Source organism: Pseudohongiella sp. (genome assembly GCF_011050365.1).
Lineage (GTDB): Bacteria > Pseudomonadota > Gammaproteobacteria > Pseudomonadales > Pseudohongiellaceae > Pseudohongiella.
On record NZ_DRFV01000016.1, the window covers coordinates 114,273 to 171,943 of the forward strand.

Consider the following 57,671-nt stretch of genomic DNA (forward strand, 5'->3'; position numbering starts at 1 on the left):
TGGCCTGGTTTTTGATCTCTTCTTCGTTAATCAGTTTGGCGGCTTCCTCTTCCCGCATCATGCGCAAGGCAACCTTGACCGGCATGCGGCGCGACTTTTTGCGGCCGGTATTCATCGAGGAGAACATGTTCTTAAGCTGGCTGGTCATTTCCTCCAGGCCGGGCGGTGCCATAATTTCTACGCCCGCCGGGTTGTCACTGACGCTGATTTCGACTTCCTTGTCATCCAGTTCGCCTTCGCGCAGTTTCTTGCGAAACATCTGTCGCGTCGGCGAGGGTTCTGTCAGCGCTGACGATTCGCTGTTGTCCGTGCTGCGCGCGGGTGGCAGTAGTGCATCGAGGACGCGCTCCTCTGCCGCGTCTTCGGCCTGATGCTGTACCTTGCGGATCTGGTCGTCGCGCAGCATTTTGACGGCGATATCGACCAGGTCGCGTATGATGGATTCAACGTCACGGCCCACGTAGCCGACCTCGGTGAACTTGGTCGCTTCTATCTTGATGAACGGGGCATTGGCCAGTTTGGCCAGGCGGCGGGCAATTTCGGTTTTACCGACGCCGGTAGGACCGATCATCAGAATATTCTTGGGCGTGATTTCCTGGCGAATGTCAGCGCCAAGCTGCATGCGACGCCAGCGGTTGCGCAGGGCGATCGCGACAGCGCGCTTGGCAGATTTCTGGCCGACGATATGTCTGTCCAGTTCGGAGGCAATTTCTCGTGGAGTCATGGTGGTCATTACGTCATCCCTTGGGGCGGGCTACTTGGTCCTGCCCAGATAAAATACCGGTGGGGCGGATCAAATCAATCCAGCTCAAGCTCTTCGATGATGTGCTGATGGTTGGTGTAAACACAAATGTCCGCAGCAATGCCCAGGCTTTTGCCGACGATATCGCGTGCTTCCATATCAGTGTTGAAATACAGTGCGCGCGCCGCCGACAGAGCAAATGAGCCGCCAGAACCAATAGCCATCAAACTGTCTTCCGGCTCAATGACGTCACCATTGCCGGTGATGATCAGCGAAGCATCCTTGTCGGCAACAACCAGCAGCGCCTCCAGGCGGCGCAATGAGCGCTCTGTGCGCCAGAGTTTTGCCAGCTCGACGGCGGAGCGCACCAGCTTGCCGTGGTGTTTGTCGAGCTGCTCTTCAAAGCGCTCGAACAGGGTAAAGGCGTCAGCCGTGCCACCGGCAAAACCGGCCAGCACCTGATCCTTGTGAAGTCGGCGTACTTTGCGCGCGTTGCCTTTGAGTACGGTATTGCCTTGTGATACCTGGCCGTCGCCGCCGATCACAACTTTGTTGCCGCGCCGTACTGAAAGTATGGTGGTGCCTCGGAACTGCTCCAAACCGTTTCTCCTGTGGTCGGTTTCCTATGCCGGCTGGCAGAGGATCTGATGTCTGTATTTAGAATGTGCTGCTAGCAGATATGGGGGCGGGCCGATTGCTTTCAAGGCTGGCTGAGGGTGATACGCATGCTTTCGATGCTGTTGTTGCGCAGCAGCCGCTCGGCCTGCATCATTTCATCACGGGTGTCATAGGGGCCGGCCTGGACCAGAAACAGGGTTCTTCCCGGCAGAGTCTCCTGCCGCACGCGGGCGTCCAGCCCCAGCGCAAGCAGACGGTTGGCCTGCGCGTTGGCGGCTGTTTGTTGTCGGAAGGCACCGGCCTGCAACATGAACATGGCTGTTGATGCGGGTGTGACTTCCGGCGCCGGGGTTGTTGCTGCCGCTGTTGCCGGCGCCTCATCGGTCCGATCTCCGGCGGACGGTGTTGTTGTCGTTGGGGTGGCGGCCGTTTGCGCCGGCTGTCGGGGCGCATTCACCGGGGTGGCATCGACCACCACTTCATAATTGGGAAGCTCCTGGTAGAACTCAAGTTGCAGGCGTGCCGCTTCACGTTCCTGCTCGACGGACAGGTCACTGTCATTGCCCGCACCATCGGTATCAGCACCGGTCTCAGCCTGCGCCGGCGTCACCGGACGGTCACCATTGTCGGCCAGCGTATTTTCCTGGCCCGGCGCCGGCGGCAGCACACCTGACAGATAGACCAGCAGACCGATAAACAGGCCCACCGCGATGCCGGTCAACAAGCCGGTCAGCAGAAGCCCCTGACCGGAGGCTGAAGGCTTGGGCTCTGGCTCGGCCAGCGGCGTGCGTTTACGTTGTTTGGCAAAATCCTGAACCATGTTTTGAGCTGTCCTTTGATGTGGTGACTTGCCCTGAGCGGCTTATATCATATCCTGCGGGTCAACATCGACTGACCAGCGCACATTGCGTTGTGACTTCATCTGTTCCAGTTGCTGGCACAACACTGTCAACAGGTTCTGCAGGTCGGCGCGTTGCGGGCTCCGCAACAACAATTGCTGGCGGTAGCGGTTGGCGCGTTTTTCCATCGGCGCGGGCAGAGGCCCGCTGACTTGCACCTGATGTCCATTGGGCATTTGTGCCAGCAGTTGCTCAATCAGGGAGCGGGCGGCGCCCAGAAACTGTGCCGGGACGGATGCGTTCAGTGCTTCCGCCCGGAGTATCGCCATGGCAGAAAACGGTGGCATGTCCGCGAGTCTGCGTTCACTCAGCAATTGCTCTGCCAGTGCATGATACCCCTGATTGATAAGTGTCTGCAGCGATTGATGTGTGCTGTGTCGGGTCTGGATAAGCACTTCGCCAGCTCTGTCGGCACTATCAGCGCGCCCGGCGCGGCCTGATACCTGCACCAGCAATTGCGCCATAAACTCCTGTCCGCGAAAATCGGCACTGAACAGGCCACTGTCTGCATCAAGTACCGCGACCAGGGTGACGGCCGGGAAATGGTGGCCTTTGGCCAGCATCTGGGTGCCGACCAGGATGCACGGTTCGCCCCGATTGATTTCACTGAGCAAGTCGTCCAACTCATTTTTGCGGCTGGTCGCGTCCCGGTCGACACGGATTACGCGGATGTCGGGAAAGTGACGTTGCAGCAGGGCCTCGCTGCGCTCGGTACCGATGCCCACTGCCAGCATGGCTTTGCCCTGGCATTCGGGGCAGTGCTGGTGCACTGGTTCGCGCCGCTCGCAGTGATGGCAGCGCAAGTGCGGGGGAGTTCGGTGCAGGGTCATGCGGGCATCGCAGTGACGGCACTCGGCGGTCCAGCCGCAATCTCTGCATTGCAGCACCGGAGCAAAACCGCGACGGTTGATGAATACCAGCGCCTGATTGCGCTTGTCGACATGTTGCCTGATGGACTGGAGCAGTGCCGGTGAAAAGCCATCCTCAAGGGTTTGCTGGCCGGTATCTATCAGGCGTGTGACGGGCAGCCGTGCGTTGCCCGGGCGCCGGGTCAGACGCAGGTGCTGGTAGCGTCCCGTCAGGGCATTGTGCAGGCTTTCCAGGCTGGGCGTTGCGGATCCCAGCACAATGGGAATGTTTTCACTTTGCGCGCGAATGACGCCGAGGTCGCGCGCGGAGTAGCGGAAACCGTCCTGCTGCTTGAACGATCCATCGTGTTCTTCATCAATCACAATCAGTCCGGGCCGGGCCAGCGGCGTGAAGATGGCCGACCGGGTGCCGATTACAATATCAGCGTCACCCCGGGCGGCCGCCAGCCAGGCATTCAGGCGTTGTCTTGGTGTCAGGCCGGAATGCATGATAGCGATGGTTTTTTGCGGAAAGCGCTGGCGGAAGCGTGTTACTGTTTGTGGTGTGAGGCTGATTTCGGGCACCAATACCAGTACCTGCCTGCCGCGCGACAATGTCTCACTGATAACCTGCAGGTAGATTTCGGTTTTACCGCTGCCGGTCACGCCGTCCAGCAGAAAACACTGAAACTGGTTGCCCGCGCTGCACACGGCGTCGCGCGCCTGCTGTTGCTCGTCAGTCAATTCACCGTCGCGATCGGGGTGGTCGTGCTCCGATGTGCCGGGCAGTACCTCATCGCTTTTACGTTTTTTGATGCCGGCCTGTGCCTTGCCGCGCAGCCCGGTTGGCATCAACGTGTGCAGGGCATCGCCGATCGGGTGCTGATAATAACGCGCGGCCCAGCACCAGAGCTTCAGCAGATGCGCGGGGATCAGTGAGGTCTGGTCGAGAATTTCGATGGCCGGTTTCAACTTGTCGGCACTGACGTTTGTGGTGTCGCTGACTTCCAGCAGAATGCCGGTCAGTTCCCGATTGCCAAACGGGACGCGCAGACGAATGCCAGGTTCCAGCACCTGCGGAACGGTTGCTCTGTCTGTTGGCAAAGTATAGTCAAAGCTGCGTCGCAGGGGAGAGGGCACTGCCACTCGCAAAATCGCGATCGGGTCTGTTGCGTTGGCGGGTCTGGCTGACATGAAAGCTGGATTCCGGGGCGTGTGAAGTGCTGGCCGACACGCAAATGATCGGGTTCAGGAGCGGATCCGGGAAAGGATCAGGGCAACAAAAACCCGGCGTAAACATTAAGTCCAAGTATAACTGGTTTTAGACTTGGCTGGCTTCCATTATACTGTAGCGCGGTCCGGCGCTTCCGTCTGACCCGGCGGCACCAGAGATCGACCACGGAGTAAGGATGAGCAACAATCAAGAGCAGGGTCATCAAGAGCCCGGCAATGAACTGCTGGCATTGAGAAAGCAGATAGATCGTCTTGATCAGAGTCTGGTGCTACTGCTGGCCAACCGTTTTGCGCTGACACGCAAGGTCGGCGAAATCAAGGCCCGCGCCCAGCTGGAGTCGTTCGATCCCAAGCGCGAGGCGCAGAAGCTGGTGGATATCCGCGATGCCTGCACCCGGCATGAGCTCAATCCTGACATGATGGCGGACATACTGGCGCAGATCATGCGGGAAACCGTAAGCAATCATGAGCGTATCAAGGCGGAAATTGCAAGGTCTATTGCGTCCGGCTGATTCTCTGCTACAATGGCGCCCCTTTTTCCAAAGTCCTGCGGAACAATCCCTTTCCGTAGTTGCTGACTCAGGTATGGTGCCCAACGTTGGCAACCCGGTTCTATCGGGTTGGGCGATGTGGTGGCGATGCCAGTTAAATATGAGGTAATACCATGAAAGCCGATATCCATCCAAAATACCAGGCCATCAAGGCCACTTGCAGCTGCGGTAACGTGATTGAAACCCGTTCCACCATTGGCAAGGACATTCTGGTTGACGTTTGTGCGCAGTGCCACCCGTTTTATACCGGCAAACAGAAGATCATGGACAGTGCAGGTCGTATCGATCGCTTCAACAAGCGTTTCGGCAATCGCACACTGAAGTAATCATTGCCAGCCGATATCGGATAGGCTGCTGCGGCCGACTGTATCAGTCACCCAGCGGCGTAAAAAAATGGCCTTGTCAGCGTAGTGCGACAAGGCCATTTTTTTTGTCTGTTGATAGCTGATTTGGCTTAAAAAATTGTCTCGGTGGACAGGTTTTCGTTGTTATTACGGTTGGAAGAATCTGCCGGGCGGCGGGCGTTATCAGCCGGTGCGGTTTCTGCCATGAATACTTCAAACATGGTATTCGCCTGGCCAGGACGTGCTATTTCACCGGTATCCCGGTCAATCAGGTGATCCACCAGGCCATTGGGTCGGGGCATGATGTTTTCCGGCGTGCCTGCCAGTGCCACTTTCATGAAGTCTATCCAGATGGGCACTGCCACAGTGGCGCCCTGCTCGGCCTCGCCCAGGGCTTCGGGTTGATCAAAGCCAACGAAAACGCTGGTCGCGATGTCGCGGTTGAAGCCGGTAAACCAGACTTCAGCCGGGCCATTGGTGGTGCCGGTTTTGCCCATCAGATCGCGACGTTCAAACTCGCGGTTTACACGACGACCACTGCCTTCTTCGACAACGCTGCGCAGCATCGTGTTCATGATGTAGGCCACCCGGGGATCAGTGACCTGCTCGGCGACCAATGGCGCCAGCTGCTGTTCGGGTAGCGCTTCCCGGTCCTGAATGGCGATATCGCCCTCTCCATTCAGCATCGACTCTGCCCTTACGGATGCGTCTGTGGCTGTTTCTGTGGCCTGTTCGGCACTGCAGTTGTCGCACACGGTGGGTTGACGCGACCGGAACACGACGCCCTCCAGTGTGGTAATAGATTTGATAAAGGTAGGCTCGATGCGGTGACCGCCGTTGGCAATCATGGCGTATCCGGTGGCCATTTGCAGCGGCTGAACATCCTGGCTGCCCAGCGCGACGGTCAGGTCATTGCGTGGAAAGGTATCGGTGTTGAAGCCAAAGCGCGCGGCAAAATCAAACAGTTTACTGGTACCCAGTTGATCATACAGGCGTACGGCCGGCACATTGCGTGAATCCTTGAAGGCGTTGCGCAAGGTGATGGGGCCGACAAAATTGCGCTCAAAATTCTGCGGTCGATATTCGCCACGGGCGAAAGGTGCATCGTTGATCAGTGTTGCCGGGTTATAGCCATCCTCAATCGCGGCGCCATACAGGAATGCTTTGAAACCCGAGCCGGGCGGACGCGATGCCAGTGCCCGGTTAACCTGGCTGTACTGGAAATCGTAGCCGCCAACCAGCGCCAGAATGTCGCCGTTATCAGGCGATACCGACACCAGTGCGCCCTGGATTTCCGGTACCTGACCCAGTTGCAGTTCCCCGCCGGCGCGACGAACCCGGATCAGGTCGCCGACTTCTGCGACATCGCTGGCCTGCTGGGGTGGCGGCCAGGCGTTGTCACGGCTGATAAAGGGACGAGCCCACTCCAGTCCCGACCATTCAATGGTGTGCTCACTGCCATCGCGAAACAGAATATTGAGGCTGCGTTCGTTGACCTCAGTGACGACAGCGGGCTGGTGATTGCCGTAGGTCGGAATCACATTCAGGTCTTGCAGCCAGCGTTCACGCGGATCGGGGCCAACAACCGGCAGTTTCGCTTCAGGGCCGCGGTAGCCATGGCGGCGATCGTAATAGTTTTCCAGGCCGCTGCGCAGGGCGTTGGTGGCGGCGATCTGCATATTGCTGTCAATGCTGGTGACGACCTCGATGCCCAGGCGATAAATATCGTCGCCATAAAGCTCAAAAAGGTCCTGTCTGACCATTTCGGCGACATAGGGGGCATTGACTTCAATGTTGCGCAAATGCCGTTTGGCCTCGATGGGCTCTGCCAGCGCAGCGGCATGCTGGTTCCGGTCAATCATGCCTTGTGCCAGCATTTTGTTGATGACAACGTCGCGGCGAACCTTGGAGCGTTCCGGGTCCGTCACCGGGTTGCAGACTGAGGGGCAGGGCAGCAGCGACACCATGGTGGCGAATTCGCCCAGTGTCATTTCGTCCACAGTTTTGTCGTAGTACACCGCAGCCGCCGCGCTGATGCCGTCTGCACCCTGGCCGAAATACACCAGATTGAGGTACAGCGTGAGTATTTCCTCTTTGCTCAGTTCCTGCTGTATGCGCAGTGCAAAAGGTATTTCCTTGAGTTTCCGGGCGTACACGTTGTCGCTGTCGAAGGAAATATTGTTGGCGAGCTGCATGGTGATGGTGCTGCCACCGCCGAGATTGACGCCACGCAGGAAACCATAAAAACCCCGAACCAGGCCGCGGAAATCGACGCCGGGGTGGGAGTAGAAACGGGAGTCTTCACTGGCGACAACCGCCTGCACCATCAGCGGTGGGATTTCATCGTAGCTGATGGGATCGCGACGAACGCCAATTTCCTCGATCAGTTTGTGATCAGCGGTGAGGATACGAAGCGGCGTTTCCAGTTGTACTTCACGGTAGCTTTCCGCCGACGGCAGTTGTGGCGACAGGTAGAGGTAGGCAGCCGACGCCACCATGAAAATGCCGCTGAGGCAGAATACACCAAACCAGAACAGTATTTTCAGGGTCTTCAGCATAAATGCAATCCCGCTTGGATATGTCAGGTGTCCGGGGCCGGTTCCAGGCCGGACCTGCGGATTATATACCCCATTGACCCGAATATCCTGTGATAAATCCCGGCAGCAGTGCCGGAAATCCGCTACAAAAGCATTATGTCAGCCAGGGAGGGCGGTCATGCTGGGAATTGATATTGGATGCGGTGCCATCAAGCTCGCCGCAATGCATCGGGGGCGCCGGGGCTGGCGCCTGCAGGCATACGCCGTGCAAAACCTGCCGGTTGGCGCAAACGCGGGCGCCGTAACGGATCCTGTGGCGTTGCGCGGCACCCTGATTGCGGCACTGGGAAAGCTTGGGGTCAGATTGCGCGACGCGGCTGTCGCGCTCAACAGTGCTGAAGCGGTTACCCGGACCATCAGACTGGAAGCCGGCCTTACGGATCAGGACATTGAAAACCGGATCGCAGTCGAGGCCGCAGAACACCTGCCGTTTGCGCTTGCTGATGCCAGTTTGGACTTCTGCCGCTTGCCGGCCAATGATGATGTCAACGCTGCGGGTCAGGATGTGCTGCTGGTGGCGTGCCGGCGAGACTGCGTGCAGCAGCGCGTACGTTTACTGACAGAGTTGGGCATTCGGCCGGCTATCGTTGATCTGGATGCGCTGGCCTTGCGCCGGATAGCGGGCGAAACCTCATTGACTGCGACCCAGGTAATGCTGGATCTGGGAGCCAGCGGGTTTCGGCTGCACGCATTCGCCGGCGGACGGTTGTTGTACAGTCGCGCCCATCACCGGGTGCTGTCTGCAGAATGCAGGCAGGCGTCGGTGCAGGACGCGGGGCAAGAGTCGGTGCAAGAGTCGGAGTCAGTGTCGGGACTGATTCAGGAGATCAAACGGGCTATTCAGCTTTTCCTGATCTCAACCGCCTGCAAGGAACCGGTCAACATCGTCGTCGCGGGTGGCCTGGCGCCATCGCCTGGGTTGGTATCGGGTATCTCGACGGTCTGTGGCAGGCCCGTTCGCCTGATCCGACCTCCGTCCGAAGTGATGCCGCATGGTCGCGTTGATCTGTCGCAATGGCGTGCAATGGCGCCACAATTATCGCTGGCATGCGCGTTGGCGATGAGGAGCGGGTGATGCCGGGCGACATTGTACCAGTCATAAATCTGCTGCCCTGGCGTGAAGCCAGACAATTGCGCCGACGCCGGCGGTTCTGCCTGGGGCTGTCTGGCGCCATCATGGTGACGCTGGCCGTCGTTGCCGGCGCCCTGATGTGGGTAACAGCAATGGTGTCCGGGCAAGCTCAGGACAACACCGATCTGCAATCAGTTTTAAGTTCGCTGCAGCAGCGCATTGACACACAGAACACCGTGTTTGCCGGATACCAGAAACAGCAGGCTGATTTCGCCCGCACCAGGCGCTTGCATGCAGCGCGCCTGCAGCAAACCAGAATGCTGACTGAGGTGTCTGCCATGATGAGCCGCGGCCTTACCCTGAGTGGGCTTCGGTATGACCTGTCGGCAGTCCAGTTGCGCGGCACTGCCGGGTCTGCGCAACTTGTCAGTGAGGCGGTGCAGCACCTGCGACACCGGAATGACATCGCCGGGGCCGAGCTGCAGGACCTGGCTCTGGCTGAACCGCCGGATACGATCAGACGCCAGGACTATTCTTATCACATACGCCTGCAGCTGCCCCCGTCCGGCCTTGATTTCATGATACCGGAGGGCGACGGGTGAGGCAGTGGCGAACAACGTTTGCGGACAAATTACCGGCCAGCCTGCGCAGCTTCGACTGGTCTGAGCTGCGTTATGTGTCAGCTTCAGGTTACTGGCCTCTTGCCGTCTACATTGTGGTCTGTGTCGGCAGTGTCGTCCTGGTTCTGCTCGTATCTTGTGTGTTGGTGCTACCGCCCCATATCAACGCCTGGCATGCCACCCGGGCGACGTCTGCAGTGCTTGCTGACGAGCACAGGGCCATGCTGGTGCAGATTGCCTCTAACGCCGCCAGGAACCTCAGCATTGCCAGCCGTTGTCCGCATTGCCCAATTCTGCACGAACGCCTGAGGCCTGCCGGTCCCATGCCTGTTGTTGTGGACCGTTTGCAAGAAGCTGCGGCGTTGCGCGGCATCACGGTGTCCGCAATGCGTCCGCAGCAATTGTGGCGACAGACATCTGTGCAGGCGTTTGGGATTGAACTTCAGGTTCACGCAGATAACGCTCAGCTGCTTGGCTTCCTTCGCGACATCAAAAATATGCATGTTGCTCTGGCACTGACACAGGCTGACTGGCAGCTGGCCTCGTCGCAGGCACAGATGACGTTGTTTCTGCTGGTCGACAGCAACAGTGCCAGTCCGATCGTTGATGACGTCATTGCTGCCGGCAACAGGGTCCGGTTCACAGGCAAAGTTGATGCGGGTGGGCAAGGGAGCAGTGGCAGTGACTGGCAGCGGGTTGCCTACATTCAGCGCGGCAACCGTTATCTGGAAGTGCAGCGTGACGCGCGGGGTGAGATGCGACGGCGTTCAGGTGAGTTGGTGCAAGATGGCGGGCATCAACAAATCAACGTGAGCTTAAGGCCGGGGGTGAGGCGATGATTCTGCGAAGCCGGGGCCGCAGGATTCTGCAGGTATCCGGGTTATCGTGTTGTGCGTGGTTTTTTATGCTGTCGGCGCTCGCGGCCGGGGTTACGCCGGTCAGCATCGAGTTCGACGATATGGACCTGCGCGCTGCGATACAGATTCTTGCTGATGAGATGGGGCATGAGCTGCTACTCGACGAATCGGTCAACGGCAGCATAACCCTGCACCTTGAAGAAACATATCCGTTGCCGGCGCTTGAACGGGTGCTGGCGTCTCACGAGTTGAGCATGCGTTGGCGCGGAGATCTGCTGCACGTTGCGCCACCGGCTGTGTTTCTGGCCCGGGACGCGGAAGCGCAGCGGGTGCAGGAAGCGATGGCGGCATTACAGACCGAGTACATGCAGATCAATTATGCGGATGTTGCAGTGATTCGGGCACTGGTCACTGGTGAGTCAGACGCAACCGGTGGCTTGCTGTCAGAGCGCGGCTCGGCAAACATGGACGTCCGGACCAATACGCTGATTGTGCGCGATATCGAGGCTCGCCTGGAGGATGTCAAGGTGCTGCTGGATGAGTTGGACGTACCTGTTCGACAGGTCCTGATTGAAACCCGCATCGTGAGTGCTGCCACCGAAGTCGGACGGGAATTGGGCGCACGCTGGGGAGCCTTCAGCGGCGTCCGCGAACCGACAGCTACCGACCCAGGCGATGATACTCAGAGTGTTGTTGCTGGCCGGACAGATAGTGGGTTCAGATTTCTGGCTGATCATCGCCGGCCCACCACCGTTGCTGCCAATCTGGTTCGTCGCCGCCTGTTGCTCGAACTGGAGTTGTCCGCGCTGGAGAATTCCGGGCAGGCGGAGCTGATCGCACGGCCGCGGGTCACAACCCAGGACAATGTGCCAGCCAGCATTCGCTCAGGGGTACGGATTCCCTATCAGGCCCAGGCCGGTGGCACGGCGGGGGGATCCATCACCGAGTTTGTCGATGCGGTGCTGTCACTGGATGTGACGCCGCTGATAACCCCGGATGGCCGTATTATCATGCAGTTGGGTATCCGCCAGGATTCGGTCGCGTCGGGCAGCGGTGATATCCCGGCCATCAACACCAATACGGTCAATACCCGGGTTCTGGTCAACAATGGTGACACGCTGGTATTGGGTGGTATATTTCGCGACGAGAAAACCCGTGAAGAGATCCGGACTCCGCTGCTGGCTGATGTGCCGTTGCTGGGGCGGCTGTTCCGGCGTTCGCAGCAGGCGGCCAGACGCACGGAGCTGCTGATATTCATCACCCCGCAAATAGTTTCGCCCTGAGTCCGGTCAGGTCCCAGATGGCACTGTCATGCCGCTTTTTACTTGAGTTTTCCCGCGCAGACGGGTTAGATTGCGCCCTTAAATTTGCAACCGCCCGCCAAGGATACCCGACCACCATGCAGCAGAGCGCCAATCTTTACCTGATCGGCCCCATGGGGGTTGGTAAAAGCACGATCGGGCGGATGCTGGCGGCCGCGCTGGACAGGCCGTTTTTTGACTCTGACCGGGAGATTGAAGCGGTCACGGGGGCAGATATTCCATGGATTTTTGACGTTGAAGGGGAAGCCGGGTTTCGTGTGCGTGAAGAGCGCATGATTGATATCCTGACCCAGCGCGAGGGCATTGTGCTGGCAACCGGCGGAGGTGCCATCCTGTCGCCACGCAGTCGCGTCAACCTCAACAGTCGCGGCACGGTGGTTTATCTGAAAGCGTCAATTGCGCAGCAATTTGACCGCACCAGCAAAGACCGCAACCGCCCGCTGCTACAGACGGCAGATCCTTTGTCACGGATACGCGAATTAATGAAAATACGCGACCCCCTCTATACCGAGACCGCTCATATCACGGTTGACACCAGTCGCCGTGGCCCACGTACTGTCGTTACCGAGATATTGCGTCGTGTGAGTGAATACGAAGCGCCGGGCCTGTCCGACGAATAGGGCCTGATGCCCGAATCGCCGCCGGCCTGAAAAGTCAGCGACCTGAACTCAATACGGAAATCGATTGAATGCTGAAACTTGATGTTGATCTGGGAGAGCGCAGCTACCCCATTTTTGTCGGACCGGGCCTGCTGGCGCAATCCGGCATTCTGAACCAGTACATTAAAGGTTCACGGGTGCTGGTGGTGACCAATGAGGTTGTGGCGCCGCTCTATCTGGACACGCTGATCGCGACGTTGCAATCCGTCGGCAATGTGCAGGTGGATGCACTGGTATTGCCCGACGGCGAGCACACAAAAACGCTGGCGACGCTGCAGCTCATCTACGACGAGCTGCTCGGCAAACGCCACGAGCGTAGCACTACCCTGATTGCCCTGGGCGGCGGCGTGACGGGTGATATCACCGGCTTTGCGGCGGCAACCTATCAGCGCGGTGTCAACTTTATCCAGGTGCCGACCACTTTGCTGTCTCAGGTGGACTCCTCTGTCGGTGGCAAGACCGGGGTGAATCACCCACTGGGCAAAAATATGATCGGCGCGTTTTATCAGCCGCAGTGTGTATTGGCTGATATCGACGTGTTGTCGTCATTACCGGTGCGTGAATTGCAGGCTGGCCTGGCTGAAGTGATCAAGTACGGCTTGCTGGGCAACGCCGAATTCCTGCTCTGGCTGGAGCAGCATATTGAAGCCTTGCTGGCAGGAGATGCGGATTTGCTGACGCAGGCGGTTAAAATCTGCTGCGAAGAAAAAGCCCGGATTGTAGCGGCCGATGAGCGCGAAGGCGGCATGCGGGCGCTGTTGAATCTGGGGCATACCTTTGGTCATGCGATTGAGGCGGCCATGGGTTATGGCAACTGGCTGCATGGTGAGGCAGTTGCTACGGGTATGGTGATGGCAGCCGACCTGTCCCGGCGCCTGGGCTGGATCAGTGCCGATGATGCCACGCGCACGCGCGATCTGCTGGCACGAGCCGGCCTGCCGGTGTGTCCGCCGCCGGAGATGACCGCAGACCAGTTCAGGTCCCTGATGTCTGTCGACAAAAAAGTCCAGTCCGGCAAAGTCCGCTTCATTCTGTTGCGCCGCCTGGGTGACGCTGTCATCGAATCCGATATTGATCCGGCGTTGTTAGAGCAGACCCTGACGGCAGGCGCGGACCTTTGCCGCTAGGTCACACACCTGTGCCGGTTTTGTGTGTAAAATACCGCCTCAACATTGATAGGAGTTGCCTGTGACACCGCTGAAGAACGACAGATTTTTACGAGCATTGACCGGGCAGTCCGTGGATGTGACACCGGTATGGATGATGCGCCAGGCAGGGCGATACCTGCCTGAATATCGCGCCACGCGCAAGGTGGCTGGCGACTTCATGAGTCTGTGCCAGTCGCCGGAGATGGCGTGCGAGGTCACTCTGCAGCCCCTGCGTCGCTACCCCATGGATGCCGCCATCCTGTTTTCCGATATTCTGACCATCCCTGATGCCATGGGTTTGGGTCTGTATTTCTCCGAAGGCGAAGGACCGCGCTTTCGTAAAACCGTGCGTACCGAGCAGGATGTTGAGCAGCTGCCGGTACCGGATGTTGCCCGCGATCTGTCCTACGTTACTGATGCGGTGGCTTTGATCCGGCGCGAACTCAATGGCTCGGTGCCGCTGATAGGATTCTCCGGCAGTCCCTGGACGCTGGCGACCTATATGATCGAAGGCAGTGGCAGCAAGGATTTCCGTCATGCCAAAGAGTTCATGTACAACCATCCGGAGCTGATGCATCAATTGCTGGATAAGCTGGCGCAGACAGTGACCGCGTATCTGAATGCGCAGATCGCGGCCGGTGCCCAGGCAGTGCAGATTTTTGATACCTGGGGCGGCATCCTGTCCACAGGCGCGTATCAGGCATTTTCGCTGCACTACATGAAAAAGATTATCGCGGGCCTTACTCGCGAAGCTGATGGCCGCAAGGTGCCGGTGATCGTGTTTACCAAGAACGGCGGTTTGTGGCTCGATCAGATTGCTGACAGTGGCGCCGATTGCGTAGGCCTGGACTGGACCATCGAAATGGGCCGCGCACGTGCCATGATCGGCGACAAAGTGTCGCTACAGGGTAATATGGATCCGACCATTCTGTATTCGTCTCCGGCTGCCATCCGCTCCGAAGTTGATCGCATTCTGGCGTCTTATGGCGATGGAAACGGCCATGTATTTAATCTTGGCCACGGCATTACGCCGGGAGTTGACCCGGATAATGTGGCGGTCTTTATCGACGCGGTTCATGAGCTGTCAGCCCAGTACCATCGTTGAGCTGGTCGCGCGCTACGGCCCCGAGGGGCTTAGCGCCGACCGCTTGGCGATCGTATCGTTGGGCGCCAACCTGCCATCTCGTGTCGGCCCTGCCCGGGTCACGTTAGTGCAGGCAGCGCAAAGGCTGTCGGCGCTCAGTGTCTGGCCGGTCGTGCTGTCGCCTATCATTGAGACCGAGCCGGTAGATTGCCCGCCGGGCTCACCGTCGTTCTGCAATGCGGTGGCGGTGCTGGATCCGGGCGAGGCACAAACACCGGAGCAGTTGCTGTGTGAGCTGCAGGCAATAGAAACTGCGTTCGGACGCGAGCGCAGTGGCCAGATCAACGAAGCCAGGGTGCTGGATCTGGATCTGATCACCTATGGTGATCAGCACCGTGATACGCCAACACTGACATTGCCACACCCGCGGGCGGCGCAGCGGGATTTTGTGTTGCAGCCGCTGGCTGTGATCTGGCCCGAATTCCGGCTTTCCGACCCTTGATACTGGGTTTGAAGTATGTATACTGAGCTGCTCTATTAGGGCTTTTCCCGATAAAAATCAAAACTCATCAAACACAAGAACGAACCGAAAACAAACAGATGAAAAAAGTCGGCCCACATATCGTCAGTCTTCTGCTGGCCCTGAGCGCACTGATGGCAACAATGCCCTCGGCGCTGGCGCAGCAATCGGCAGGCGAGCAGTCTGATCAGAGCATGTTTTTCAGCGCTGCGCGGTCGATCTCGAACAGTGTTGGCCAGTGGCTGGGTTTCGGCATTCAGTCGGCGGCAGCAACCGACGCCGTGCAGGTCAGCGTCAACAGTCAGGACATCGTGGTGCCGGATTCATTGCTGGAAGCCTTTCCCGCGCTGAGTTCTGCGGATGACGTCCTGCATTCCCTGGATTTCAGCGGCAAGCGCAATTTCCTGGCTACCGACACTGCCGCGCCGCAGGAACTGGATCTGAATGCGTCCTACATTTGGGAATCGCCCCGGTTCGGGCAATTTATTCTCAGCACCAATACAACCTATATTTACAATCCCGGCCATGGTGATGTCGCGCGCGAGTCGACGGGCAGCCTCGCGGCGTCTGACAAAGGTGCTGCCGGGTTTGGCTTGTCAGCAACAGGCATATCCCCGGGCTTGACTCCCGAGCTACAGAGCAGCCTTACATTTACCTGGCAGATGGGCAATCACACGGCGACTGCTGTCACCAGCTATGTGGATGGTCTGGAAACCTTTGGCAAACTTGGCAATGATGCGCTTAACATCGAACAACTTAATGAGTTGATGGGTGAGATTGCAACGCTGGACCTGAGCTATGGATACAATGTCAAAGCCGGCCGCCAGGGCAATGCCTCGATTTCTGTCGGTTTGCGCAGTCAGATCGATAGTCGCCAACTGACACCGGCCATCAACCCGGCTGCTTCCCGGCTGCTCAATACGCCCGAACGCATGGCCTACGGTACAATCAAGTACCAGTTCTGATTCGCTGTTTTTCCTCTCTGCCGATTTCATGTCAGGCCAATCCGGTTCATCCTTTCAGCTCTCCTCAATAGGTGTCATCGCTGCCCGCCAGCAGCCTGTGCCAGCAAGCTGTGTGTACCCGTCAGCCAGCATGACTGGAATGGTGCATGTTTTTCAGGATTCCGGTTGCTGATTGCTGCGGGCCAGTGCCCACACATCGATTCTGGTCGCGCCGCTGTCGCGCAGAACTGCGGCCATGGCCTGCGTTGTTGCGGTGGTGGTAACAACGTCATCAATGATGGCAAGGCGCCTGCCGACTGCCAGCTCAACGCCTGTCCCGGGTCTGAAAGTACTCTTCATATTAAGCAGCCGCTGTGTTGCATTGAGGCCACGTTGCGAGGTGCCGGGCTGGCGCGCACAGCTGTTCTGCAGCACGGGTATGCCGGTGCGCCGGGACAGGCGCCGGGCGAGCAACAGGGCCTGGTTAAAACCACGTATGCGCAGGCGCGAAGGGTGCAAAGGGACGGGTAGCAGAAGATCCGGCCATGGCGTTGCCGTATCAAGGTGATGTCGCACAAAGTGCTCGATAAAGCAGTTGGACAGAGCGCGAAACTCGACAAACCCGGCGTGGTCCTTGATGCGTCGAATCATGGTCGAAACTGGCGGTTCGTAGGCAAATGTGCAGTGACAGCGCGTGAAATTGGGTGATTGATGGCTACAGCGCGGACACAGTGACCTTGCAGTGCCACCTGTGTCTGCAGTTGCAAGCGCCGGATTGACTGTTAGGGCTCCGGTCAGTGCCACCCCGCAAAAATGGCAGCCCGGAGGCTGCCAGGGCAGTTCTTCTTCGCATGGCGGGCAGAAGCCGCGCCGCCATGCCGGTAAGGCGAGACACACCAGGCAGGGCGTTGCCAGCATCGCACTGGTGACATTTCTCCAACGTTTCATGTGACGACTCATACTGTGTTGTGCAATCCTGTAGTCAACCAGATATTGTTTTTGAAGTTGACAATGATTTGTGCTGGCTTAGAATGTCATGTCTCCAAACGGGCATCGTCAACATCCATAGTGCGCGGCGTCCATTCTTCTATTTTAGCAGCAGGGTCACCGCCCGGTTCTGCAATACATCCCGGGATCCCATCATGAATCAAGATACCGCCGATATCCGACACGACTGGACACGAAAACAGGTACAGACCCTGTTTGAGCAGCCTTTTATGGATCTGCTGTATCAGGCGCATACCGTGCATCGTGCGCATTTTGATGCCAGTCAGGTACAAATGAGCACATTGCTGTCCATCAAGACCGGTGCCTGTCCTGAGGACTGCAAATACTGTCCGCAAAGTGGCCATTACAATACCGGGCTGGCGAGGGAGAAATTGCTGGCGGTTGCCAGGGTTGTCGAACACGCCAAAGCCGCACGTGACAACGGAGCGGCGCGCTTCTGCATGGGGGCCGCCTGGAAACATCCCTCGGACAAGGATTTTCCGTATGTGCTGGATATGGTTCGCCAGGTCCGGGCACTGGGGCTTGAGACCTGTATGACGCTGGGCGCCTTGTCTGATGAGCAGGCCTCTGCGCTGGCGGAGGCGGGACTGGATTACTATAACCACAATCTGGACACCTCGCCCGAGTACTACGGTGAGATCATCACCACCCGAACGTACCAGGACCGCCTGGATACGTTGGGCCGGGTCCGTGATGCCGGTATGAAAGTGTGCAGCGGCGGTATCGTGGGTATGGGCGAAAGCGCCGGTGACCGCTACGGCTTGCTGCAACAGCTGGCCAATATGCCGTCCCACCCTGACAGTGTGCCCATCAATAACCTGGTCAAGGTCAAGGGCACGCCGCTTGATAATGTGGATGATCTGGATCCGTTCGATTTCGTGCGTACCATCGCGGTCGCCCGAATCATGATGCCCGCGTCTTACGTACGCCTGTCTGCGGGTCGGGAGGCGATGAACGAACAAGTCCAGGCGCTGTGTTTTTTTGCGGGTGCCAACTCGATTTTTTATGGTGAAAAACTGCTGACCACGCCATTGCCTGAAGAGAGCGCTGATCTGGCGTTGCTTGCGCGGCTGGGTCTGCGGCCAGAGCGCCGGCACGAGCAGCAACCGACGTCAGAAGCAGCAACAGTGAAGCAGGCCTTGTCGACAGCGCGCTCTGACGACCCGCGCTTTTACGCCGCCGTGTGATGCGTTGCCGTCAGGTGCCGCGAGATATGGCGCCAGCGGCGGTACTCTGTCTGGGCGAACTGCCCGGACCGCCGACGCAGGCGCCGGATGACTCCGCGCTGCATCTGGATCTGGTCCGATTTTTCGCGTCTGGCGTATAGTTGACGTTAACGTCAACTGCCGGTAATTTAGGCATCCAATCCAATCAAGTTCGCTGTTCGTGCAGCCGGAGTCTGACTGTGTCTGATTACAAAGCCCCTGTCCGGGATATGAAATTCGTGTTGAATGAAGTACTGGCCGCTGACAAGCTGCTGGCAACCATGCCGGGAACCGAAGAAGTCAGCGAAGACCTGATCAATTCAGTGCTGGATGAGGCGGGCAAGGTGGCCGAATCACTGCTGGCGCCTCTCAACCGGAGCGGCGACGAAGAAGGCTGCCATTTTGAGAACGGTCAGGTGACTACGCCAGCCGGCTTCCGTGACGCCTATAAGACCTTTGCCGAGGGCGGCTGGATCGGTCTGGCCGGCGATCCGGCTTATGGTGGTCAGGGCATGCCCAAAATGCTGGCGGTGTGCTTCGAGGAAATGATCATGGCCGCCAACAGCTCACTGGCGCTGTATGCGGTCCTCAGCGCCGGCGCCTCGCTGGCGCTGGCCAGACACGGCAACGAGGAGCTAAAGCAGGCATACCTGCCGAAACTCTATGATGGCAACTGGAGCGCCACCATGTGTCTGACTGAGCCACATGCCGGTACGGATCTGGGTATTATCAAAACCAGGGCAGTGCCGCAGGCTGATAGTAGTTACCAGCTCACCGGCACCAAAATCTTCATCACCGGCGGTGAGCACGACCTGACCGACAACATCATTCATCTGGTGTTGGCCAAACTGCCCGATGCGCCGGCCGGTCCGCGTGGCATATCGCTGTTTCTGGTGCCCAAATTCCTGCCGGATAGCAATGGTGACGCGGGCGAGCGCAACGAGGTGAGCTGCGGCTCCATCGAGCACAAGATGGGCATTAAAGGCTCCGCCACCTGTGTGATTAACTTTGATGGTGCCACCGGCTATCTGGTCGGGGAGATCAACAAAGGCCTGGCCTGCATGTTTACCATGATGAACTACGAGCGTCTGACCATTGGTCTGCAGGGCCTGGGATTGGGTGACGCCTCCTATCAGACCGCCGCTGCCTATGCCAGGGATCGCCTGCAGGGTCGTGCGGCGACCGGTCCGGTGGCGCCGGAAAAAACGGCTGACCCGTTGCTGGTGCATCCCGATGTGCGTCGCATGCTGCTTACCATGCGTGCCAATACCGAGGGTGCGCGGGCCTTGGCGATGTATGTTGGTAGCCAGTTGGATGTTGCCTATTTTCATCCGGACGAGGCAGCGCAAAAGCGCGCCGCCAAGCTGGTCGCGCTGTTGACGCCGATTGCCAAGACAGCGTTCACAGACAAGGGGTTTGAGGCCTGTGTGCTGGGCCAGCAGGTGCTGGGTGGTCACGGTTATGTGCGTGAATGGGGCCAGGAACAGCATGTGCGTGATGCCCGCATTGCGCAGATTTATGAAGGCGCCAACGGTATCCAGGCGCTGGATCTGATGGGCCGAAAAGTGGTGTTTGACAAGGAAGGTCTGTTGGATGTGCTGGTCGACGAAATCAGTGATTACGTCAAGGCAGAACAGAACGGGCGCGCGGCGCCGTTTGTTGCCACGTTGAGGCAGGCGCTGGATTGTCTGGTATCCACCACGGCCTGGATCCGTGATGCCAGTGCCGATAATCCCAATGAAGTGGGCGCTGCCTCAGTGGCCTATCTGGAACTGATGACGCTGATTCTGTACTGCTATATGTGGGCAAGAATGGTGTCTGTCGCCAGTGAGGCGCTGGATAATGGCGCCAGCGACAAGGACTTTTACAACGCCAAGATACAGGTGGGTTGCTATTTCCTGGATCGCCTGATGCCAAGATACAAGTCGCTGGCGGAGGAAATAAAGGCAGGTAGTGATGTGGTGATGGCGTTGGACGCGGCGCTGTTCTGAGCCCTTGTACTTTTGCAGTCGCCGCAGCGCTTTAATGCGCTGCGGCGCTAGTCAGATAGACCATTCGATGTTTTCGCGCAGCGCCTGCTCGTAGCGGCCCAGGACTTCGTTTTTCTCGCCGATGACAGCCATGTTGCCGTCGTCAACCGGAATGATACGGCCGTGAAAACGCTCGTCGCGCAGCTCCACGCCACGACTGACCGGCGCGGTTCTGATAAAGATGATAGAGATCGGACCGTGCTCGCCGCGGGCGACCAGATGTGCGCTACGCGAGCCGCCAACGCCGCAAAGTCTGGCAAATATCATGTGCATCGCTGCCAGGTCGTCGGATGACTTCAGGGACGTGCCCGACGCTGTCAAAATAGCTTCGACCTGGCTCCAGCTAATATCGCTGCCATTGTCGTAGCTGGTCTGGTAATCGGAGGCCTCCTCATGCAGATGCTCAACCACTTCATCGTGCAGCGCCAGATCCTGGGCGCTAAGCCCGGGCTGGAGAAACAGGTTCAGAGTCAGCCCCGCTGCCACTACCACGCTGGCGGCCAATGCCACCAGGCTGCGTTTGCGCAGCGGTGATGCCGGGCGGGCGTGCTGATTGAGTCTGTGTTTGAGTCCGGCGGGGATGTCGACGGCCATCAGGGTGCGTTGCAGGTCCTGTTCGAACTCGTGGAGTTCGCCCAGCAGTCGGCGTCGTTCGGGGCTGGCATTAGCCGCCGCTTTGAAGTCTTCCTGCTCATCAAGCGGGTTACTGAAGGCGCGCGTGCGAAATTCCAAATCATCCATCGTGTGAGAGGCTCTTGGCTGTCAATATTTTTATAGGGGTCAGTCTGTTATTTTATCTGTCAGGTCTTCGCCCGCATCGTCTGTATCGGCTTCAGGCGCCAGAATATTCTTCAGTTTGTTGCGTGCCCGGAACAGCCGCGTCATTACCGTGTTGTTATTAAGATCGAGTATGTCGGCAATTTCTTTCCCGCTGAAGCCACCAATTACCTGCAACAGCAATGGATCGCGGTAATCCTTGTCCAGCCGCATGATGGCCTGATGCAACTCCACCTGCTTTTGCTTGTGATCTGGTTCGGCTGTGCCTTCTTCAGCGACCGCCACATCGTCAATATCTACCAGCTCGGGGCGGTATCTCTCGTACTGTCTGGCGTTTTCCCGGCGCAGAATTGTGAACAGCCAGGCTTTGGCAGCTTTCTGATTCTGCAGGCTGTCGAATGAACGCCACGCACGCAGGAAGGTTTCCTGCACGAGGTCTTCGGCCATACCTTTATTTCGCGTCAGCCAGTAGCCGTAGCGGAAGACATCCTGATACAGCTCATCGACCAGCGCTTCGTAGCGCTTGCGTCTGTCGATATCGCTGTTGTTGCGTCCATTGACCGGTGATTTGCTCATTTTGTTTCGTGTTGGCGTCCTGTTTCGGGAGTCCTGTGTTCTGTTGGTTCATTGCGATAACCGTTATACTCGCATATTTTGCAGTACCTGATCAGCAATAAGTGGCAAATTACCTATGATTCGAGTAGCAATTGCTGGCGTCGCCGGCCGGATGGGCAAAACTTTGGTGCAGGCCGTGGTGGACAAGGGCGCTGACGCCTGCGTGGCTGCCGGGACAACGCTGGCCGATGACCCGCAGGCCGGGCAGGATATCGGTTTGATCGCTGGCACCGGCCCGCTGCAGGTTGTCGCCTCCACGTCACTGGACAGCTGTGGCGATGCCTTTGATGTGCTTATCGATTTTACGTCTCCTTCAGCAACGCTTGCCCACCTGGACTGGTGCCGTCAGCAGCGCAAGGCCATGGTGATAGGTACTACCGGTTTTACGGCGGCCCAGAAGCAGCAGATCAGTGACGCAGCAGTCGACATTCCGGTGGTGTTTGCCCCCAATATGAGCGCCGGCGTCAATGTCAGTCTGCGTCTGCTGGCATTGGCCGCCAGGGCCATGGGTGACGATGTTGATATCGAAATCGTGGAAACCCACCACCGTCATAAGAAGGATGCACCGTCAGGCACCGCATTGCGCATGGGCGAGGTGATCGCGGATGCTCTGGGCCGCAATCTCGATGAGGTTGCCGTGTACGGTCGTGAAGGCATTACCGAAGAGCGTGATCGCCAGACCATTGGTTTCGCCACGATCCGCGCGGGTGACGTAGTGGGTGATCACACCGTGATTTTTGCCGGTAACGGTGAGCGTCTGGAAATCACCCACAAGGCCAGTAGTCGCATGACCTTTGCCAGCGGTGCCGTGCGCGCTGCCATCTGGCTGGGAGGCAAACCGGCCGGGCTGTATTCCATTGATGATGTGCTGGGTTTGTGAGCCGTTCGTAAACGGCCTGAAAACAACGTGTAAATGGAGTGTGAGTGCCGTTTCGGCGTAGACCTCAGCGAGGTTATCCCGTACAATTACGCCTCAGTATGATTAACACTGAGCACAACACCAGACAGCACACCCAAAAGCGGAATGAGAGAGAGCTTTCATTCCGCTTTTTTTCGCCTGTCTACTATCCGGGAGATCACATTGAATAATCCAGCAGTTCTGGCCCTTGAGGATGGCAGCCTCTTCAAAGGCAAGGCTATCGGTGCCCTGGGTCTGGCCAGCGGAGAGGTTGTTTTTAATACAGCCATGACCGGCTACCAGGAAATCTTGACCGACCCGTCCTACGCACGACAGATTGTCACGCTGACCTACCCTCACATCGGGAATACCGGCTGCAATGCCGAAGATAACGAGTCTGACCGTGTCTGGTCTGCGGGCCTGGTGATTCGCAACCTGTCGATGACGGTAAGCAACTGGCGCAGCGAGCAGTCACTGGAAGAATTTCTGCAAGCACAGAATGTCGTTTCCATTGCCGAGATTGACACCCGTCGCCTGACACGTTTGCTGCGCGAAAAAGGCCCGCTCAATGGCTGTATTCTCAGCGGTGAAGAGCTGGCACAAAAGGGCGAGCAATACGCGATCGAACAGGCCAGGGCTTTCCCGGGCCTGAAAGGCATGGATCTGGCGAAAGAAGTGTCCACAAAAACAAGCTATGAGTGGACGCAGGGCGAATGGCAGCCGCTGGGTGTCGGTTACCCGGACATGGCCCACGAGAAACCCTTCCATGTGGTGGCCTGGGACTATGGCGTCAAACGCAATATTCTGCGCATGCTGGCGCAGCGCAATTGCAAAGTGACTGTGGTGCCCGCGCAGACTCCGGCGTCAGAGGTGCTGGCGATGAACCCGGACGGCATTTTCCTGGCCAACGGCCCGGGTGATCCCGAGCCTTGCGACTACGCAATCACCGCCATCAAGGCGGTGCTGGAAACTGATATTCCCGTGTTCGGTATCTGTCTGGGTTGTCAGTTGCTGGCGCTGGCCTGCGGCGCACGCACGGTTAAAATGCAGTTGGGTCACCATGGCGCCAACCACCCGGTGCAGAATCTGGACGACGGCACGGTGTTGATCACCAGCCAGAACCACGGCTTCGCGGTTGACGAAGAATCGCTGCCGGCCAATTTGCGTGCTACCCATCGCTCACTGTTCGACGGTTCCCTGCAGGGCGTTGAGCGCACGGACAAGCCGGCCTTTGCTTTTCAGGGACATCCCGAGGCGAGCCCCGGGCCGCACGATATTGCGCCCCTGTTTGACAAATTTGTTGCTCTGATGGAAAAACGCGCCGCGCGCTGATCCGGCCAACCCACACACAGACACGGTTAAGTTATGCCAAAACGTACAGATTTAAAAAGCATTCTGATCATTGGTGCCGGGCCTATTGTTATCGGTCAGGCCTGCGAGTTTGACTATTCCGGTGCCCAGGCCTGTCAGGCGCTGCGCGAAGAGGGCTACCGGGTCATACTGGTCAACTCCAATCCGGCAACCATCATGACCGATCCGGCGATGGCTGATGCCACCTATATCGAGCCAGTTACCTGGCAGATCGTCGAGAAAATTATAGAAAAAGAGCGTCCTGACGCCATTCTGCCAACCATGGGCGGGCAGACCGCGCTGAACTGTGCTCTGGATCTGGAGCGGCACGGGGTGCTGGCGAAATATAACGTCGAGATGATCGGTGCCCGCGCCGAGTCCATCGACAAGGCGGAAGATCGCGAGCTGTTTGATGACGCGATGAAAGCCATTGGCCTGGAAACACCGCGCCACGGTATTGCCCGTAATATGGATGAGGCCTTTGCAGCACTCGATCTGGTGGGTTTCCCCTGTATTATCCGGCCATCATTTACCATGGGCGGCAGTGGCGGTGGTATTGCCTACAACAAGGAAGAGTTTGTTGAGATCTGTACCCGTGGTATGGAGCTGTCACCGACCAACGAGCTGCTGATTGATGAATCTCTGATCGGCTGGAAAGAGTACGAAACTGAAGTAGTCCGTGACAAGAATGACAACTGCATCATTGTGTGTACTATCGAAAATTTTGATGCCATGGGTGTGCATACCGGTGACTCCATCACGGTAGCGCCGTCACAGACGCTGACCGACAAGGAATATCAGATTCTGCGTAATGCCTCGATTGCGGTGTTGCGTGAGATCGGAGTGGAGACCGGCGGTTCCAACGTGCAGTTCGGCATGTGTCCAAAAACCGGTCGTATTGTTGTTATTGAAATGAACCCTAGGGTGTCCCGCTCCTCGGCGCTGGCCTCCAAGGCCACCGGTTTCCCGATTGCCCGCGTTGCCGCCAAGCTGGCTTGTGGTTTCACCCTGGATGAGCTGAAAAACGAGATTACCGGTGGTGCAACCCCGGCTTCGTTTGAGCCGACCATTGACTATGTGGTCACCAAGATCCCGCGTTTCACCTTTGAAAAATTCCCGGAAACCGATGACCGTATCACCACGCAGATGAAGTCAGTGGGTGAGGTCATGGCGATTGGCCGTACCTTCCAGGAGTCATTGCAGAAAGCTTTGCGCGGACTGGAAGTGGGCATCAGCGGCTTTGACCCGATTCTGGACACCGGCGTCAGCGATGCCATGGACACCCTGCGCGGCGAACTGATGGACGCTGGCAGCGATCGCATTCGTTATATCGGTGACGCTTTCCGTCAGGGCTGGTCGGTGCCCACGGTAGCTGAAATGACCGGCGTTGATCCCTGGTTCCTGACCCAGATCGAAGACCTGATTCAGGACGAGATGCGCATCAGCGAAATGACACTGAAGGATCTGGACAAAGACACCCTGTATGGCCTGAAGCGCAAAGGGTTCTCCGATTCGCGGCTGTCGGCGCTGCTGAATGAGCCTGAGCATAAGGTGCGCGAGCATCGCCATGCTGTTGGTGTGCGCCCGGTCTACAAGCGGGTGGATACCTGCGCTGCGGAGTTCGAGTCGGCGACCGCCTACATGTATTCAACCTATGAAGAAGAGTGTGAGTCAAAGCCCAGTGATCGTAAAAAAATCATGGTGCTGGGTGGCGGACCCAACCGTATCGGTCAGGGTATCGAATTCGACTACTGTTGTGTGCATGCTGCGCTGGCCATGCGCGAAGACGGTTACGAGACCATTATGGTCAACTGTAACCCGGAGACCGTGTCTACCGATTACAATATTTCCGATCGCCTGTACTTCGAGCCGGTGACGCTGGAAGATGTGCTGGAAATTGTTGCGCTGGAAAAACCGGTGGGTGTGATTGTGCAGTTCGGCGGCCAGACACCGCTTAACCTGGCGGAAGGGCTCGAGCAGGCCGGTGTGCCGGTGATTGGCACCAGTGCCGACGCCATCGACCTGGCCGAAGACCGGGAGCGCTTCCAGAAAATGATCCAGAAACTGGGCCTGAAGCAGCCTCCCAACTGTATCGTGCGCAGTGTCGAGCAGTGTATTACCGAAGCTGAAAAGATCTCCTATCCGCTGGTGGTTCGACCCTCTTATGTACTGGGCGGGCGGTCAATGGAAATTGTTTACAACAAGGAAGAACTGAATCGTTATATGCGCACGACCGTGAAGGTCGGCAACGACAGCCCGGTGTTGCTGGACTATTTCCTTAACGCAGCCATCGAGATTGACGTGGATCTGGTCAGTGATGGCAAGCAGGTTGTGGTCGGTGCGATCATGCAGCATATCGAGCAGGCGGGTGTTCACTCAGGTGACTCGGCCTGTTCGTTGCCGCCATATAATCTGTCTGCCGAAGTACAGGACAGGATTCGCGAGCAAGTGACTGCTCTGGCCAAAGAACTGAATGTGGTGGGCCTGATGAATACGCAGTTGGCGTATCAGGACGGTGAGCTTTACATTATTGAGGTCAATCCGCGCGCCTCGCGAACAGTACCCTTTGTGTCCAAGTGCATCGGGGTGTCGCTGGCGAAAGTGGCCGCTCGCTGCATGGCTGGCACCTCCCTGGCGGAGCAGGGCTTCACAAAGGAAATCATACCTAAAACCTTTGCTGTGAAAGAAGCGGTATTCCCGTTCAACAAGTTCCCGGGTGTTGACCCGATTCTGGGGCCGGAAATGAAATCCACCGGCGAAGTGATGGGGGTGGGTGAGACATTTGCCGAAGCCTTCTCCAAGTCCCAGCTTGGTGCCGGTGAAGAAATCGCCAAAAGTGGCAATGTGTTTATCAGTGTGCGTGATGCCGACAAACCCAGGGTGGCCGGGATTGCACGGCACTTTCATGAACTGGGTTTCTCTGTGGTCGCCACGACCGGCACCGCCGCCATCATTGAAGCAGCCGGGCTGCCGGTGACGCGGGTGAACAAGGTGATGGAAGGGCGCCCGCACATCGTGGATATGATCAAGAACGATGAAATTGCCCTGATTGTAAACACAACTGAAGGCAAGCAGGCGATAGCGGATTCCTCAACAATCCGCCGCACGGCCTTGCGCCACGACGTGTTCTGCACCACAACTCTGGCCAGCGCCAGTGCCGTTTGTGAGGCGCTGCAGTTTGGTGATAACCTGTCTGTCTATACCATACAGGAGCTGCATGCGCGTCTGTAACCGGCGCCCATCGGGCGGGTCTGGACAAGTCTGCCGATTATCCGCATGATATGGTTTGTCTGAACAGTGCTGGCGGGGCCTCCTGGAGGGGTCCCGCCGGTATTTTTTTTATTCCCTGATTTTGACGATCGCGAAGATCTGTGAGAGTGATATGAGAAAAGTGCCAATGACCATGGGTGGCGCGGAGCGACTGCGCGCTGAACTCTATGAGTTGAAATCCGTGAAGCGCCCGGCGATTATCAAGGCAATCGCGGAAGCGCGGGAACACGGTGATCTCAAGGAAAACGCCGAGTACCACGCCGCGCGTGAGCAACAGGGTTTCTGTGAGGGTCGGATTCAGGAAATCGAAGGCAAGCTGGCTGACTCCGAAATCATTGATATCGCGAGTATTCCGCCCTCAGGCAAGGTCATTTTTGGCGTGACTGCGACATTACTTAACCTGGATACCGAAAAAACCATACGCTATCAGATCGTTGGTGAGGATGAAGCCGACGTTAAAGCTGGCAAGATCTCCGTGGGGTCACCGATTGCGCGCGCCATCATGGGCAAGGAAGAGGGTGATGAAGTCGTGGTTAAAGCCCCGTCGGGTGAGATCGAATACGAAATCAGCAAAATCGAGCACATCTGAGTACGCTCAGGGCCGGGGCATGGCAACCCGTCCCTGGCCTTGTGCCTGGCAGGAAGGTGACGTCAGGCCGGGGTGTGGCGCAGGATATTCGACAACTTTGGATTGGGTTTGTTGGCTGGGCGATAAAGCACCGCGATATTGCCAATGGTTTGCACGCAACTGGCTCGGCTGACGCCACAGATCTCCTCTGCGACCTCTTTGCGGGCATCGCGGTCCGCCGCCAGTATCTTCACCTTGATTAACTCGTGTTGCTCCAGCGCCCGGTCAATTTCCTTGCACACGGTTTCCGATAGCCCTTTTTGTGCAATCGTCACCACTGGCTTGAGTTTATGGGCGATAGCGCGTAGTTTTTTTGTATCCAGGGAGCTTGAGGTCATAAAGTTTCCGACGGTTGCGGCAGACGGTCTGCAGCAGATGAGACATAGTTTAAAGGTCTATTGTAGCGCACGCCGATCCGTGGACAAAGCGCTGCGGTGGCATCGATACCCGCAACCCTTGGACAATGACAAGCGTCATCTTGTAATATCGGAATCAGCCCCCATCTTTAGGGGGCATCCGCCCAACAATAGCAGCTCGCACATTCCGGCATAACCTCACCGCGGAATCAGGCTTCCAGGCTGTAATAACAAGTATCCGGGGTTTGAGGGAATAGCAATCCCGCTTGAGACGGTCTTTACCTGTGAAGGTTTTGGCCGCTAACGGGTTAAACAGGTTCATTTGAGCATTAACCGGAAGACAGTCGACCGGTTTCACAAAGAGAAGGGGGATATTCCCTTGAACGATATGGCAAAGAATTTACTGCTTTGGATGGTTATCGCGGCTGTGTTGCTGACGGTATTCAACAACATCAATCAGGAGCCCGCGACAGCGCAGGTGAATTATTCTGATTTTATTCGCGAGGTGCGCTCCGGGCAGGTGGAATCGGTCAATATTGCCGGCGTTAACGTCAGCGGTCTGCGCAACGACAACTCACGGTTTACCACCACCATCCCCATGATCGGTGATGATCAGCTGATGGATGACCTGTTCAACAATAATGTTGAAATTCGCGCCTCCGAACCTGAGCGCCAGAGTCTGTGGACGCAATTGCTGGTGGCAAGCTTCCCGATCCTGATCATTATCGCCCTGTTTTTCTTCTTCATGCGCCAGATGCAGGGGGGTGCCGGCGGCGGCAAGGGCGGACCAATGTCCTTTGGCAAGAGTAAAGCCAAGCTGCTGGGTGAAGACCAGATCAAGATTACCTTCGCCGACGTGGCTGGTGTGGATGAAGCCAAAGAGGACGTCAAGGAGCTGGTCGACTTCCTGCGCGAGCCGGACAAGTTCCAGCGCCTTGGTGGCCGTATTCCACGCGGTATTCTGATGGTGGGGCAGCCCGGTACCGGTAAAACCCTGCTCGCCAAGGCGATTGCCGGTGAAGCCAAAGTACCTTTCTTCTCCATCTCGGGTTCAGACTTTGTGGAGATGTTTGTTGGTGTGGGCGCATCCCGGGTCCGCGATATGTTTGACCAGGCCAAGAAGCAGGCGCCCTGCATTATCTTTATCGACGAGATCGACGCTGTGGGCCGGCACCGTGGTGCGGGTCTGGGAGGCGGTCATGATGAGCGTGAGCAGACCCTGAACCAGCTGTTGGTGGAAATGGACGGCTTTGAAGTTAATGACGGCATTATTGTGATTGCCGCCACCAACCGTCCGGACGTACTCGACCCGGCACTGCTGCGTCCTGGCCGGTTTGACCGTCAGGTCGTTGTGGGGCTGCCCGACATTCGTGGTCGCGAACAGATCCTGAAAGTACACATGCGCAAAGTGCCGATCGCCGATAACGTTGATGCCGCCGTCATTGCCCGCGGCACGCCCGGTTTTTCCGGTGCGGATCTGGCCAACCTGGTCAATGAGTCGGCATTGTTTGCCGCGCGTGCTGGCCGTCGGCTGGTGACCATGGAAGAGTTCGAGAAGGCCAAGGACAAGATCATGATGGGCGCCGAGCGCAAATCCATGGTCATGTCGGACAAGGAAAAAACCAATACCGCCTATCATGAGGCTGGTCACGCCATTGTGGGCCGGCTGGTACCGGAGCACGACCCGGTATACAAGGTCAGTATCATTCCGCGCGGACGGGCGTTGGGTGTGACCATGTTCCTGCCGGAAGAAGATCGGTACAGCATCAGTAAGCGTGCGATTCTGAGTCAGATCTGCAGTCTTTACGGAGGCCGTATTGCCGAGGAAATGACGTTGGGCGCCGAAGGCGTGACCACCGGTGCCTCCAACGATATCCAGCGCGCCACCGAAATGGCGCGCAATATGGTGACCAAGTGGGGACTGTCGGAGAAACTGGGCCCGCAAATGTATGCTGAAGATGACGGCGAAGTTTTCCTGGGCCGTTCAGCGGGCGGATCTCAGAAACAGCACTCCGGAGAAACGGCGAAGCTGATTGATGAGGAAGTGAAGAGCATCATCGACTATTGCTACAACAAGGCCAAACAGTTGCTCGATGACAATCGTGACAAGCTGGAGCTGATGAAGGACGCGTTGATGGAGTACGAAACCATTGATGCCGAACAGATCAACGACATCATGGCGGGCCACAAACCAAGACCGCCCGCTGACTGGTCTGACACTGACAGTGGCTCGGGTTCCGCCCGGGCTGATGCACCTGACGATAGCCGCGACGGCAAGTCAGACGATTCCCGCTCGGACAAACCCGTAGGTGGTCCGGTCAGCGATCACTGATTGCGATTACCTGATCGGGCCACGCGAGAGGCAATAATGTCGTCCCAACACCTCGCTTCCGGATGCCTGGCGCCCACTTTGCAGTGTGGCGCCAGGGTACTGGATCTTTCCAGTCCCCGGGTGATGGGGATTCTGAATGTAACCCCTGATTCGTTTTCTGACGGTGGTGCCCTGGGCACTGGCGCCGACGCCGGGTCAGCGGGTTTTTTTGTGTCTGTGGATAAAGCGCTGCGACGCACTGAGCGCATGGTAGAGGACGGCGCCGCCATCATTGATGTGGGTGGCGAGTCGACCAGGCCCGGTGCTGCTGGTGTGACCGGGCAGCAGGAGCTGGATCGGGTGATACCGGTTATCGAAGCTATCACGCAGCGTTTTGATGTCATTGTTTCCGTCGATACCAGTGCTCCGCTCGTTATCCGCGAGGCTGCACTGGCGGGTGCAGGGTTGATTAATGACATCAGGGCCCTGCGTCGCGATGGTGCCATCGATGCTGTTGCCGCCACCTCAATGGGGCTTTGTCTCATGCATATGAAGGGTGAACCCGGTACCATGCAGCAGGCGCCGGTGTATGATGACCTGCTGGCAGAAGTACTCGGATTTCTGCAGCAAAGGGTCAGTGATTGTGAGCGCGCCGGCATCGCCCGTGGGCGCATCTGCCTGGACCCCGGGTTTGGCTTTGGCAAGACGCTGGCGCATAATTACAGGCTGTTGCGGGAGCTGCCGACCTTACTGGCGGCGGGCTTGCCTGTGCTGGCGGGAATTTCGCGCAAGTCAATGATCGGCGCCGTTGTTGAGCGTGAGGTTGATGGGCGGTTGCCTGGCAGTCTGGCTGCAGCTGTGCTGGCAGCAGAGCACGGTGCAAGCATCATTCGGGTTCATGATGTCGCCGAAACAGTGGATGCGTTGAAAGTTCTGCAGGCTATGCAGAGCCTGCCTTAAACCGCAGGTTGCCCGGCAGGCCGCAAAGAGCGTACAGGGAAAAGGGGATATTATGGGATCGCAGGGGAAATCAGAAAAACAGTACTTCGGTACCGATGGCATCAGGGGTCATGTGGGTGAATATCCCATTACCCCTGATTTCATGCTCAAACTGGGCTGGGCTGCAGGCAAGGTATTTGCCCGTTCGGGCGGGCAGCGCAGCAAAATACTCATTGGCAAGGATACCCGCGTGTCCGGCTATATGTTTGAAGCGGCGCTGGAAGCAGGCCTGGCCTCTGCCGGTGTTGATATCAATATGCTGGGCCCGATGCCGACCCCGGCAGTTGCCTACCTGACACGAACCTTTCAGGCGCAGGCTGGCATCGTGATTAGCGCATCACATAACGCATTTCAGGATAACGGCATCAAGTTCTTTGCCGGCGATGGCACCAAATTGCCTGACGAAACTGAACTGGCCATCGAAGCATATCTTGCGCGCGACCTCACCACGGTTGGCGCCGCTGAAATCGGCAAGGTTACCCGTATCACCGATGCCGCCGGTCGCTACATTGAGTATTGCAAGCGCACGGTGCCGGGCAATGCGGTGTTGCAGGGATTAAAAATTGTTGTGGATTGCGCGCACGGGTCGACCTATCACATTGCGGCCAATGTTTTCTCCGAGTTGGGGGCTTCAGTAAAGGCCATTGGTGTCTCGCCCAACGGCATGAATATCAATCAGGACTGTGGCTCAACATCACCGCAGCGTCTGGTGAAGGAAGTGTTGGCGGAACAGGCCGATATCGGTATCGCTTTTGACGGTGACGGCGACCGTGTCATCATGATTGATCATCAGGGGAATGTCGTTGACGGCGATGAGTTGCTTTACATTATCGCGCGCGACCGGCGTCGGCGCCATGTCGGGTTTGGTGGAGTCGTTGGTACCCTGATGAGCAATCTTGGCCTGGAACTGGGCCTTGATGCACTGGATGTCCCCTTTGTCCGCACGGATGTGGGGGATCGCTACGTCATGGAAATGCTGAAGAAAAACGGCTGGCAGCTTGGGGGGGAGTCTTCCGGGCATATCGTCTGCCTGGATGTAACCACCACCGGTGACGGCATTGTGTCTGCCCTGCAGGTGCTGGCAGCGATGATGCAGACAGATTCCAGCCTGTACGACTTGCGTACCAAGATGACCAAAATGCCGCAGCATATGGTAAATGTGAAAGTGGCCAGTAAGTCAGCGGTGGCGTCGAACCCGCAAGTGCTTGCTGCCGTCGCTGAGCTGGAGCATAAGTTGGCGGGACGCGGGCGCATTCTGCTCAGGCCGTCCGGGACGGAGCCACTGATCCGGGTCATGGTCGAAGGCGAGGATGAGGCTGAAGTCAGGGCGCATGCCAGCGAATTGGCCGAAGTCGTCGCCGCATCCTGCGAGTCGTGATCCCGGCACCCTGGCTTATGTTGTGAGGTACTGTTTATGCGCAGTGCCGATCTTGCAAGGTCGCGACAAACTGGTTATAGTGGCGCCCCGTTTTAACAATGTCGGGCGCCGGCATCGCACAGGATAGTGAATATGCGTCGGGCTTTGGTTGTCGGAAACTGGAAAATGAACGGAACGCGCGACAGCATACAGGCGCTGTTGCGTGGTCTGGTGCCGGCAGTGTCGCATGGGATCAATGGCGTTGATATTGTGGTTTGTCCGCCTTTCCCCTATCTTGCGCTCGTTGCCGAGACGATAAAGGGCTGCGAAATTGTGCTTGGCGCCCAGAATGTCTCTTGTGAAGAGAAAGGCGCCTTCACAGGTGAAATCTCTCCCGGCATGTTGGTGGATTGTCGCGCGCGTTATGTCATTTTGGGTCATTCCGAACGCCGTCAGCAGATGGCGGAGACTGATGAGCTGATAGCGCGAAAATTTGTTGCAGCGCAGCAGGCGGGTTTGATACCCATTCTGTGTGTTGGTGAAACACTGGCGCAGCGTGACAATGGCAGCGCCCAGGCAACTGTGGCGGCGCAGGTAAGTGCAGTACTGACGCTGGCGGGCGTGACTGCCCTGGAGCGGGCCGTGATTGCGTATGAGCCGGTATGGGCCATCGGTACCGGTAAGTCGGCTACCGCACAGCAGGCCCAGCAGATGCATGCAGGCATTCGCGAATTGATTGCCGGCCATGACGCTGAGGTGGCCGGGGCTATACAATTGCTTTATGGCGGCAGTGTGAGCTCTGCCAATGCTGCTGAACTTTTTGAACAGGCCGATATTGATGGTGGGCTTGTGGGTGGGGCCTCGCTTGATGCGTCGGCATTTATCGAAATTTGTAATAGTGTGAGCTGAATTATGGAAACTCTTGTGGTCGTTGTGCATGTGATTGCCGCTATCGCGATCATCGGCCTGGTTCTGTTGCAGCAGGGCAAAGGGGCCGATGCCGGCGCCGCCTTCGGCAGCGGCGCGTCGCAGACAGTGTTTGGCAGTTCAGGTTCGGGCAATTTTCTGACGCGCTCAACCACAGTGGCTGCGGTCGTGTTTTTCGCCACCAGTCTGGTGTTGGCCATTTATGCCCAGCAATACAGTATGGGCGGCATGAATGATGCGTCACCCATTGTAAATCCCGATGTGTTGCGCGAGCTTGAAGAGTCAGATGTGCCGCAGCTGACAGCGCCGGCGACATCTTCTGATGTACCGGACGTGCCGGACCAGGCGCCCCCGACAGGGCAGTAACAGTAAAAGTTTGGCCGAAGTGGTGGAATTGGTAGACACGCTATCTTGAGGGGGTAGTGGCCTATTGGTCGTGCGAGTTCAAGTCTCGCCTTCGGCACCAATTGCAGGAAGATGCTTGTCAAAGAGTGCTCGATTATGGAGCCCTTGCTCGAAAGTCACTTGACTTTCAAGGTGTCAGGCGACTAGAATACCTGCCCTCAGATAGCGGCTTTGCCAGAAGCCATCTGAGCTCAGTAAGCCCGGTTGTTAATCAAGGCTATTGAGAAGTTTGAAGTTTTGTTGCGGGGTGGAGCAGTCTGGCAGCTCGTCGGGCTCATAACCCGAAGGTCGTAGGTTCAAATCCTGCCCCCGCTACCATTATTGAAGTGAAGTGGAGCATCAGGCAGCCCGAAGATCGGGCTCGGCTTTTATCCGGCGCAGCCGCTGAAGGTCGTAGGTTCAAATCCTGCCCCGCTACCACTTTTTGCGATTCAGCCTGGATCCAACAGTCTGGATTGCCAATATGCAGTAGCTATGCTTAATGGCCTGGCTCTGTACCAGAGCCCCTTGATGGGGCTTTTTATTAGGTGCAGATTTTTGTCAGTTACAAATCGGTCAGCCGGCAAGTAATTAAGTTGTGCAAGGTGTGAAAGATGTATGTGCCGGTCATTACGGGATATACAGGTTCCGCCACCGTGGGATTGCGTTTGCTTGCGCCCCCGGTAAGACAAATATTTTGTTTTTGAGGTGGGCCGCAGGCCCACTTTTTGTTTGTGTCGTAAAAAGGTAATTGACAAGTTGGTAGCATCAGTTGACATGATCTCGGATTTGCTCCGGCCTACGATTGAGGCGCTGAGCCTGGAATTATGGGGTGTAGAGCATATCGCTCGCGGGCGTTCGAGTCTGTTGCGCATCTACATTGACAGCCCGGAAGGCATCGCGATCGAAGATTGTGAGCGCGCCAGTCGTCAGGTCAGTGCGGTGTTGGACGTCGAAGACCCATTGTCGGGCGAATATACCCTTGAGGTTTCGTCCCCGGGCATGGACCGGCCGTTGTTCCGGTTCGAGCAATACAGCCAGTTTATTGGTGACGTGGTGAATTTACGCCTTCGTACACCGATTGAAGGACGCCGCAAGTTCAAGGGTGTTCTTGAGAAGGCGGAAGCAGATCAGATAGTCATGACTGTTGACGGCGAATTAATAGAAATTCCATTCCAGCAGGTCGACAAGGCCAACATTGCATTTTGACAGGCAGGTTGGCTCGGTGCGCAGTTGGGACGATGAATCCGTGTGTAAGGTGACACTACTATGATGAGTAAAGAAATTCTGATGGTTGCAGACGCGGTCTCGAATGAGAAGGGAGTGTCACGCGACGTTATTTTTGAAGCCATCGAGGTCGCACTGGCGACGGCTACCAAAAAGCGCTTCGATGAAGAGGAAGTGCAGTGCCGTGTGCATGTCGACCGCAAAACCGGTCTGTATGAATCGTTCCGCGTCTGGGATGTGGTTGCTGACGACGAGCAGGAAGAGCCGGCCGCGCAGATCACGCTGACGGCTGCCAAGGAAAAGAATCCGGAGCTGAATGTCGGCGACGTATACGAAGAGAAGATCGAGAATACTGACTTCGGTCGCATCGCTGCGCAGACAGCCAAGCAGGTTATCGTACAGAAAGTACGCGAAGCAGAGCGAGATCTGGTTATCGCGGAATACAAGGACAAAGTTGGCGAACTGGTTTCAGGCACGGTCAAGAAAGTAACCCGTGAAAGTGTCCTGGTTGATCTGGGTGGCAACGCTGAAGCATTGTTGACGCGAGATCAGATGATCCCGCGCGAAATGTTCCGCACCGGTGACCGTATGCGTGCCCTGTTGCTGGACGTACGCCAGGAAGTGCGTGGCCCGCAGCTTTTTCTGAGTCGCACGGCGCCGGGCATGTTGATCGAATTGTTTAAGATAGAAGTGCCGGAAATTGCTGAAGACGTCATTGAGATTCGAGCGGCAGCACGTGACCCGGGTTCGCGGGCAAAAATTGTGGTCAGCACCAATGATGGCCGTATCGATCCGGTCGGTGCCTGTGTCGGCATGCGTGGTTCGCGCGTTCAGGTTGTTTCCAATGAGCTGGCGAATGAGCGCATTGACATTATTTTGTGGGACGACAACCCCGCACAACTGGTGATTAACGCAATGGCGCCGGCTGAAGTTGCGTCCATTGTCATGGACGAGGACAGCCACACGATGGATGTCGCGGTCGAAGAAGACAACCTCGCGCAGGCCATTGGCCGCAGTGGCCAGAACGTCCGGCTGTCAGCCGAACTGACGGGCTGGGCAATCAATGTCATGAGCATTGACGACGCCAACGAAAAGCAACAGCTCGAAGCCAGTGGCTTTATTACAACATTCATGGAAACGCTGGGTGTTGATGAGGACGTTGCCGAGTTGCTGGTCAGCGAAGGCTTTACCTCTCTCGAAGAAGTCGCTTATGTGCCAATGGATGAGATGTTGAGCATTGATGGTTTTGATGAAGATATTGCCAAGGAGTTGCGCGATCGCGCCCGTGATGCGCTGCTGACACAGGCCATTGCCTCGGAAGAGGGTCTGTCCAGCGCCAACCTGGAAGCCGATTTGCTGAATATGGAAGGCATGGATGATGTGCTGGCTCTTGCCTTGGCGGGAAAGGGTATTGTCAGCATGGAAGATCTTGCCGAGCAGGCAATCGATGAATTGATGGATATTGAAGGCATGGACGAAGAACGTGCCGGAAAACTGATTATGACCGCTCGAGCGCCCTGGTTTGAGTGAACTGTGTGCAAACGCGTTTACCCGATATCGGGCACCAAGAGTAGACAGGAGTAGCTAAATGGCAGATGTAACAGTCGGTGAACTTGCCAAAGTGGTCGGTGTTACCGCGGAACGGCTTCTGGCCCAGATCAAAGAGGCCGGACTGCCCCACAAACGCGCGGAAGAACCGATATCCAATGAGGACAAGAACGCATTGTTGTTGTTTCTGCGGCGCAGCCATGGCGCGGCTGAGGCCGGCGACTCCGCGCCTAAGAAAATCACGCTGAAACGCAAAACTGTTGGCACGCTGAAAACCTCATCGGGGCAAGGGCGCGGCAAGACAGTTAACGTAGAAGTGCGCAAAAAGCGCACCTATGTCAAGCGCAGCGAACTGGAGCCGGAGAAGCCTGCGGAAGAAGCAGTTATTGCCGACGATATGCATGAGCAGGCGCCACCGCCGGAGGCCGTTGTTGAGCAGCCGCCGGAAACCACGGCCAAGGTTGAAGATGCCGCATCTGCCGAGGCGGCGCCTGTCGCTGCCGAAGATGATGTGAAGCCGTCAGCGAAGGCGACGCCTGATGAAAACGTGGGCAAGGACGATACCGCTGATGTTGCAGCGGCGGCAACTGCCGAGCAGGTCGAGGCGGCGCGTGCTGCAAAAACCGGGCAGCCAAGCTCAGGTAAACCCAAAGCACCGGTTAAAACCGGGCGCAAGGATGACGCCGACGAGAAAGATGACGACAAGAAATCCGGGTTCCGCAAAAAATCAGCCGCACCCAAGAAGCAGGGCAAAGCACGCATTTCTGCGGATGACTTTGTTCTGGAAGACAACGATTCTGATGATGCAGGTGGTCGTGGCCGACGCGGCGGACCACGCAGGAAACCTCGCAGACAGCAACATGGTTTTGAAAAACCAACGGAGTTTATTTCGCGCGAAATTATAATTGGTGAAGCCAACACGGTGCCTGATCTGGCCCAGAAAATGTCACTCAAATCAGCCGAGCTGATCAAGAGTCTGTTCAAAATGGGTGTCATGGCAACCATTAACCAGGTGCTTGACCAGGACACTGCGACGCTGTTGGTGGAAGAGTTCGGCCATACTGCGAAGTTTGTATCTGCCGATGCCATTGAGGATGATCTCTACGACTCTATTGCTTACGACGGTGGCGCGGAATCAGTCAGTCGCGCACCCGTTGTTACCGTTATGGGTCACGTCGACCATGGTAAAACATCGCTGCTGGATTACATCCGCAAGTCATCCGTAGCATCGGGTGAAGCCGGTGGTATTACCCAGCACATTGGTGCCTATCATGTGGAAACTGATCACGGCATGATCTGCTTCCTGGATACGCCTGGTCACGCTGCGTTCAGTGCCATGCGCTCACGGGGCGCCAAGGCTACCGACGTTGTCGTGCTGGTTGTTGCTGCCGATGATGGCATGAAGCCGCAGACGGAAGAAGCCATTCAGCATGCCCGCGCAGCCGGCGTCCCCATTGTTGTTGCCATTACCAAAGTGGACAAGGAAGACATTGATATCGACAAGGTGACCAGCGAGCTGGCCGCTAAAGATGTGATTCCGGAAAGCTGGGGCGGCGACACCATGTTTGTGCAGGTTTCTGCGCATACCGGTGCCGGTATCAACGAACTGCTGGAAGCGATTCTGTTGCAGTCAGAGATGCTGGAGCTGAAGGCATTCATTGATGCGTCAGGTAAAGGCGTAGTGATTGAATCGAGGCTGGATAAAGGCCGCGGGCCGGTAGCATCTGTGCTGGTGCAGAACGGTACGCTGAATGTGGGTGATGTGGTACTCGCCGGTCATGAATACGGTCGCGTGCGCGCACTGATTGATGAAGCCGGTCGTTCGGTTAAATCTGCCGGCCCTTCGATTCCGGTCGAAGTGCTGGGTTTCAACGGCGTGCCGGAAGCCGGTGATGAATTTGTTGTGGTGGTTGACGAGAAGAAAGCGAAGGAAGTAGCCGAGTTCCGTCTGAGTCGCCACAAGGATCACAAGGCCGCATTGCAACAGGGCAACAAGGTTGAGGCCATGTTCGCCGGCCTGGGTCGTGCAGGCAAAGGCATTCTTAACGTCATTATCAAGTCTGATGTGCGCGGATCCATGGAAGCCATCATCGGCTCGTTGCAAAAGATTGGCACCGAGGAAGTCGAAGTCAATGTTGTGGCTTCCGGTGTTGGTGGTATCTCTGAAACGGATGCACACCTGGCGGCGACATCAAAAGCCATGCTGATCGGCTTTAATGTGCGAGCGGATAAAACGGCTCGCGATGTCATCGAGAACGAAGGCGTCAATCTGCGTTACTACAATGTTATTTACGACGTAATAGACGACGTCAAAGCCATCCTGGGTGGCATGTTGGCACCAGAGCTGCGCGAAGAGATTCTGGGCGTTGCCGAAGTGCGGGATGTGTTCAACTCGCCGAAATTTGGCCAGGTTGCCGGTTGCATGGTTGTCGAAGGCAGCGTTTTCCGCAACAGACCGATTCGTGTTCTGCGTGACAACGTGGTGATCTATGAAGGTGAACTGGAGTCATTGCGTCGCTTCAAGGACGATGCCAACGAAGTGCGTAACGGCATGGAGTGCGGTATCGGCGTGAAGAATTACAATGACGTTAAAGTCGGCGACAAGATTGAGGTTTACCAGACCATTCAGGTCGCACGTTCACTGTAAGGGCACCATTTATGAATAAGCCCTCGCCGAGAGCACAACGCGTCGCCGATCAGATACAGCGCATACTGGCTGATCTGATCCGGCGCGAAATCCGTGATCCGCGCGTCGGCATGGTATCTGTCACCGGCGTCAACGTCAGCCGTGATTTTGCCTATGCCAATGTGTTTGTCACGGTGCTCAGCAGCGGGCTGGTGCAGGACGGTTTTGGTAGCCAGTTGAAAGACATGGGCGAGCTGGATCGTAAAGAGATTGATGACAGTCTGGCGGCGTTGAACAAGGCGGCCGGCTATCTGCGCAGCCTGCTGGGCAAAGAGTTGAGTCTGCGCACCACGCCGGCACTGAAGTTTCATTACGACGACAGCATAGCCCGTGGCAGCTACCTGTCCACGTTGATCGACAAGGCGCTGGCGGCAGACAGTACGCATGAGCATTTACCCGACGCTGATGATGAGTCGGATGATACCTCTTCGGATAACTCCGGGTCAGACAAGCAATAAACAAGAGAGCGTGACGTTGGCCACAGATAGAAAACGGAAGGGCCGGGATATAAGTGGCATTCTGTTGCTGGACAAGCCGCAGGGCATGAGCTCCAACGCCTGCCTGCAGCAGGCCAAGCGCCTGTTCCAGGCCAGCAAGGCGGGCCATACCGGGGCGCTGGATCCATTGGCGACCGGGGTACTGCCGCTGTGTTTTGGTGAGGCGACAAAGGTGTCGCAGTTTTTACTGGAGGCAGACAAACGTTATCTGACCACCATCAAACTGGGTGAGCGCACCAACACTGCTGACGCCGAAGGTGAGGTTATCAGCACCCGCCCGGTGGGTGAGCTGAGTGAACAGGCCTTGGTCACATGTCTGTCACGGTTCAACGGTGATATTGAGCAGGTTCCGCCGATGTACTCGGCGCTCAAGCATAAAGGCCAGCCGCTGTACAAATTGGCGCGGGCCGGTCAGGAAGTGGAACGTAAAAGCAGGCAGGTCACCATACACGACCTGATTTTGCACGAATTTGACGGGGCCTCGCTGACACTGGAAATCCATTGCAGCAAAGGGACCTATGTGCGTACTATAGCCGACGATCTGGGCGAAGCATTGGGCTGCGGCGCCCATGTGACGGCCCTGCGTCGTCTGCAGGCAGGCGTTTTCCGGTTGCAGAACTGCGTCACGCCGGAAGTTTTACAGACGATTTTTGATGCCGAGGGCACGGACGGTCTCGATGCGCTGTTACAGGCGCCGGACCTGGCCATTGCGCATTTGCCGAAAGCGGAAATGTCGGCACAGATGGCGGCTTATGTACGACAGGGTCAGGCAGTGATGCTGCGGCAATTGCCCGCTAGCGGCCTGGTCCGTTTGTATGATGAAGCAGAATTCATCGGAATAGGCGAGATGCTCGACGATGGTCGGGTCAAGCCACACCGATTAATAAAGGAGACCGCCAGGTAACTGTCAGTATGCACGGTTATGCTGGTTGACAGGATGTCTTATCATTTAACGCATATTATTTTGGAGTTTTTAACATGGCTTTAACAACAGAACAGAAAGCAAACATTGTCAAAGAATATGGCCAGGGCGAAGGTGACACAGGATCACCCGAAGTTCAGGTGGCATTGTTGACCGAAAACATTAACCTGCTGCAGGGTCACTTCCGTGAGCACTCTCACGATCACCACTCCCGTCGTGGTCTGATCCGCATGGTAAACAGCCGTCGCAAACTGCTGGACTACCTCAAGCGCAAGAATGTTGAGCGTTATGCCACTTTGATCAAGCGTCTGGGTCTGCGTCGCTAAGACGCGCACCGTTTCCAAAACGATGAGAAAGTGAGAAGAGACTCTTGGTAAAAAGGATGTTGCTGCAATGCTGCCCGGGTCTCAAATAAAAAACAGGAACAGGTTATGTTTAATATTGTAAGCAAGACATTCCAGTACGGTGACCAAACGGTCACTCTGGAAACCGGCAAGATTGCACGACAAGCAACCGGCGCCGTTGTGGTCACCATGGGTGGCTCACAGGTGCTGGCAACTGTGGTGGCAAAAAAGACGGCCAATCCGGGCGCAGACTTTTTCCCGCTGACAGTCAATTATCAGGAAAAAACCTATGCCGCCGGCAAGATTCCCGGTGGCTTCTTCAAGCGTGAAGGCCGGCCGACCGAGAAAGAGACGCTGGTTTCACGCCTGATTGACCGGCCCATCCGTCCCCTGTTCCCTGCGGGCTTCAAGAATGAAGTACAGGTTGTCTGTACCGTCATTTCTTCGACCAAAGGCCAGGATCCTGATATCGCGGCCTTGATCGGCGCGTCTGCGGCACTGGCTATTTCCGGCGCACCGTTTCAGGGCCCGGTTGCCGCGGCCCGCGTTGGTTTCGATGTTGAGCGCGGTTATGTGCTGAACCCGGATGCCACGCGTCTGGAGACTTCGGCGCTGGACATGGTTGTTGCCGGCACTGAATCCGCCGTGTTGATGGTTGAATCGGAAGCCAAAGAGCTGACCGAAGACCAGATGCTGGGCGCTGTGCTGTTTGGCCATGAAGCCATGCAGACAGTCATTACCGCCATCAAGGAACTGAAAGCGGAAGCTGGCAAAGAAGCGTGGAATTGGGAAGCGCCCGCCGTCAATGAAACGCTGACCAAAGCCATCGCCGACGCCTTTGCCGATGGCATCTCAGAAGCGTATCAGGTGTCTGACAAAATGCAGCGCTACGATGCCCTGGGCAAGCTGCAGGCACAAGCGGCCGAGCAGTTCTCCGGTGACGACGAAGGTGTCAGCGCTGACGAAGTCAAAGGTGTGTTTGGCAAGCTGGAGAAGAAAGTGGTTCGTAACCGCATTCTGGATGGCGCGCCGCGAATCGATGGCCGTGATACCCGCACTGTTCGCCCGATTGAAATTGAAACCGGTGTATTGCCCAAGGCGCACGGTTCCGCCCTGTTCACGCGTGGTGAAACACAGGCGTTGGTGGTAACCACGCTGGGTGCCATTCGCGATTCACAGCTCATTGAAGGCCTTGAAGGTTCCAGAAAGGAAGCCTTCATGTTCCATTACAATTTCCCTCCGTTTTGCGTCGGCGAGACTGGCTTCATGTCAGGCCCCAAGCGTCGTGAGATCGGTCATGGCAAGTTGGCCAAGCGCGGTGTTCAGGCCGTGATGCCGAAAGAAGATGACTTCCCCTACGCGATTCGTGTGGTGTCGGAAATTACCGAATCCAACGGTTCCAGCTCCATGGCATCTGTCTGTGGTAGCTCGCTGGCGATGATGGATGCAGGTGTGCCGTTGTCAGCGCCGGTGGCCGGTATTGCCATGGGCCTGATCAAGGAAGGCGAGCGCTTCTCCGTGATCACGGACATTCTGGGCGATGAAGATCATCTGGGCGACATGGACTTCAAGGTAGCCGGCACTGAAAAAGGTGTCACGGCGCTGCAAATGGATATCAAGATCCAGGGCATCAATGAAGAAATCATGGAAATCGCCCTGAATCAGGCGCATGAAGCGCGGATTCACATCCTGGGTGTGATGAACAAGGTGTTGCCAAAGGCGCGCGAAACCGTGTCCGAGAATGCGCCTTCCATGGCCATGATGAAAGTTGATTCCGACAAGATCCGCGATGTTATCGGCAAAGGCGGCGCAACGATCCGTTCTATTACTGAAGAGAGCGGCGCGTCTGTTGATATCGACGACGACGGCAACATCCGAATCTACGGTGAAGATGCTGCATCGCGTGACAAGGCCATTGAGTTGATTCAGACCATCACGGCAGAAGCCGAAGTGGGTCAGCTCTATATGGGCAAGGTCGCACGCATTGTTGACTTTGGTGCCTTCATCACCATTCTGCCGGGCAAGGACGGTCTGGTCCATATTTCCCAGATCTCCGCTGATCGGGTGGAAAATATTGGTGAGTACCTCAATGAAGGTCAGGACGTGCTGGTCAAGGTCATGGACCTTGACGCGCGCGGCCGCATCAAGCTGAGCATCAAGGAAGTGACTGATGAAGACAAGGCAGCTTTTGCTGCTGATGCTGAGTAATCCGCGAGAAACCTCCGCAGCCGTCGCCCTTCCCGGGCGGCGGTGATCGGGAGTGCCGTTATGCCCCGAACCACATGCCCTGCCTGCTACCGCCCCCCTGCTTACTGCTATTGTTCCCACATTATCGACGTCGCAAATACCTGGCCGGTTTTCATCCTGCAGGATGTACGCGAAGCTAAACATCCGATTGGTACAGCCAGAATCGCTGCCCTGTCTTTAAGTCAGGCGGAAATGGTGACATTGAACCCGGACAAGGCTGATACGTCGGCTGACTTGCTCAACACGGTCTTCTCCAGACCGCTGAACAGTCCTGTTATGATTTATCCCGGTGACAATGCCAGGTCTGTGCGTGAACTGGGTGCTGCTGAGCTGCCCTCTGGCTCGCCCAGAGACCTGTTGTTTATTGATGCCAGTTGGGGCCGCAGTCTGCGCCTGCTGAAGGTATTTCCGGCGCTGAGTGCGTTACCTTGCTTTGTCCTGGACGGCCTGCCGGCGTCCCGGTATCGTATTCGCAGGCAGCCGTCGGATGATGCGGTGTCAACGCTGGAGGCAATTGTCTACACCCTGCAGCAGGTAGAACCGGCATCGGATTGCAGCGCCATGCTAGCGACCATGGATTGGATGGTCGGCCAGCAGATAAAACGCATGGGGCGTGATGTCTATCACAACAACTACCCGTCACAGTAACAGTGCAGGCCGGTTCTGGTGCTATGATGCCGGTGTTTGCGAAGAATAAGGAACGTCAATGGCCGAACTGCCCCAATGCCCGCAATGTGCTTCAGAATACACCTATGAAAACGGTATCCTGTTCATCTGCCCGGAGTGCGCTCATGAGTGGTCGCTTGAAGACACCAGCGCTGCGGAGGCCGACAACACCAGAACCATTCACGATGCCAATGGCAACGCCCTGGCCGATGGTGATACGGTATCCGTTATCAAGGATCTCAAGGTGAAAGGTTCTTCACTCGTCGTCAAGGTCGGCACAAAGGTCAAGAATATTCGCCTGGTTGAAGGGGATCACGATATTGACTGCAGGATTGATGGCATCGGGCCGATGAAACTTAAGTCGGTTTTTGTCAAAAAGGCCTGACAACATAATCGCCCCTGCCTGCTGTTAAGGGAAGTGCTCGATGGATGTAGCTGTCACATTGTGCAAGTTATTGAACCGCCACGCGGTTGTGCCCGTCCTGCTGCTATTGTGTGCAACTGTTGCCTGCCCGGTGACGGCGCAAACCACGTTGCGGGTTGGCGTCTATGAAAACACTCCGAAAATATTTCTCGATGGCGATGGCCGGATCGGCGGGATGTTCGGGGAATTGCTGACTGAAATAGCGCAGCGCGAGGCTTGGCAGATCGAGCCGGTTCCTTGCCAGTGGAACGAATGTCTGCAAATGCTGGAATCTGGCACCCTCGATATAATGCCGGATGTGGCATACATCCCCGAGCGCGCTCAGCGTTTCGACTTTCACCGGAATGAAGCGTTGCTGAGTTGGTCTCAGCTTTATGAGCGTGATGGGCTGGGGCTGTTCAGTTTGCTGGATCTGGATGGGCTCCGGCTTGCGGTCCTGAGAGGTTCGATACAGCAACGTTATCTGATGGAGTTGGCGGAGAATTTTGACCTGGCTGTGGAGTGGGTGTGGGTCGACTCGCTGGCAGCTGCGTTCCAGGCCGTGGCATCGGGTCTGTCAGATGCGGCTGTCGCCAACCATTTCTATGGTGACATGATGGCCTTCGAGCATGGTCTGCAACGCACACCCATCATGTTTCAGCCCAGCAGACTCTATTTCGCAGTGCCTGCCGGTCGTCATGCTGACCTGCTGGCAGTCATCGACACCTATCTGGATCAATGGAAGACGGATGAGAGCTCACCCTACTATGACCTGCTGCGACGCTGGAGTATTGAACCGGATGCTGCCCTGCCAGTCGTTGTCTGGTGGCTTATTGGCATCCTGGCTCTGGCCCTGCTTGGCGCCACTCTGTTTGCCATCCTGCTGCGTTTCAAAGTTGCCGAGAAAACACAAAGTCTGACTGCCAGTGAAACGCGTCTGAACACCATACTCAACAGTGTAGACGCCCATATTTACATCAAGGACTATAAGCTGCGTTATCAGTATGCCAATCGCAAGGTCTGTGATTTCTTTGGCATGTCGTTAGACGACATCGTCGGCAAAAAGGACAGCGACTTCTTTGACGAAAAGACCTGCGCGCTACTTGAGCAGAATGACCTGCAAGTCATTCGCCACGGCGAGCGTGTGGCTGATGAAGAAGCCAGTATTCTGGTTCGTAATCAGCAGCAGCATGACTTCCTGTCAATCAAGATCCCCCTGCGCAATCCCGACAACAGTATCTACGCCCTGTGTGGCATTTCGACGGATATTTCCGAACTCAAACAGATCCGTGATCAGCTGCACCAGCTGGCATTCTTTGATTCACTGACCGGGCTGCCCAATCGTCGCCTGGTGCTTGACCGGCTTGATCATGCCATGGCCGGCAGAAACAAGACGGGTTACGAAGGGGCCCTGCTATTTTTGGATCTGGATGATTTCAAGGTGATAAACGATACCCTGGGCCACGATGCCGGTGATCAGCTGTTGCAGATGTTCGCGCGCCGGCTCGAACGCGGACTGCTCAGCACGGACACGGTGGGCCGCCTGGGGGCTGATGAGTTTGTTCTGATTGTGGAGGATATCGCAGTCAATGCCGAGGACTCGCTGGTGCGTGTGCGTGATATGGCGGATATATTGCGCCGGCAACTGAACCAGCCGTTTGATCTGGCCGGGGTAGACTATGTGTGCGCAGTCAGTATTGGTATTGCAATGTTCTCTGATGCCAAAGACGGTGATGTGGAGGCGTTGCTGAAGGCTGCTGACCTGGCGTTGAATGCAGCCAAGACAGAGGGCAATTCGGTTTGCTTCTTTAATCCGGAGATGCAGATAGAGGTGACGCGCCGGACCCGGATTGAAACGGCGCTACGCAAGGCGCTGGCCGGTGACAATCTTGACCTGCACCTGCAACCTCAGGTAGATGCGGAAGGCCGGGTTTTCAGCATGGAAGCGTTGCTTCGATGGCATGACCCTCAAATGGGGCAGGTGGCGCCATCAGATTTTATACCGGTTGCCGAAACCTGCGGTCTTATTGTGCCTCTGGGTGAGTGGGTGCTGGCCACGGCCTGCGAAATGCTCGCCGACTGGAAAAAAGATCCGGTGCTGTCCACGCTCACTCTGGCAGTGAATATCAGCCCCCGGCAGTTCCATCATGCCGATTTTGTTGATCATATTCTCAAGTGCCTGGAACGTAACCAGGTTGATGGTGCCAGGCTGGAGCTGGAAGTTACTGAAGGGCTACTGATTGAGAACGTGGATGTCACTGTCGAGAAAATGGATCGACTGCGCGAGCGCGGCATCCGGTTTTCGCTGGATGATTTTGGTACCGGTTATGCTTCCCTGGGGTATCTCAAGCGGCTGCCGCTGTCACAGTTGAAGATTGATCAGTCCTTTGTGCGTGATCTGTTGCTCGACCCGAACGATGAGGCCATCGTCAGAACCATTCTGGCACTGGGAAGCAGTCTGGACTTGCGTGTGTTGGCCGAAGGCGTGGAAACGCTGGCGCTGGCAGAACGTCTGCGCGAAATGGGTTGTCAGTACTTTCAGGGTTATTACTTCAGTCGGCCACAACCGGAGTCCTATTGGCGCGGCCAGTGGCCGTCGCCGCTGGCCGGCAGCACTGCTGAGCTCCACAGCCAGCGGTAATGACCGTTGCTGGTCGCCCGTTAGTCCGGTAGCACGGCGTTGTGGTAAACGTTCTGCACGTCATCCAGGTCATTCAGCATATCCATGAATTTCTCGAACAGGGCCGCATCATCGCCGGTAATCTCGGTGCTGGTCTGAGCCAGAAACTGGATCTCGTCTACTTCGAACTCGACCTCACCAAAGGCATCACGTAGCGCCTGTCTTACCTTGGCGTATTCTGTATGCGGTGCAAATACGGTAATCAGGCCGTCTTCATTTTCGATGTCCGTGACATCAACGTCGGCTGTCAGCAGTGCTTCCAGGACAGCGTCTTCATCATCGCCCGTGATTGCCAGAATGGCGCAGTGATCAAACATGTGGGCGACGCTGCCCTGTGCGCCGATCTTGGTTTTGGTTTTGGTAAAACACTGGCGCACGTCGCCGAAGGTTCGGTTGGGGTTGTCCGTCAGACACTCAACGATCACCATACAGTTGCCGGGCCCGAAGCCTTCGTAACGCGCTGGCGAGAAGTCTTCGCCACCACTGCCACGTGCTTTCTCCAGGGCCTTGTCAATAACATGAGTGGGGACCTGGTCTTTCTTGGCGCGTTCGATCAGACCGCGCAGTGCGAGGTTGCCATCCGGGTCAGTGCCGCCGGATTTGGCGGAGACATAGATCTCGCGTGCATATTTGCTGTAGACCTTGGTCTTGGCGGCCGCCGTTTTGGCCATGGACTCTTTTCGGTTCTGGTATGCTCTGCCCATTGGTTGTACCTGACTGGATTGTATGTTTCGGGTTAGCGAATGCGGAAAAGCAGCATCATCATTAAAAAATCGAATCATACACGCAGCAGGCGGGTCAAATCCATTGTAGACTGCGCTTTTGTTGTTGTCTCTGGTTGCTGATTCCTGTTTATGTCTGATGTCAAAAATTTTGTACCCGTCTGGTTTTTGTTCGGCTTGTCCGGCAGTGGCAAGTCCTTTGCCGGTGAGGTGATTGCCCGCGCCCTTGGTTGGTCGGTGTATCACGCCGATGACGATATAACACCGGCGATGCAGCAGGCACTGGCGGCCTCCCGGCCCTTTACCGATGCCATGCGTGACGACTACTTTATATTGCTGGCCGACCGTATCCGGGCCCGACAGGCCCAGGCCGGGCCGGATCAGCCGCTGATAGTGACCCAGGGCGCATACAAAAAACGCAACCGGGACTTTCTGCAGGCGCAGGTTCCGGGTCTGGCACTGATCTGGATTGATGCCCCGGACAGTTTAATCGCGCAACGCCTGCGTCTGCGCTCGGCCGGTATCACCGAAGCGAGCGCGGCAGCGCTGAAGCAGGATTTTGAGTACCCGTCAGCCGGCAGTATGACGATAGTCAACGATAGCGGTGCCGAGCGTATCCTGGCGCAGTTCGAGGTCTGTCGGGAGCAGTGGTTGACCCGTTCGCCGCAGGTGATATGATCGCTGCTGCCCAGCAGTCAACACTGGGCGTCGCGTGGTACAAAACGTGAGACCAGTAAAAAATCGGGAGTGCCAGTGCTGGAACAGATCAGAACATTACAGGCGCCGGCCATACTCACGTTGCTGTTGGCCGCTGCCTGCAGCAGTGCCCAGGCGCAACTGTCACCGCGCTATCAGGACAGTAATCAGGACCTGGTGGCTGACCTGCCAGCAGATGAAGCGGACTGGCGGGACCCCCGTATTCTGATTTTTGCCTATACCCCAGTAGAAGATCCGGCGCTTTACACCCAGGTCTGGGACGAATTCATCACCCATATGGAAGGTCTCACCGGCAAAGAGGTACGCTTTTTCCCGGTGCAGTCCAATGCCGCGCAACTGGAAGCCATGCGTGCCGGGCGCCTGCATGTCGCTGGCTTCAATACCGGCTCGACACCGGTGGCGGTCAATTGTGTCGGTTTTGCACCTTTTGCCATGATGGCGGCAGAAGACGGCAGTTTCGGCTACGAAATGGAAATCATCACCTATCCAGGCAGTGGCATTGAGTCCCCGGCGGATCTGGCCGGGCGACAGCTGGCATTTACCTCCCCGACATCGAATTCGGGCTTCAAGGCGCCGTCAACCCTGCTGCTTAGCGAATTTGGTCTGACCGCCGGGGAAGACTACCGTACCGCGTATTCCGGCAGCCATGACAACTCGATTCTTGGCGTCGTCAACAGCGACTATGAAGCGGCTGCGGTAGCCAATGAGGTACTGCGTCGTATGCAGGGCCGTGACGTGGTGCGTGCTGAACAATACCGTTCCATATACCAGTCACTGACCTTCCCGACCACGGCCTATGGCATTGCACATAATCTGCACCCCGTGCTGGCAGACAGAATACGCCAGGCATTTTTCACCTTTGACTGGGAAGGCAGCGCCCTGCAGCGCGAGTTTGCGGATGCCGGCATGGCCACGTTTATCCCGATCAACTATCAGCAACACTGGCAGGTCATTCGTGCCATCGATGACGCCAATGACACTGTATACAACTGCGACTGACACCTATGTCCCGACAGCAGTATTGATAACAACAAGAGGCCACCATGCTTAAACTCACCGGGCTGAGCAAGCGTTACGATACCGGCGATCTGGCGCTGAATGATATCAACCTGACGGTACCGGCCGGGCAGGTGATGGCGCTGATCGGCCCGTCGGGTGCCGGCAAAAGTACTTTGATTCGCTGCGTCAATCGGCTAGTTGAGCCCAGCACTGGTGCAATTGAACTCAATGACCAGGACATCACGCGTGTCCGCGGCACCAAACTGCGTCAGGCCCGACGCCAGATTGGCATGATTTTCCAGAATTATGCTCTGGTTGAGCGTTTGTCCGTGATGGAGAATGTGTTGTCCGGGCGTCTGGCCTATGTCGGTTTCTGGCGTAGCTTTCTGCGCAGATTTCCGGCGTCTGATATTCAGCAGGCGTTTAATCTGCTTGAGCGGGTCGGGCTGCAAACCATGTTTGACAAGCGTGGTGATGCTCTCTCTGGTGGACAGAAACAGCGGGTGGGAATTGCCCGTGCACTCATGCAGAACCCAAAGCTGCTGCTGGTCGATGAGCCTACTGCCAGTCTGGATCCCAAAACCTCACGCCAGATAATGCGACTGATCTGCGAGCTGTGCCGCGAGCAACAACTCGCAGCCATCATCAATATCCATGATGTCGTGCTGGCCCAGCAGTTTGTTGATAGGGTTGTCGGTTTGCGCGGTGGTGAGCTGGTATTTGACGGGGATCCCAAGGACCTCAGCCCGGACATCCTGACCAGTATTTATGGTGAAGAGGATTGGTCGGTGGTTGACGATGACAATGAAGATGCCGAACCACCGGCTGCTGCCAGCGTTGATATCGCCGGAGCTCACCCGTGAGCCCGGCAGACACCGGCAGCGAGTTGTTGTCGGCGCCAGAACGGCAACGTATGGCGCAGGCCCGTGAGGGGCACTGGCGCCCATTACCGCTGGTTCGTAGCCGGCACTGGCGCTGGTTTATCAATGTCAGCGTGTTGCTGTATATCGTGCTGGCGTGGCTCAGTGTTGATGTCAACTGGAGCCGGGTGGCACAGGGCATGGAGCGGGGCCAGGAATTTGTAGCGTCGTTTCTGAGCCCTGATTTCAGCAGTCGAAGCGGCGAGATCCTGACCGGGCTGTGGGAGAGTCTGACCATGACTTTCACCGCCACTGTCATTGGCGTTGCGCTGGCGATTCCGGTCGGCCTGGGCGCCGCGCGCAACATCGCGCCCTTGCCGGTGTACTTTTTCTGTCGCGGCATCATTGCCATCTCCCGTACCTTTCAGGAAATCATCATTGCCATTCTGTTTGTCACCATGTTCGGCTTTGGCCCGCTGGCGGGGGTGATTACGCTGGCGTTTGCCACCATCGGTTTCATGGCCAAACTGTTGGCAGAAGATATTGAAGACACGCAAAAAGAGCCCCTGGAAGCCATCCGCGCTACCGGTGGTGGCTGGTTGCAGTGGATCAACTACGCCGTTCAACCTCAGGTCATGCCGCGTTTGATCGGGCTGTCGCTGTACCGGCTGGATATCAACTTCCGGGAATCGGCGGTTATCGGTATTGTTGGCGCCGGTGGCATCGGTGCAACCCTGAACACCTCCATTAACCGATATGACTATGATACGTCGGCGGCCATTCTGTTGCTGATTATCGTTATCGTACTGATGAGCGAATACCTGTCCGGGTATGTGCGCAAGTGGACGCAATAATGCCGGTTAAACACGTCAACAATGTGCCAGTCTGGCAGCGTCGCGAACCCCTGAAACAATACGCCATCTGGGCCGGCTGGATGCTGGGTGGCATGCTGTTCCTGCTGTGTTGGAAGGTAATTTCCGACAACACCATCTGGGAGTTCATGTACGATGCTGGCACACAGGCCGGCAGTCTGATCGGCAGGATGATCCCGCCTGACTGGAGTATTACCGGTTCGCTGATGGTGCCATTATGGGACACCATCAACATCGCAACCGTCGGTACCGCGCTGGGTATTCTGATTGCATTTCCCCTGTCTTTTCTGGCGGCACGTAATACCACGCCACATCCTGCCTTGCGTGCAGTGGCATTGGCCATTATTGTCAGTTCACGTTCAATCAACGCGTTGATCTGGGCGATGCTGCTGGTCACCATCGTCGGGCCGGGCATATTCGCTGGCATGCTGGCCATCGCGCTACGCTCTATTGGTTTTGTCGGTAAGCTGCTGTACGAAGCCATTGAAGAAATACACCCTACCCCTGTTGAAGCATTGTCATCCACCGGCGCGGCGCGCACCCAGGTACTTGCCTACGCGGTGTGGCCTCAGATCATGCCGGCGTTTGCCGGTATCAGTGTGTACCGCTGGGATATCAATATTCGTGAAGCAACAACGTTGGGACTGGTAGGCGCAGGAGGCATCGGTTTGCAGATGAATGCTGCCATCAATAACCTTGCCTGGGCTCAGGTTGCCACTGTTTTTGTCTTGATTTTTGCCACCGTGATTGTGTCTGAATGGGTGTCGGCAAAAGTGCGACACGCCGTCATCTGAGGGTTGCTCAGGAGGCGACTCTGGTGGTGTCGACGGTATCCGTATCGGGGTTGCGGGCGGGCAGGCGAATCTGCAACCGAAATCCCTGTTTGTCGGATAGCCAGTTAACGCTACCGCCGACTTCTTCAATGCGCTCCTTGATGCCCTTGAGGCCATTGCCGGCAACAATTTTTTGTCGTTTGCCACCATTGTCCTGAACCTGCAGCATGTAATCCTTATCGTCGTGGCGGGTGAACGAGATCTCGCAGCGGTTGGCGCCACTGTGCCGCAATACATTGGTCAGTGCTTCCCGGGTGCAGCGCAGCAGGGTCTGTGCCAGTTCTATCTCACCCAGTGTCGCGCTGAAATTGAGCTCAATGCTGATGCCGGGAATATCACTGATCAGTTTCTGTACCGCGTCCCGGAAGTTGATCGGTTCGTCTTCCCGTAGCTCGCTGACCGCGGTGCGCAAATCACTGAGCAGCAGTTTGCCTAACGCCAGCGCCTGCTCCACTTTCTGCTTGCCGGCGCCGTCGGTGATGTGGGTGGCCACTTCCAGTTGCAGTATCTGGGCTGTCAGGTGGTGGCCAAGCAGGTCGTGCAGATCGCGAGCAATGCGCAGGCGTTCACTTTGTCGCGAATGTTCGGATAACAGTTCGCGGGTTGCCAGCAACTCGCGGTTCAAGGCGGCGGTTTCTTCGCGTAATTCCTGTTCACTACGGGCGCGGTGAGTGGCCAGAACGGCGAATACATGAAACAGGCCCAGAGTGACCGATCCGGTCAGTGCCAGCATCAGGTTTTCATCACCCCAGTGAAACACCTGGCTCAAAGCAAATGCCGCAACACTGCCCAGCAGCAGCCAGCCGGTGGTGCGAATAGGGAATAATTCGGTGGCCTGAACGACCCAGACGATGCCCAGGATGGCGACGAAGCTGATGTCGACCTGGAAGTACAGGACAAAGATAGCAGCGGCTTCCAGCCAAAGCAGAGCCTGCAACCGTCGTTGCGATCCCTCTGCCCATGCAGATGTGAACAAAGCAAAGCAGAGCACGACCAGCGCAAAAAGCGCAGTGATTACTGACAGCGTGGTATTCCATTGTCCTGCTGTCTCGGCCAACAGATAAACGGAGAGCGCGCTGACGATGACAAGAACGGCGCCGCCGGTCATGCTTTGCGCGCGACTGCTACTCCAGAAACTGTCCATTCAGTTCTGCCTCGGATAGGGTTGGCTTGAGCGCCGTCGCTTGAACACCTCAGTCGTCGCCGGATCCGATCAGCAGCGTATTCCCTTCGCTGTCACGCAGCAGAGCAAAACTCTGCTCTGGATTCCACGGCGCCGGCCTCGGTGGCTGCAGGCCGTGGACTCCGCGGGCACACAAGTCCTCATAAGTGGTCTCCACGTCATCGACCGCCAGGACCAGGCTGGGGACTTCATTGATCAGGTCGTTCTCACGCTGAGTGAGCAATATCGCTGTCTCGGCGCCGGGGATGCCCAGCTCTATCCATCGCCAACCGGTTTTGTAGGGCGTATTCTGCAGGATTCTGAATCCCAGCTTCTCGGTATAGAAGCGCATGGCACGGCGCTGGTTACTGACCGGCAATTGCGTGAACTTGATAAACTGCAACATCGTGGAGCCTCTTCAATTGATGTCGTGCGCTGGCGTATCAACGTGCCAGGTGTATTGGTTTGCCCGCAATCCACACCTGTTCCAGCGAGCGGGTATGTCTGATGTCCTCTAGCGGGTTTTCCCCCATGACCAGCATATCGGCCCAATTGCCAACGGTCAGCGTACCGGTTTCACTCAAGCCCATGCAGTCTGCGGCGCCGCCGGTGGCTGAGTGCAGAATCTGCATGGGGGTCATGCCGGCGTCCTGCATCATCCACATTTCCAGGTGTTCAAAGTAGCCCTGGAAGCGCGCGGGCGGACCGCTGTCGGTGCCCATGGCGATTTGTACGCCCGCATCAGTCAGCATCTTAACATTAGCCATAGCGATTGGCAGCGATGCTTTGTATTGCTGCGCTGCGGCGCTTTCCCGCACCCGTTGCTGGCGTTCTGGCTCGCGCAGGGTAGCAAGTACTGCAGGGTCGGCTTCGCGGAGGAAAAACGGGTCGGCAAAAAAATCCGGCTCGCTTTCATAGACATAGGTGGACAACTCGCGCGTCAGTGTCGGGGTGTAACACACATTACTGGCCAGCATCAGATCAACAAACTCGTTGTCAACGTGAACATCGCGCACACTGTGAGCAATAAAATCCGCACCTGCGCGAACCAGGTCTTTGGTGTCCTGCAGATAATAGGTGTGTACTGCGAGTGGAATACCATGATGGTCAGCGCGTTTGCTGATTGCCTGGTAAACATCCGCAGACATCTTCGGGGTACGCCCCAGATTGTCATCGACCCGGATTTTGATAAAATCCGGCGACAGTCCGGCGGTAGTGTCTACCAGGGTCCGGCCTTCTTCTGGCGTCCGTGCGGACAGCACCGGGCCGGCAACATAAAGTCGTGCCCGGTCGAGAGTCGGTGTATTCTGCTGGTTCCGCAACGCGAAGCCTTCTGACTCATCATCGCCGAGGCTGACAACTGTTGTGACGCCGTAACGTGCGTACAAATCAAGCTGGCGCAACAGGTTTTGCCGGCTGTAATGCCCTGACTCCAGTCCACGGATTGCCCCGGCGTGTCCGTGGGAGTTGATGAAGCCGGGTGTCAGCGTTTTACCGGCCAGCGACTGCTGCTCCGCGTCGTCCGGAATAGTGACGTTGTCCGCATGACCAACAGCGATAATGCGGCCACCATCGACGACAAGGACACCATTTTCAACAGGAGCGCCGCCAGTGCCGTCGATTATGCGGACATCAGTTAATGCTGTGGGAGCGCCGGCAGCTGGCATGGCAATCAGTATCAGGCACGTTAGTAGCGTGCAAATGCGAGAGACTTCAGTGACCATATTGTTGACCGGCAGACCGGCAACAGAAGGTCCGGGTTCCGGCTTGCTTGCGCGGGTGCTCATCATTGGCTCCAGGGTTCGCGAATTCAGCATTCATTATGCGTATGACACTGTTGGTTCGCAACTTCATTGCTATCATTGGTGCGATACAGTGAGCTTGAGTTTGACAGCCGCGTCACAAGTATAGGTTAATAGCCGCAATTAAATAACAAGGTAGGAGCTAGGCAATGGAGGCGTTACAAAATCTCGACCTGGGTAATCTGGACGTTAGCACCGAGGTGCTGCTGGCGTTCGCCATGACTTACGGGCCCAGAATTATCGGTTCGGTTCTGACGCTGGTACTGGGCCTGTGGCTGGCCGGACTTGCAGGCAGAGTCGTCAAGGCTATGCTGAGTCGGGGGAAAGTGGATCCGTCGCTGGGGTCATTCCTCAGCAGCCTGTTATCGATCCTGCTGAAGGTGCTGGTTTATATCACCGCGCTGGGTGTCCTCGGCATAGAGATGACCTCATTCATCGCCATTCTTGGTGCCGCCGGTCTCGCCATAGGTCTGGCGCTATCAGGCACGCTGCAGAACTTTGCTGGCGGTGTCATGATCCTGTTTTTCAAATACTTCAAGGTGGGCGATTTCATCGAAGCCCAGGGTTACATGGGCTCGGTCAAGGAAATTCAGATCTTTGTCACCGTGCTGACAACGCCCGATAACAAAACCATTATTTTGCCCAATGGGCCGCTGGCCACCGGATCATTGACAAATTTTTCGACCGAACCGCTACGCCGCGTCGACTGGACATTCGGTATTGCCTATGGCGACGACGTCGACAAGGCTTATGAAGTACTGGGCCGCCTGATCGCAGATGACGAGCGTATCCTGAAAGATCCGGCGCCTTTCATGGCGGTGTCGGCGCTGGCCGACAGCTCCGTTAACATCGTGCTCAGGGCATGGGTCAATGCCGGAGATTTCTGGCCGGTACACTTTAAAATGAATGAAATGGTCTATAAAACGTTTGATAAAGAAGGATTGAGCATTCCGTTCCCGCAACGGGATGTCCATATATACCAGGCGGGACCGTCTGAGTAGATTCGTTATGGACCATGTTCGTTATGGGCCATGGCTATCGTGCCGCTGCATATCGCCGGTGTTACCGATATATTTCCCGGGTTTTGAGTTCGCAGGATAGTCCTGGTAGGTAAAATGATTAATGTGCGGGCGGTCGCCATGATCGCCTTGCGTTGTTCCGCTGTATCGGGTCAACGCTCAAAAAGTATATCGCAGCAGATAATGTAGTCACCGTCCTCAATTCGGGTCATCACTGACAGCGTGATACATAGCGTGCCGTCGGAGATCGAGAAGTACGGGGGTGTTATCTGCATGTTGCCCGGGTTCTGTACCGCATTGACAAAATAATCCCGTCGTTTCCAGCTTGCTCCGTGAGTGTCAGAGAGAACACGAAGCCGGTTCCTCGTCGGTAGTTCAATATTGGGTGAGTCGAGGTTGGAGTAGCACTGGCTGCCGTCCGGCGCCAGTTGATACAAACGGATGGTGCGGTCGAGTCTGAACATACCATTGGCAATGTCGGTGACCTGATTTTTCTTCTGTGCGCCGATGGTAAGCGCCGCGAAACGATGGCTGTAGGGAGACAACAGCAAGCGCTCGTCCTCGCTGCTGCGTAAAGTCAGTTCGTCAAAACTGTTGTACAAGGACTTCCACAGGCCGCTGCGTGTCGCCACCGACTCTGATAACAGGAATGGATGGGCGAAATAGAAACCCTGCACCAGGTCGACCTGAGCATCCATGGCGGCCATTGCTTCATTCTCGGTTTCAATTCCTTCTGCCAGCACGATGCACTGGCAATTGTGCAGCATACTGGTGACACCTTTCAGTAGGGCCTTGACGCTGGGGTCAATTCCGGCTTTTTGTAGCATGCCCCGGTCCAGCTTGACGATATCGGGCTGGATGCGCCAGATCCGTTCGAAGTTAGAGTGGCCGGCGCCAAAGTCATCTATGGCAATCAGGAATCCCATGTCCTTGTATTCCTTGATCTGGGCTTCCAGCTGCAGTTCGTCATCAATAGTGGACTCCAGTATTTCGATGACAATCCGGTTGGGGTTGTAATTTTTTTCCTGCAGCAGTTTACTCAGAAAGGCGCTGAACGTTTGCTTTTGTGACAGGGTTTTGGGGTCAACATTAAGGAAAAGCCAGGCATTGGGTGGGTCTATTGCGTAAAAATTTTCCAGATGAATGATCTGACAAAGCTTGTCCAGTTCGAAGATGGTGTTTTCTTCGCGCGCACCAAAGAGAATGGCCGGGGGTATGATCTGATCGTCGGGGGTAATGGCTCTTACCAGGCCTTCAAGTCCGACTATGCGTCGATGGGCAAGGCTATAGAT

General features: G+C 56.6%; 52 protein-coding genes and 2 tRNA genes (2 of these 54 cut by a window edge). 40 read left to right on the forward strand and 14 right to left on the reverse strand.

The genetic code is table 11. The features are described from left to right. The 4 genes from hslU to ENH71_RS13645 form a co-directional block, all read right to left on the reverse strand. Nucleotides 1-733, reverse strand: partial view of an ATP-dependent protease ATPase subunit HslU gene (hslU, locus tag ENH71_RS13630; protein WP_294134245.1) — the 5' portion only. The gene continues 611 nt to the left of window position 1, outside the view; only the first 733 of its 1,344 coding nucleotides appear in the window; the start codon lies at nucleotides 731-733; its stop codon lies off the left edge, out of view. 65 nt (nucleotides 734-798) lie between these two features. Then, a complete protein-coding gene (gene hslV, locus ENH71_RS13635) occupies nucleotides 799-1,341 on the reverse strand; it encodes an ATP-dependent protease subunit HslV (protein WP_294134247.1) in 543 nt (180 codons plus the stop codon). A 101-nt stretch (nucleotides 1,342-1,442) separates the two neighbouring features. Beyond that, complete coding sequence (locus tag ENH71_RS13640; protein ID WP_294134250.1) at nucleotides 1,443-2,180, reverse strand: SPOR domain-containing protein; 738 nt, start codon at nucleotides 2,178-2,180, stop codon at nucleotides 1,443-1,445. 42 nt (nucleotides 2,181-2,222) lie between these two features. Continuing rightward, on the reverse strand, nucleotides 2,223-4,301 hold the full coding sequence (locus ENH71_RS13645; RefSeq protein ID WP_294134253.1) for a primosomal protein N': 2,079 nt from the start codon (nucleotides 4,299-4,301) through the stop codon (nucleotides 2,223-2,225). Between the two features lie 215 nt (nucleotides 4,302-4,516). Between ENH71_RS13645 and ENH71_RS13650 the strand changes: the two genes are divergently transcribed. Then, complete coding sequence (locus ENH71_RS13650; RefSeq protein ID WP_294134256.1) at nucleotides 4,517-4,852, forward strand: chorismate mutase; 336 nt, start codon at nucleotides 4,517-4,519, stop codon at nucleotides 4,850-4,852. 152 nt (nucleotides 4,853-5,004) lie between these two features. After that, nucleotides 5,005-5,217 (forward strand): 50S ribosomal protein L31, encoded by a 213-nt coding sequence (gene rpmE, locus ENH71_RS13655; protein WP_294134261.1) that lies wholly within the window; start codon nucleotides 5,005-5,007, stop codon nucleotides 5,215-5,217. A gap of 128 nt (nucleotides 5,218-5,345) precedes the next feature. On the opposite strand, the gene ENH71_RS13660 is transcribed toward rpmE, so the two are convergent. Then, complete coding sequence (locus ENH71_RS13660; RefSeq protein ID WP_294134265.1) at nucleotides 5,346-7,793, reverse strand: penicillin-binding protein 1A; 2,448 nt, start codon at nucleotides 7,791-7,793, stop codon at nucleotides 5,346-5,348. 157 nt (nucleotides 7,794-7,950) lie between these two features. Here ENH71_RS13660 and pilM point away from each other — a divergent pair, with 157 nt between their 5' ends. From pilM to ENH71_RS13705, 9 genes are all read left to right on the forward strand, one after another. After that, nucleotides 7,951-8,907 (forward strand): type IV pilus biogenesis protein PilM, encoded by a 957-nt coding sequence (pilM, locus tag ENH71_RS13665; protein ID WP_294134268.1) that lies wholly within the window; start codon nucleotides 7,951-7,953, stop codon nucleotides 8,905-8,907. After that, nucleotides 8,907-9,506 carry a PilN domain-containing protein gene (locus tag ENH71_RS13670; protein WP_294134271.1) on the forward strand — a complete coding sequence of 200 codons (600 nt, stop codon included), beginning with the start codon at nucleotides 8,907-8,909 and terminating at the stop codon, nucleotides 9,504-9,506. Before pilM ends, ENH71_RS13670 begins: the two co-directional genes overlap by 1 nt. Further along, a complete protein-coding gene (locus ENH71_RS13675) occupies nucleotides 9,503-10,363 on the forward strand; it encodes a hypothetical protein (RefSeq protein ID WP_294134274.1) in 861 nt (286 codons plus the stop codon). Before ENH71_RS13670 ends, ENH71_RS13675 begins: the two co-directional genes overlap by 4 nt. After that, nucleotides 10,360-11,664: a type IV pilus secretin PilQ gene (pilQ, locus tag ENH71_RS13680; protein ID WP_294134277.1), complete on the forward strand. Its 1,305-nt coding sequence runs from the start codon at nucleotides 10,360-10,362 to the stop codon at nucleotides 11,662-11,664. Before ENH71_RS13675 ends, pilQ begins: the two co-directional genes overlap by 4 nt. A gap of 116 nt (nucleotides 11,665-11,780) precedes the next feature. Then, nucleotides 11,781-12,323: a shikimate kinase AroK gene (aroK, locus tag ENH71_RS13685; RefSeq protein ID WP_294134279.1), complete on the forward strand. Its 543-nt coding sequence runs from the start codon at nucleotides 11,781-11,783 to the stop codon at nucleotides 12,321-12,323. A 68-nt stretch (nucleotides 12,324-12,391) separates the two neighbouring features. Further along, nucleotides 12,392-13,489: a 3-dehydroquinate synthase gene (aroB, locus tag ENH71_RS13690; protein ID WP_294134281.1), complete on the forward strand. Its 1,098-nt coding sequence runs from the start codon at nucleotides 12,392-12,394 to the stop codon at nucleotides 13,487-13,489. A 61-nt stretch (nucleotides 13,490-13,550) separates the two neighbouring features. Beyond that, the gene (hemE, locus tag ENH71_RS13695) at nucleotides 13,551-14,615 is read left to right on the forward strand and encodes a uroporphyrinogen decarboxylase (RefSeq protein ID WP_294134283.1); all 1,065 of its coding nucleotides are present in this window, start codon (nucleotides 13,551-13,553) and stop codon (nucleotides 14,613-14,615) included. After that, entirely contained in the window at nucleotides 14,587-15,096 is a 510-nt protein-coding gene (gene folK / locus ENH71_RS13700; RefSeq protein ID WP_294134285.1) for a 2-amino-4-hydroxy-6-hydroxymethyldihydropteridine diphosphokinase, read from the forward strand. Before hemE ends, folK begins: the two co-directional genes overlap by 29 nt. A 98-nt stretch (nucleotides 15,097-15,194) precedes the next feature. Further along, nucleotides 15,195-16,079 carry a hypothetical protein gene (locus tag ENH71_RS13705; protein ID WP_294134290.1) on the forward strand — a complete coding sequence of 295 codons (885 nt, stop codon included), beginning with the start codon at nucleotides 15,195-15,197 and terminating at the stop codon, nucleotides 16,077-16,079. A gap of 153 nt (nucleotides 16,080-16,232) precedes the next feature. On the opposite strand, the gene ENH71_RS13710 is transcribed toward ENH71_RS13705, so the two are convergent. Continuing rightward, nucleotides 16,233-17,006 carry a ComF family protein gene (locus ENH71_RS13710; protein ID WP_294134293.1) on the reverse strand — a complete coding sequence of 258 codons (774 nt, stop codon included), beginning with the start codon at nucleotides 17,004-17,006 and terminating at the stop codon, nucleotides 16,233-16,235. A gap of 194 nt (nucleotides 17,007-17,200) precedes the next feature. On the opposite strand from ENH71_RS13710, the gene bioB reads away from it, so the two are divergent. Further along, nucleotides 17,201-18,253: a biotin synthase BioB gene (gene bioB / locus ENH71_RS13715; RefSeq protein WP_294134296.1), complete on the forward strand. Its 1,053-nt coding sequence runs from the start codon at nucleotides 17,201-17,203 to the stop codon at nucleotides 18,251-18,253. 218 nt (nucleotides 18,254-18,471) lie between these two features. Next, nucleotides 18,472-20,262: an acyl-CoA dehydrogenase C-terminal domain-containing protein gene (locus ENH71_RS13720; RefSeq protein WP_294134299.1), complete on the forward strand. Its 1,791-nt coding sequence runs from the start codon at nucleotides 18,472-18,474 to the stop codon at nucleotides 20,260-20,262. 51 nt (nucleotides 20,263-20,313) lie between these two features. On the opposite strand, the gene ENH71_RS13725 is transcribed toward ENH71_RS13720, so the two are convergent. After that, a complete protein-coding gene (locus ENH71_RS13725) occupies nucleotides 20,314-21,042 on the reverse strand; it encodes a DUF3379 family protein (RefSeq protein ID WP_294134303.1) in 729 nt (242 codons plus the stop codon). A gap of 39 nt (nucleotides 21,043-21,081) precedes the next feature. Beyond that, complete coding sequence (locus tag ENH71_RS13730) at nucleotides 21,082-21,654, reverse strand: sigma-70 family RNA polymerase sigma factor (RefSeq protein ID WP_294134305.1); 573 nt, start codon at nucleotides 21,652-21,654, stop codon at nucleotides 21,082-21,084. A gap of 115 nt (nucleotides 21,655-21,769) precedes the next feature. Between ENH71_RS13730 and dapB the strand changes: the two genes are divergently transcribed. The 4 genes from dapB to greA all read left to right on the forward strand — a co-directional run bounded on the left by dapB (nucleotide 21,770) and on the right by greA (nucleotide 27,800). Further along, nucleotides 21,770-22,573, forward strand: a complete 804-nt coding sequence (gene dapB / locus ENH71_RS13735) for a 4-hydroxy-tetrahydrodipicolinate reductase (protein ID WP_294134307.1) — start codon at nucleotides 21,770-21,772, stop codon at nucleotides 22,571-22,573. Nucleotides 22,574-22,774: 201 nt separating this feature from the next. Next, nucleotides 22,775-23,923, forward strand: coding sequence for a glutamine-hydrolyzing carbamoyl-phosphate synthase small subunit (carA, locus tag ENH71_RS13740; RefSeq protein ID WP_294134309.1), 1,149 nt, complete (start codon nucleotides 22,775-22,777; stop codon nucleotides 23,921-23,923). Nucleotides 23,924-23,956: 33 nt separating this feature from the next. Then, on the forward strand, nucleotides 23,957-27,172 hold the full coding sequence (gene carB / locus ENH71_RS13745; protein WP_294134312.1) for a carbamoyl-phosphate synthase large subunit: 3,216 nt from the start codon (nucleotides 23,957-23,959) through the stop codon (nucleotides 27,170-27,172). A gap of 151 nt (nucleotides 27,173-27,323) precedes the next feature. Further along, entirely contained in the window at nucleotides 27,324-27,800 is a 477-nt protein-coding gene (greA, locus tag ENH71_RS13750) for a transcription elongation factor GreA (protein ID WP_294134315.1), read from the forward strand. Nucleotides 27,801-27,862: 62 nt separating this feature from the next. Here the strand turns inward: greA and yhbY are convergent, their stop codons facing one another. Then, on the reverse strand, nucleotides 27,863-28,177 hold the full coding sequence (gene yhbY, locus ENH71_RS13755; RefSeq protein WP_294134318.1) for a ribosome assembly RNA-binding protein YhbY: 315 nt from the start codon (nucleotides 28,175-28,177) through the stop codon (nucleotides 27,863-27,865). 406 nt (nucleotides 28,178-28,583) lie between these two features. On the opposite strand from yhbY, the gene ftsH reads away from it, so the two are divergent. The 17 genes from ftsH (at nucleotide 28,584) to ENH71_RS13840 (ending at nucleotide 47,354) form a co-directional block, all read left to right on the forward strand. Further along, nucleotides 28,584-30,527 (forward strand): ATP-dependent zinc metalloprotease FtsH, encoded by a 1,944-nt coding sequence (ftsH, locus tag ENH71_RS13760; RefSeq protein WP_294134324.1) that lies wholly within the window; start codon nucleotides 28,584-28,586, stop codon nucleotides 30,525-30,527. Between the two features lie 36 nt (nucleotides 30,528-30,563). Beyond that, nucleotides 30,564-31,466, forward strand: coding sequence for a dihydropteroate synthase (folP, locus tag ENH71_RS13765; RefSeq protein WP_294134327.1), 903 nt, complete (start codon nucleotides 30,564-30,566; stop codon nucleotides 31,464-31,466). 52 nt (nucleotides 31,467-31,518) lie between these two features. Beyond that, nucleotides 31,519-32,883 carry a phosphoglucosamine mutase gene (gene glmM / locus ENH71_RS13770; protein ID WP_294134332.1) on the forward strand — a complete coding sequence of 455 codons (1,365 nt, stop codon included), beginning with the start codon at nucleotides 31,519-31,521 and terminating at the stop codon, nucleotides 32,881-32,883. Between the two features lie 132 nt (nucleotides 32,884-33,015). Further along, nucleotides 33,016-33,771, forward strand: coding sequence for a triose-phosphate isomerase (gene tpiA, locus ENH71_RS13775; RefSeq protein ID WP_294134334.1), 756 nt, complete (start codon nucleotides 33,016-33,018; stop codon nucleotides 33,769-33,771). 3 nt (nucleotides 33,772-33,774) lie between these two features. Further along, nucleotides 33,775-34,155 carry a preprotein translocase subunit SecG gene (gene secG, locus ENH71_RS13780; protein WP_294134336.1) on the forward strand — a complete coding sequence of 127 codons (381 nt, stop codon included), beginning with the start codon at nucleotides 33,775-33,777 and terminating at the stop codon, nucleotides 34,153-34,155. A 13-nt stretch (nucleotides 34,156-34,168) separates the two neighbouring features. Then, nucleotides 34,169-34,255, forward strand: a tRNA-Leu gene (locus ENH71_RS13785). Between the two features lie 180 nt (nucleotides 34,256-34,435). Next, nucleotides 34,436-34,512, forward strand: a tRNA-Met gene (locus tag ENH71_RS13790). A gap of 420 nt (nucleotides 34,513-34,932) precedes the next feature. Continuing rightward, nucleotides 34,933-35,382 (forward strand): ribosome maturation factor RimP, encoded by a 450-nt coding sequence (gene rimP, locus ENH71_RS13795; RefSeq protein WP_294134339.1) that lies wholly within the window; start codon nucleotides 34,933-34,935, stop codon nucleotides 35,380-35,382. Between the two features lie 63 nt (nucleotides 35,383-35,445). Further along, entirely contained in the window at nucleotides 35,446-36,930 is a 1,485-nt protein-coding gene (gene nusA / locus ENH71_RS13800) for a transcription termination factor NusA (RefSeq protein ID WP_294134370.1), read from the forward strand. A 58-nt stretch (nucleotides 36,931-36,988) separates the two neighbouring features. After that, nucleotides 36,989-39,595 (forward strand): translation initiation factor IF-2, encoded by a 2,607-nt coding sequence (gene infB / locus ENH71_RS13805; protein WP_294134342.1) that lies wholly within the window; start codon nucleotides 36,989-36,991, stop codon nucleotides 39,593-39,595. Between the two features lie 11 nt (nucleotides 39,596-39,606). After that, on the forward strand, nucleotides 39,607-40,092 hold the full coding sequence (rbfA, locus tag ENH71_RS13810; RefSeq protein ID WP_294134345.1) for a 30S ribosome-binding factor RbfA: 486 nt from the start codon (nucleotides 39,607-39,609) through the stop codon (nucleotides 40,090-40,092). 16 nt (nucleotides 40,093-40,108) lie between these two features. Further along, entirely contained in the window at nucleotides 40,109-41,035 is a 927-nt protein-coding gene (gene truB / locus ENH71_RS13815) for a tRNA pseudouridine(55) synthase TruB (RefSeq protein ID WP_294134348.1), read from the forward strand. Between the two features lie 74 nt (nucleotides 41,036-41,109). Continuing rightward, complete coding sequence (rpsO, locus tag ENH71_RS13820) at nucleotides 41,110-41,379, forward strand: 30S ribosomal protein S15 (protein WP_070117882.1); 270 nt, start codon at nucleotides 41,110-41,112, stop codon at nucleotides 41,377-41,379. 105 nt (nucleotides 41,380-41,484) lie between these two features. Next, a complete protein-coding gene (gene pnp / locus ENH71_RS13825; RefSeq protein WP_294137906.1) occupies nucleotides 41,485-43,605 on the forward strand; it encodes a polyribonucleotide nucleotidyltransferase in 2,121 nt (706 codons plus the stop codon). Between the two features lie 60 nt (nucleotides 43,606-43,665). Next, nucleotides 43,666-44,292, forward strand: coding sequence for a tRNA-uridine aminocarboxypropyltransferase (locus ENH71_RS13830; protein WP_294136421.1), 627 nt, complete (start codon nucleotides 43,666-43,668; stop codon nucleotides 44,290-44,292). Nucleotides 44,293-44,350: 58 nt separating this feature from the next. Next, nucleotides 44,351-44,695 (forward strand): zinc ribbon domain-containing protein YjdM, encoded by a 345-nt coding sequence (locus ENH71_RS13835; protein WP_294136419.1) that lies wholly within the window; start codon nucleotides 44,351-44,353, stop codon nucleotides 44,693-44,695. A 40-nt stretch (nucleotides 44,696-44,735) separates the two neighbouring features. After that, nucleotides 44,736-47,354 carry an EAL domain-containing protein gene (locus tag ENH71_RS13840; protein ID WP_294136416.1) on the forward strand — a complete coding sequence of 873 codons (2,619 nt, stop codon included), beginning with the start codon at nucleotides 44,736-44,738 and terminating at the stop codon, nucleotides 47,352-47,354. 20 nt (nucleotides 47,355-47,374) lie between these two features. Here the strand turns inward: ENH71_RS13840 and ENH71_RS13845 are convergent, their stop codons facing one another. Further along, nucleotides 47,375-48,097, reverse strand: coding sequence for a YebC/PmpR family DNA-binding transcriptional regulator (locus ENH71_RS13845; protein ID WP_294136414.1), 723 nt, complete (start codon nucleotides 48,095-48,097; stop codon nucleotides 47,375-47,377). Between the two features lie 150 nt (nucleotides 48,098-48,247). Here ENH71_RS13845 and ENH71_RS13850 point away from each other — a divergent pair, with 150 nt between their 5' ends. From ENH71_RS13850 to phnE (ENH71_RS13870), 5 genes are all read left to right on the forward strand, one after another. Next, a complete protein-coding gene (locus ENH71_RS13850) occupies nucleotides 48,248-48,793 on the forward strand; it encodes an AAA family ATPase (RefSeq protein WP_294136412.1) in 546 nt (181 codons plus the stop codon). A 75-nt stretch (nucleotides 48,794-48,868) separates the two neighbouring features. Next, on the forward strand, nucleotides 48,869-49,831 hold the full coding sequence (gene phnD, locus ENH71_RS13855) for a phosphate/phosphite/phosphonate ABC transporter substrate-binding protein (RefSeq protein ID WP_317622426.1): 963 nt from the start codon (nucleotides 48,869-48,871) through the stop codon (nucleotides 49,829-49,831). A gap of 44 nt (nucleotides 49,832-49,875) precedes the next feature. After that, the gene (gene phnC, locus ENH71_RS13860; RefSeq protein WP_294136411.1) at nucleotides 49,876-50,694 is read left to right on the forward strand and encodes a phosphonate ABC transporter ATP-binding protein; all 819 of its coding nucleotides are present in this window, start codon (nucleotides 49,876-49,878) and stop codon (nucleotides 50,692-50,694) included. Next, nucleotides 50,691-51,545: a phosphonate ABC transporter, permease protein PhnE gene (phnE, locus tag ENH71_RS13865; RefSeq protein WP_317622425.1), complete on the forward strand. Its 855-nt coding sequence runs from the start codon at nucleotides 50,691-50,693 to the stop codon at nucleotides 51,543-51,545. The genes phnC and phnE (ENH71_RS13865) overlap by 4 nt, the downstream gene beginning before the upstream one ends. Further along, nucleotides 51,545-52,357, forward strand: a complete 813-nt coding sequence (gene phnE, locus ENH71_RS13870) for a phosphonate ABC transporter, permease protein PhnE (protein ID WP_294136410.1) — start codon at nucleotides 51,545-51,547, stop codon at nucleotides 52,355-52,357. The genes phnE (ENH71_RS13865) and phnE (ENH71_RS13870) overlap by 1 nt, the downstream gene beginning before the upstream one ends. A gap of 7 nt (nucleotides 52,358-52,364) precedes the next feature. Here phnE (ENH71_RS13870) and ENH71_RS13875 read toward each other — a convergent pair whose 3' ends face one another. Genes ENH71_RS13875 through ENH71_RS13885 form a run of 3 tightly spaced genes read right to left on the reverse strand, consistent with a single transcriptional unit; the run spans nucleotide 52,365 to nucleotide 55,375 of the window. Beyond that, on the reverse strand, nucleotides 52,365-53,540 hold the full coding sequence (locus ENH71_RS13875; protein ID WP_294136408.1) for a sensor histidine kinase: 1,176 nt from the start codon (nucleotides 53,538-53,540) through the stop codon (nucleotides 52,365-52,367). Between the two features lie 49 nt (nucleotides 53,541-53,589). Beyond that, complete coding sequence (locus ENH71_RS13880) at nucleotides 53,590-53,964, reverse strand: VOC family protein (RefSeq protein ID WP_294136406.1); 375 nt, start codon at nucleotides 53,962-53,964, stop codon at nucleotides 53,590-53,592. A gap of 37 nt (nucleotides 53,965-54,001) precedes the next feature. Continuing rightward, nucleotides 54,002-55,375, reverse strand: a complete 1,374-nt coding sequence (locus tag ENH71_RS13885) for an amidohydrolase family protein (RefSeq protein WP_294136405.1) — start codon at nucleotides 55,373-55,375, stop codon at nucleotides 54,002-54,004. 134 nt (nucleotides 55,376-55,509) lie between these two features. Between ENH71_RS13885 and ENH71_RS13890 the strand changes: the two genes are divergently transcribed. After that, complete coding sequence (locus ENH71_RS13890; protein ID WP_317622424.1) at nucleotides 55,510-56,361, forward strand: mechanosensitive ion channel family protein; 852 nt, start codon at nucleotides 55,510-55,512, stop codon at nucleotides 56,359-56,361. Between the two features lie 170 nt (nucleotides 56,362-56,531). Here ENH71_RS13890 and ENH71_RS13895 read toward each other — a convergent pair whose 3' ends face one another. Next, nucleotides 56,532-57,671: the 3' portion of a sensor domain-containing phosphodiesterase gene (locus tag ENH71_RS13895; RefSeq protein ID WP_294136403.1), read on the reverse strand. It continues 102 nt past the right edge of the window; 1,140 of the gene's 1,242 nt are visible here — the last part of the coding sequence; the start codon falls outside the window, past its right edge; it ends in the stop codon at nucleotides 56,532-56,534.

Bases quoted from the DNA above. Each gene is read 5' to 3' on its own strand.
- ENH71_RS13640 (WP_294134250.1), bottom strand. From the start codon at position 2,180: ATGGTTCAGGATTTTGCCAAACAACGTAAACGCACGCCGCTGGCCGAG.
- ENH71_RS13645 (WP_294134253.1), bottom strand. From the start codon at position 4,301: ATGTCAGCCAGACCCGCCAACGCAACAGACCCGATCGCGATTTTGCGA.
- ENH71_RS13650 (WP_294134256.1), top strand. From the start codon at position 4,517: ATGAGCAACAATCAAGAGCAGGGTCATCAAGAGCCCGGCAATGAACTG.
- rpmE (WP_294134261.1), top strand. From the start codon at position 5,005: ATGAAAGCCGATATCCATCCAAAATACCAGGCCATCAAGGCCACTTGC.
- ENH71_RS13660 (WP_294134265.1), bottom strand. From the start codon at position 7,793: ATGCTGAAGACCCTGAAAATACTGTTCTGGTTTGGTGTATTCTGCCTC.
- pilM (WP_294134268.1), top strand. From the start codon at position 7,951: ATGCTGGGAATTGATATTGGATGCGGTGCCATCAAGCTCGCCGCAATG.
- ENH71_RS13670 (WP_294134271.1), top strand. From the start codon at position 8,907: ATGCCGGGCGACATTGTACCAGTCATAAATCTGCTGCCCTGGCGTGAA.
- pilQ (WP_294134277.1), top strand. From the start codon at position 10,360: ATGATTCTGCGAAGCCGGGGCCGCAGGATTCTGCAGGTATCCGGGTTA.
- aroK (WP_294134279.1), top strand. From the start codon at position 11,781: ATGCAGCAGAGCGCCAATCTTTACCTGATCGGCCCCATGGGGGTTGGT.
- aroB (WP_294134281.1), top strand. From the start codon at position 12,392: ATGCTGAAACTTGATGTTGATCTGGGAGAGCGCAGCTACCCCATTTTT.
- folK (WP_294134285.1), top strand. From the start codon at position 14,587: ATGAGCTGTCAGCCCAGTACCATCGTTGAGCTGGTCGCGCGCTACGGC.
- ENH71_RS13705 (WP_294134290.1), top strand. From the start codon at position 15,195: ATGAAAAAAGTCGGCCCACATATCGTCAGTCTTCTGCTGGCCCTGAGC.
- ENH71_RS13710 (WP_294134293.1), bottom strand. From the start codon at position 17,006: ATGAAACGTTGGAGAAATGTCACCAGTGCGATGCTGGCAACGCCCTGC.
- bioB (WP_294134296.1), top strand. From the start codon at position 17,201: ATGAATCAAGATACCGCCGATATCCGACACGACTGGACACGAAAACAG.
- ENH71_RS13725 (WP_294134303.1), bottom strand. From the start codon at position 21,042: ATGGATGATTTGGAATTTCGCACGCGCGCCTTCAGTAACCCGCTTGAT.
- ENH71_RS13730 (WP_294134305.1), bottom strand. From the start codon at position 21,654: ATGAGCAAATCACCGGTCAATGGACGCAACAACAGCGATATCGACAGA.
- dapB (WP_294134307.1), top strand. From the start codon at position 21,770: ATGATTCGAGTAGCAATTGCTGGCGTCGCCGGCCGGATGGGCAAAACT.
- carB (WP_294134312.1), top strand. From the start codon at position 23,957: ATGCCAAAACGTACAGATTTAAAAAGCATTCTGATCATTGGTGCCGGG.
- greA (WP_294134315.1), top strand. From the start codon at position 27,324: ATGAGAAAAGTGCCAATGACCATGGGTGGCGCGGAGCGACTGCGCGCT.
- yhbY (WP_294134318.1), bottom strand. From the start codon at position 28,177: ATGACCTCAAGCTCCCTGGATACAAAAAAACTACGCGCTATCGCCCAT.
- ftsH (WP_294134324.1), top strand. From the start codon at position 28,584: ATGGCAAAGAATTTACTGCTTTGGATGGTTATCGCGGCTGTGTTGCTG.
- folP (WP_294134327.1), top strand. From the start codon at position 30,564: ATGTCGTCCCAACACCTCGCTTCCGGATGCCTGGCGCCCACTTTGCAG.
- glmM (WP_294134332.1), top strand. From the start codon at position 31,519: ATGGGATCGCAGGGGAAATCAGAAAAACAGTACTTCGGTACCGATGGC.
- tpiA (WP_294134334.1), top strand. From the start codon at position 33,016: ATGCGTCGGGCTTTGGTTGTCGGAAACTGGAAAATGAACGGAACGCGC.
- secG (WP_294134336.1), top strand. From the start codon at position 33,775: ATGGAAACTCTTGTGGTCGTTGTGCATGTGATTGCCGCTATCGCGATC.
- nusA (WP_294134370.1), top strand. From the start codon at position 35,446: ATGAGTAAAGAAATTCTGATGGTTGCAGACGCGGTCTCGAATGAGAAG.
- infB (WP_294134342.1), top strand. From the start codon at position 36,989: ATGGCAGATGTAACAGTCGGTGAACTTGCCAAAGTGGTCGGTGTTACC.
- rbfA (WP_294134345.1), top strand. From the start codon at position 39,607: ATGAATAAGCCCTCGCCGAGAGCACAACGCGTCGCCGATCAGATACAG.
- rpsO (WP_070117882.1), top strand. From the start codon at position 41,110: ATGGCTTTAACAACAGAACAGAAAGCAAACATTGTCAAAGAATATGGC.
- pnp (WP_294137906.1), top strand. From the start codon at position 41,485: ATGTTTAATATTGTAAGCAAGACATTCCAGTACGGTGACCAAACGGTC.
- ENH71_RS13830 (WP_294136421.1), top strand. From the start codon at position 43,666: ATGCCCCGAACCACATGCCCTGCCTGCTACCGCCCCCCTGCTTACTGC.
- ENH71_RS13835 (WP_294136419.1), top strand. From the start codon at position 44,351: ATGGCCGAACTGCCCCAATGCCCGCAATGTGCTTCAGAATACACCTAT.
- ENH71_RS13840 (WP_294136416.1), top strand. From the start codon at position 44,736: ATGGATGTAGCTGTCACATTGTGCAAGTTATTGAACCGCCACGCGGTT.
- ENH71_RS13845 (WP_294136414.1), bottom strand. From the start codon at position 48,097: ATGGGCAGAGCATACCAGAACCGAAAAGAGTCCATGGCCAAAACGGCG.
- ENH71_RS13850 (WP_294136412.1), top strand. From the start codon at position 48,248: ATGTCTGATGTCAAAAATTTTGTACCCGTCTGGTTTTTGTTCGGCTTG.
- phnC (WP_294136411.1), top strand. From the start codon at position 49,876: ATGCTTAAACTCACCGGGCTGAGCAAGCGTTACGATACCGGCGATCTG.
- phnE (WP_294136410.1), top strand. From the start codon at position 51,545: ATGCCGGTTAAACACGTCAACAATGTGCCAGTCTGGCAGCGTCGCGAA.
- ENH71_RS13875 (WP_294136408.1), bottom strand. From the start codon at position 53,540: ATGGACAGTTTCTGGAGTAGCAGTCGCGCGCAAAGCATGACCGGCGGC.
- ENH71_RS13880 (WP_294136406.1), bottom strand. From the start codon at position 53,964: ATGTTGCAGTTTATCAAGTTCACGCAATTGCCGGTCAGTAACCAGCGC.
- ENH71_RS13885 (WP_294136405.1), bottom strand. From the start codon at position 55,375: ATGCTGAATTCGCGAACCCTGGAGCCAATGATGAGCACCCGCGCAAGC.
- ENH71_RS13890 (WP_317622424.1), top strand. From the start codon at position 55,510: ATGGAGGCGTTACAAAATCTCGACCTGGGTAATCTGGACGTTAGCACC.